Raw genomic sequence first — 42,674 nt, forward strand, 5'->3', positions numbered from 1 at the left:
GCTCGGCTATCGGAGCCGCTTGTTCGGCGTTGGTCGCGGACAAGGGTTTCGTGCCGTTGGAGTGGTCGGTCTATGGTGGCCCGGCCCTCGCAGCTGGTGATGGATCAGCAGAATGGGAAGCCGCGCCCTGCAGCATAAGTGAGCTTGCCGCTCTCCTTGCAAGTAATAAACCCGTAGTGTTCCTTGCTGGTCGCGCCGAACTCGGGCCGCGTGCCTTGGGTGGCAGAAGCATTCTTGCCGCCGCAACATCGCCCGGAATGAAGGACTATCTCAACGACATTAAATTTCGCGAACACTTCCGTCCGGTTGCGCCGATATGTTTGGAGGACCGAGCGGCGGATATTTTCGATCCTGGGTCGCCGGACCCTTACATGCTCTTCGATCATCAGACACGGCCAGAGTGGCGAGAGAGAATCCCAGCCGTTGTGCATCTTGACGGATCTGCACGATTGCAGACCATTGGTAGAACATCCCAGCATAAGGTTGCTGAACTTCTCATTGAATATGAGAAGCTCACTGGCCTACCGTTGCTCTGCAATACTAGCGCCAACCACCATGGACGAGGCTTCTTCCCCGACGTCACAGCTGCCTGCGAATGGGGCCGCATCGAACACATCTGGTGCGACGGTTTGCTCTGGACCAAAACGCTCGAAGCCAAGGTGCCGTCGCCCGAACTGCTTTTGACAAGCTGAGATGAACGCATGTCGAGCGTAGCGATCGACCTTGCCGCTGTAAGCAAATCATATCGTGGCAAACCCGTTGTCAACGGGCTGTCGTTTACTGTGGCGGCGGGAGAGTGCTTCGGACTACTTGGACCGAATGGCGCGGGCAAAAGCACCATCGTGCGCATGATACTTGGCATGGCGCCTCCGGACTCTGGCCAGATTAGGGTGCTCGGCAAGCAGGTGCCGACACACGCGCGTTTGGCACGCGCGGGCGTAGGCGTGGTCCCGCAGTTCGACAACCTTGAGAACGAGTTCACGGTACGCGAGAACTTGCTGGTTTTCGGGCGCTATTTCGGCATGAGCGCACGTGAAATAGAGGCGGTCATCCCGTCACTGCTCGAATTTGCGCGCCTCGAAAGCAAGGCGGATGCGCGGGTTGCTGAGCTATCCGGCGGCATGAAGCGCCGGCTGGTTCTGGCACGAGCTCTGATCAACGACCCGCATCTGCTCATTATGGACGAACCAACGACCGGTCTTGATCCACACGCGCGCCATCTGATCTGGGAACGGCTGCGTGCGCTACTTTCGCGCGGCAAGACGATCCTGCTGACGACCCATTTTATGGAAGAGGCCGAGCGGCTGTGCGACAGGCTCTGCGTGCTTGAGGAAGGACGCAAGATCGCCGAAGGCGAGCCGCAGTCGCTGATCATCGAGCAGATTGGCTGCAATGTCATGGAGATCTATGGCGGTAATCCGCACGAAACGATTGAGCTGATCAGGCCTTACGCACAGCGTATTGAACTAAGCGGCGAGACCATCTTTTGCTATGCACCGGATCTGGAGAAAGTGCGGAAGCAGTTACGGGGAGCTGCGGGTTTACGCCTTTTGGAGCGTCCGCCAAATCTCGAAGATGTGTTCTTGCGGCTGACCGGACGCGAGATAGAGATATGATGAGAATGACTTATGGCGCGGCCATGCCCTCCAACGCATTTAATTGGGTCGCGGTATGGCGTCGCAACTATTTGGCCTGGAGGAAGGTTGCGCTTGCCTCGCTACTCGGCAATCTCGCCGATCCGTTGACGAACCTACTTGGTCTTGGCTTTGGTCTCGGGCTAATCGTCGGTCGCGTCAACGGGACGTCCTATATCGACTTTCTGGTGGGGGGCATGGTTGCGACCAGCGCGATGACGTCCGCAAGCTTCGAAACGATTTACGCAACGTTCGCCCGTATGCACACTCAACGGACCTGGGAGGCAATGCTGTGCACACAGCTTACACTTGGCGATATTCTGCTCGGTGAAGTGGCATGGGCGGCCAGCAAAGCCGTGCTGGCGGGTACAGGAATTACGATCGTTGCTGCTGGCCTTGGTTATGCGGCATGGCCATCCATGCTTTATGCGCTGCCGGCAATTGCTCTTACTGGTTTCGTCTTCGCGAGCTTGGCGATGGTCGTCGTATCACTAGCGCCAAGTTACGACTATTTCGTATTTTACCAGACGCTCATCCTTACACCGATGGTGTTTCTCTGCGGGGCAGTGTTTCCGATCGACCAGTTGCCAGCCGCCTTCCAGTTCGCAGCCAGCCTGCTGCCCCTGAAGCATTCGATTGAGCTCATTCGCCCGGCGATGCTTGGGCGGCCAGTCGGCGGCGTCGGGGTTCATATTGGCGCACTCTGCATCTATGCGGTTGTGCCGTTCTTGTTGTCGGTTGCACTGCTTCTGAGGCGCCTCATGCGCTGAGAGGCCGCAGTGGTAAAGTTGACGAACGCGCGCGCCATGGTGTGGAGCACGTGAAAATCGCAAAGGTCACTCGGGCTGATGACGTCGTGCTTCTGCATACAGCGACGAACGATCGTGAGGCGGGTAATCCAAATCGAGTATTCTCACAATAAATGGAGAGTAAGATGCTGTGTCTCGGAGTGAGCGGCGGACTAGACAAGGTGTTTGAATGCCGACCCGAGCTTCCAAGCACATTTCTTCACGATGGCGCTGCCGTTCTCGTGCGCGACGGTCGTGTGATAGCGGCCGTCGAAGAGGAGCGTCTCAATCGGGTCAAGCACTCTAACAAGTTTCCAAGCCAATCGATCCAGTACTGTCTCGACGTTGCCGGTATTCAACTGAGCGATGTCGATCGCATTGCGTTCTATGCGACCGAAGATTACTGCAACGCCATGCTCGAGCGCCTGTTTATTTCGCAGCCGTCCAACGCTATTCCGATGGATGCCAGGCTCTTGCTCCGGACGATGCTGGCGCAGGAGTTCGGCACGGACATTGATCCGTCGCGCGTCTCTTTCGTCAGTCACCACCGGGCGCATGCAGTCAGTGCGTTTGCAATGTCCGGATTTGAGCAAAGTCTGGTCCTTGCGATCGATGGCGGCGGTGAGTTTCTCTCCGGTCTCGTGGCCATCGGGTCTGGAACCGAAGTTAGGCAACTCGAGAGCTTCCCGGAGAGCAACTCCTTGGGATTGTTTTATCTCGAGACGATCCGGTATCTCGGATATGGCCTGTTCGACGAATACAAGGTCATGGGTCTTGCTCCCTACGGAGATCCTGCTCCATATCGCAAGCTCTTCGAGCAGTTCTATGAACTCACCGACAACGGCGGCTACCGTGTCCACCTGGATCGCATAGGACCGACGTTGCTCCGCAATATCCAAGTGCGTCGAAAGGGAATGCCATTCACGCAGCAGCATCGAGATGTGAGTGCTTCCTTGCAGGAAGCGCTGGAGCGAATAGTGTTTCACATGCTTCGGCATTATCGAGAAGCGACCGGCATGAAGCGCCTGTGCTTGGCCGGAGGGGTGGCCCACAACTGCACCATGAACGGTAAGTTGCTGTATTCAGAGCTGTTCGAAGACATATTTGTGCAACCCGCGGCACACGACGCCGGTTGCGCATTAGGTGCTGCACTCATGATGTCTTGCGAGGTAGGCCAGCCCGCGCCGCGAGAGCGGCTCCAGGAGGTCTATTGGGGACCCGATCTCGGAGCGGACCGCGCCATGGAGCAGGAGCTGAATGCATGGGCCGGACATCTCGAGATTGAACATAGCAATGATGTTGCGGGCAGGGCCGCCGACTGGATGGCAAACGGCGCAGTTATTGGCTGGGTGCAGGGGCGGTCGGAATTCGGGCCGCGTGCCCTCGGTAACCGAAGCATTCTTGCCGACCCTCGACCTGCAACGAATAAGGATCGCATAAACGCGATGGTCAAGAAGCGCGAAGGCTATCGACCGTTCGCGCCCTCTGTGTTGGAGGAAGATGCACACGAATATTTCGACCTCCCGGCCGGGAAGCGCGAGTTTCCCTTCATGAATTTCGTGGTTGGCGTGCAGGAGTCCAAGCGAGGTTTGCTCGGCGCTATTACGCATGTTGATGGTACGGCGCGGTTGCAAACAGTGTCGCGCAAGTCGAATCCAGCCTACTGGGACCTTATCGACGAGTTCAAAAGGCGAACGGGTATCCCAGTTCTGCTCAATACGTCGTTTAACAACAATGCCGAGCCGATTGTGGAGTCGGTTGCAGACGCCGTCACAACATTCCTGACGACCGAGCTCGATGCTCTTGTCATTGGCCCGTTCCTTGTCAAAAAGCGCTCCGTTACCCTGGACGATTGGACTTCACTCGCTGTCTCATTGCCGCCTTATGCGTCCCTCCATCGGGTCCGGGCACACACAGCACGAGATCGGCAGGAGACGGTATGCGAGATCCGCGCGGCGTTTTCGGGCGATGATGGTGTCCGGATTTCAGATAATGTGTACAATCTGCTGATGCGGGTCAAAGGCGAAGCCGTCCTCCTCGACGTCTTCAACGCGATGGCATTGGATCAAGCCGGGCGCGAAGCTCTCGTCAAGGAACTGCGGAGCCTGTGGGAGCAGCGCCGTGTTCGCCTGCATCCTCCCTTACGCGCTACTCGTGTAGAGGGTGACTGCGATCAGATGGCGGAGCCAGCATAAAGGCCCGATCGATGATTATGGCTATTCAGATCTCTCGCAATATGAGTTCGAGTGGATCCAGAAGGAGGGTGTTCACCGAAGAACGAGCGCCCTGCATCGCATGGCCAGCTCGCCGAGAAGGTTCTACGAGGCGATTTGTCGGCGCCATTTACCGGATGACAGCCTCAGGCGAGACATCTCGTACAGTTGTGCTTCTCCCTGAGCCTTCAGGTATGTCGTGGCAAGGAAAATAAAATGCCGGTTCACGGGTCTAAGAAGGAAAGGTTCGTTGTTTCTCGGCGACGTACCGGTTTTGGGGATTGCCTCTGGTCGTTGGCGGCCGCCTGGCAGTACGCGAAGCGGACAGGGCGTACACTGGTCATCGATTGGCGCGGCTCGTGTTATCTCGATGAACCCTTCACCAACGCCTTTGGGGTGTTCTTCCAACCGATTCAAGACATCGCCGGCGTGCGCGTGATTTGCGATGACCAAGTCAATCAACTCTCACTCCCGGGGCCGTTTTTTCCGACTTGGTGGAATCGGCCGTCCATCGATTGCATTTACCGGCCTGATGAACAAATTTTTCGAGAGCGGGATGAGCTGAGGCAGCTCTTCGACGCCCAAGATGATACTCAGGCGAATACTGTGGTGTGTGATGCCTGTTTGATGTGGGGGTGTGATCAAGACGCAGAGCGAGAAATATTTCGGGCCATCAAACTGCGGCCTGAAATTCAAGCACGGATTGACGCGACCCATCAGGAGCACTTTGAAGGTCAAAGCGTAGTAGGTGTCCATGTTCGACACGGCAATGGCGAAAATATCATGGGGCATACGCCGTACTGGGCCGATCCGGAGCTTGCCTTGCGGCAGGTATGCGCTGCCATTCAAAGAGCGAAGGCGTTTCTCCACACAAATCCAGTCAAGGTGTTTTTATGTACGGATAGCCCGAAGGTGCTGGAGAAGGTGTCGGCCGCGTTTCCAGACCTCTTTACCATTTCAAAGCGCTTCCAGGCGGATCAAGCAGGACCATTACACAGTGCAGAACTGGGAGCGGAGGGCGGGTTTTCTGCTCTCACGGAGATGTACCTCCTCGCTCGATGCGATACCGTAATTCGCTTTCCGCCGACCAGTGCCTTTACGCGCTATGCGCGCCTTGTGGTGCCACGCATCATTGAGTTCGAGTTGAATGATCCCGGTCGCTTGATCATAACCGATGAGTCGCGCGAACATCAGGTCGTCGCGTAACCTGCATAATCCGCACTCGCGGATCATAAAGCCGGTTTGCATGTACCGTGTTGTTTCGTCGCTAAATGTATTGGCAGAGCTCTTTCAAAATGCACCTCGCCTAGTGATGCCGACAATCTTCCGGGTAAGATGAGCCTTAACCGATTGAGGCCGCTGGCGGGCTCGTCCGGGCCTGCCGAGGCCCGTGCTGACAAAGCGATTCCCGCAGAGCATGAGCTAGACCAAGCGTCCTTTAAGCATGGGACAACATCGTATTCGGGTCGACTAACAGGCGTGTCGGTGATTGGGCAGGGTCTTGGAAGTTGATAGGTTTACTCGAGACCACAGCATTGCGCCGAAACAAACGCCACCGTCGGACCAAACCTGTCAAGTAGGACCACTGAGCCGATGAACCTGACATGTGAGGCTCACGACGTCCGATTGGCTGCCGTGGTGAGGATCGCGCCGCCGCAGTAGCCAAAAGCCTACCCGAGAGGGATGGTCGATGGGAGGGCCGGCAGTCGCAGCCCGGAGCTCTCACGACGCGACGACGAGACCGGACGGTTTGTCTCCTACGCATCGAAGGCCATCGAGCCAAAATAGGCGCGCCAGCGGCTGTCGTCTTTGTCGGTTCGGCGGGCAAATGAGAAACTCCCGGCGTTGAAGCGTTTCCGACAAAGAGGACACTATTGTCCTGGTTGAACTTGAGGGAAAACAAGGTCAGTCGAGCGCGTGTCCATCAGGATGGCTACTGGAGATCAATAAGTGACAAAGCGACGTCGCGCGCAGCTGTCAGAAGCGAACGCGCTATTGCTTTAACCCACTAAGTTAAGCGCGACACTGCGTCGCAATCGTGTCGCCCCCCTTCGCGTTGCGCTGGCCCAAATCCTGCACCGACGTGCGCGTGAGTGACCGCGGCAAGGACAACGGAATGAGCGGCGGGTTTAGTTCTCGACACGGCAGTCGACGATGCGATCCGGTGTTGCATATCGTAAATGGACGTCGAGGTCCGTTTTACGCCGCAGTAACCTACTGCAGGAGGGAAGATGGAACATGGTGGTGCTGACGGGGAGCCGCGGCATCGGCCACAGGGCTAGAAGGCGCTTTTCGGGGTGGCACACCACCTTGCGCATGGCAAGCCGTCGATGGCGATCTATATCCGTAGGAAGCGGCGCCGGACAATGATGGCGAGTCGAGTTGGCTGTCGCAGACGGCCACCGCGCCGCATGACCGAACTTGATGAGTGTTGCCACATGCGCTTGCTGCATTGCCCAAAGGTATGACCGTCTCGCCCAAGGCGCCGGATGGCACGCTGCTGCATCATCGACAACGTCAGTCGGAGAAGGCCCGATTAATGTTTGTCAGCGGCGGTGCCTGTTGGCCTGGTGGCCGTTCAATCCTCTGACTCACAAATGTCGCTTCTAAGCAGTGCGGTGTATCTGCCAGCACGCGATTGCCCGCAGGCGGCACTGTGGCTCGCTTGATCGCAATGGGTGGAGACACCTACTGCCAATAGCCGAAACGCAATGGGAGAACGAAAAGCGCATTTTGGGCTCGAATGTCACGCTCGACCTCGTGCGATTACGTAGAACATATGTGACGGAATCTGCACACATACGAAAGATCGCTGCTGATTGTCGGTAGATCTACGCCGGTCTTTTTCCAATGGAGTTCTTGCGCGATTTTGTGAAGGAGTGTGAATCAATGAAGGTGTATCATTTATACTCGTGCCATGAAAAAGTGTTATCTCCTGGCGCAATCAGAGTGCGCGCGAGATCGAGAGTGAGATGCAAGACAATGCTTCGAAGTGCGAACTAAGTGAAAACACGGCGCGGAAGGGCGACGTCGGTGTTGTCGCGGTTCATATTGCTAGCGAATCCGAATGGCATGACCCCGGCGACGGTGCGAACCATTCGGTGGTCCTGCCATTGAACGAAATCGCGCTCAGAGGACTGTTCGAAATATCGAACATGCTCGCCAGTCCTTCGCGGCTCGAAGTCGCGCTGGCAAGTGTGATCGATTTGCTACAATCATCTCTGCAGATGCGGCATGGCGTCGTCTCTCTCCTGGCAGACGATGACGTGCCGGAGATTGCGGTCGGCGCTGGCTGGAGCGAAGGAAGCGATGAGCGCTACCGGATGCGCCTGCCGCAAAAGGCGATCGAGGAGATTGTGGCAACGGGTATCCCGTTTGTCGCTGACGACGTTGCCACGCATCCAGCGTTCAGCGTAGCTGATATGGACGTGCTCGGCGCGTCCGACCACGTACGGTTATCGTTCATCGGAGTTCCCATCAGCGTCGACGGAAAAGTAGTCGGGACCCTATCCATCGAGCGTGTGCCGGACATCGATTCGATGTTCCCGCCGGATTGCGATGTCCGGTTACTCACCATGATCGCCAACCTCATTGGACAGGCGGTGAAGCTCCATCGTTTGGTGGCGCGCGACCGCAAGCGCCTCATGGCGGAGAGCTCTCGCTGGCAGAAAGAGCTCCTCGAATTTAAGCAGCCGGCGCGAGAGCGTAAGAGAGTTCACATCGATGGTATTATAGGTACCAGTCCGGCGCTGCGCGGGCTACTTGACAAGATCGCGGTGGTAGCCAAATCGAATGCCACGGTTCTGTTGCGAGGTGAATCGGGCACTGGCAAGGAGCTAGTGGCCAAAGCTATTCACGAGCTATCCCCGCGTGCCAAGCGGCCGTTCATCAAGATGAACTGCGCAGCGCTGCCGGAGACAGTGCTGGAATCCGAATTGTTCGGTCATGAGAAGGGAGCCTTCACCGGCGCTCTTAATTCACGCAAAGGGCGCTTTGAGCTCGCCGACAAGGGCACACTGTTTCTGGACGAGATTGGCGAAATCTCAGGCTCCTTCCAGGCAAAGCTGTTGCGGGTTCTTCAGGAGCAAGAGTTCGAGCGGGTCGGCAGCGGCCACACCATGAAAGTTGATGTTCGCGTGATTGCCGCAACCAACAAGGACCTGGAAGGGGCGGTGGCAAAAAACGAGTTTCGGGCCGATCTTTATTATCGCATTAGCGTGGTTCCATTGCTGCTGCCGGCGTTGCGCGAAAGGCGCAGCGACATTCCGTTGCTTGCCACTGAGTTTCTCAAAAGCTTTAACAGCGAGAACAGTCGAACGTTAACTTTCGATCCGAGTGCCATGGACGTGCTGATGAATTGCGGGTTTCCGGGCAATGTGCGTGAACTCGAAAACTGCGTGCAGCGGACTGCAACTCTGGCACCAGGGCCGTTCATTGTCAGGAGCGATTTTGCTTGCTGTCACGGTCAGTGCCTTTCCGCGCTGCTGTGGAAGAGCGGATTGGATGAAACGAAGCGGCGGGCCGCAGCGACCGGCGAGCTATCGGCGAGACCAGCTATGCCAACCCCTGACATAACTGCGTCGGCTGCGGTCCTCACTCCACCTGTTGAGATGGCGCCGGCCGACGGGGCGCTCGTGGGTGGTGCGAAGCTGACGGATCGCGAGCGCCTCATTGCTGCAATGGAAAAATCCGGTTGGGTGCAGGCAAAGGCGGCACGCCTCCTCGGACTAACGCCGCGCCAAATCGGCTATGCGCTGAGAAAATATTGCATCGAAATTAAGCGCCTGTGAGCGGTTCGGACTTGGCCTATGCTGTCAGACCGCGAGCTTGCGGCCAATCGATGGAGGTGTGCGCGTCCAATAAGCAGTCAATGAGAATCGATGACATGATCAGGCGTCCATCATCGCTTCGCTATTGATCCGAGGGCACCGGGCGCACTGAGCATAATCGTTTTGGGAGCACGAAGGACGGGTTTCCTCCAGCTTGAAACGGATCGAATCCGGGCGCGCCGTTTGTCAGGCGAGATCCCGTTGTGAGAGTTTATCGACCTCTGCCATCAAGCGTCCTCGCCATGCCCGGAGCTCGGAGACCAGTTCTTCGAAATCTCTAGGAGGAAGGCCTGCGAGGGATCGGCAGATATCACCGTCTCGCGAGGCATCCAGTTCGCGTCGTGTCGATCCATGTCCGCGTCCATCCCGATATGACATGCGAATGGACTGTTGAAGTACCAGAACCAGTTCGACCCCAGGATGGGGCGGCCGGGACCCCAGAAAGCCTGGTATCCCTTCTCCGCAAAACGATAACCATTGGTGGTCACCTCGGTTGGGCCGCCGAAGTGGAAAGCGAAGTGTTTCAGCCCCTGCATGTGCGGGGCGCTGCGAGGAGGAAATGCGTGTGATGGTCGAGGCTGCCACCCGGCTGCAGAAACGGGCCGGTGCCGGTAAAGCGGTCGGTGCAGCGGAAAGCAAGCCGATTTTCATAAAATGCTTCCGCTTTCAGGACGTCGGGTACGAAGTATGCGACGTGGGACAGCGTTCGCGGGCGGATAACAGAGGCTGGTGGCAAAACGCCAAGGCTATTGATCGGCCGGAATATGTACGTCCCCGAAGCGTTCGAGAATTCGCCCTGAAGTACGAATTCCCGTCTGACCGAAACCTGAAAGCCGATCGCAAAATCTGCGTCGTCGATCGATTCGATGGATCCGTCATCGAGATAGTGAACATCGCGGTCGCGGCGCAATTCTGTGGCAATTGCGTCTAGCGTTGCCATATTGGCCACGCCCATACCGTCTTTCGCAGTCGGCAACCGATGCTCGGCGGCGAGGACAACCGCGAATCGCTCTCGTAGCAATCACCACGGACGTGCCGTCAATGGGCCACAAAGCGACCACCGCGTTCTGAGCCTTGCATCGGCGTCAGTCCGTAGTCTGTGAGAAACCGGGCAGCGCCTGCTACGTCGTCGACGCCGAAGATGAGACTGTCCAATCCGACGATTTTCATTGATCGTGTCTCCAGGCCGTGTCTGTTTCACGCAATGAGACTGCCAACGGTCTCGGCGACTCACTTTGCGATGCAATGCGTTGGTGCCGTCATCGTGGCTCGAGCGCCACTCTCGCGCCCGTTAAGATTTTTAGCACGCGTTTCCGGCCGCTGTGCGGGAATTGTTTGACCATTTGGAAGTCAACGCATTGTCCTCGACCACCGCCAAGCGTCTTGTCCACAATTTTAGAAATCCATTGTGGAAATTTCTTACGTTGATAGAGCTAACTGGCTGTGCAGGAAGGAATGGATGCGTTTCAACAACAAGCTTGACCTTAATCTTCTCGTCGCGCTCGATCACCTGCTTCACTTACGCAATGTGAGCGCGGCCGCGGCACGAATGAACATGACTCAATCCGCCATGAGCAGCGCGCTCCAGCGTCTGCGTGATTACTTTGAGGACGAACTTCTAGCCAAAGTTGGCCGCAAGATGGAGCTCACACCACGAGCCGAATCGCTCAAGGAATCAGTGAGAGATCTGCTTGTTCGGATCGAAGGAACGGTCGCGACAAGCTCGCGTTTTAACCCTTCGCAGTCGGAACGCTGCTTCACCATCCTGGCTTCCGAGTATACTCTCGCGACGATCGCACCAGCCTTACTTCGACGTTGCGAACGAATCGCACCAGACGTGAAGTTCAACCTTGTGAGCGAGGTCGCCGCGCCGGAGCCGCTGCTCGAACAGGGAGCGGTCGATCTACTCATCATTCCGAACGAGTTTTGCTCGAAGCGTCACCCGTCGGAAATAGTCCTGCAAGACGAGTTCTGCGCCGTCGCGTGGAACAAGGGACGCTACGCGATCGGCAAACTTTCCAGGAAAGAATTCTTCGCGGCGGCCCATGTTGTGATTCGAGGCGCCGAAGACGATCGGTCATTCGAAACGTCTCTTGGGACGGGGCGCGGCGTACAACGCCGGATAGACGTGACCACCTATAGCTTCAGTGCGATGCCCGGGCTGGTCGCTGGTACCAATCGCATTGCGACGACGCACCGGCGCCTCGCAAAAGAGGTAGTTGGCCGGCTACCGATCAGGATCGTCGAGCTTCCGTTCCAGCTTCCGCCCATGCAGCTATCCGTGCAGTGGCACAGGTACAGATCGAACGACACGGGCTTGATCTGGCTTCTTGAGATGATTAGGGCAACGGCAAAGGAGTTAGATTAGGCTGAGCCCCACATGTGAGTGCGCGACACGTGCAGAACGGCCACACAGGGTTTTGCTCGGGACGGGGGAATGTTTTGCTATTTGCTCAGCCGAGCGCGACATAAAGCTTCCGTGCCGTCATGGCCGGGGCTTGATGAAGAGCCTCCTCTCAGAGGACTAAATCGGCCAGCTGAAACCGTTGAAGTGTTATACCGGAAAGTTGCGCGTCGTTGATCGGGATGAGACAGTCCGAAGTGTAGGGATCGGTCGCTCATGGAACCGCGCGGGGGCCCTCCCTTGAAGGCGAGACTATAATCCCGGCCGCCGTCCCAGTTCGGTACGTAGATTCCCAATAGCGTTGTTGGCCAGATGAAGTACGTTCTTCTCACCTGTTCTCAATGAGCGTTCCAGGTGGACTCGCAGCCGAGCGCGCAGCAGCGCCTCCGCATTATGGGTCAGGAATGGATCTTTCTCTACGAAACGCCATGACTTCTCAAAGGCCACGCGTACCAGAGTTTCAAACGTTTGCTCCTGCTTAGGGGAAGCATGATCCATGGATAGAGACTCCAACAAAAATATCCTTTTCAGCAACGACTCGCCGCTGGTCAGAAATGGTAGGTCGAAAAGCTGGCGCTTAAGCGGGGCGGAGCCTGCCCAGTCGTCATTCAGCTTGTAGAACGCGTGTCGATTGCTGTCGGGTCTATACAGGCGTTTGTTGAAGCGATGATGACCGCCGCTGTGCAAAACTCCTTCAGACTTCCCTGGTTCGGTATCCTAGTAGATTTGAGGACAATTGTTGGTTCGATTATCCCGACGCGGACGGCCGATAGCATCGCCCATCGATAGGCGAATACGTTAGACCTGTGCATCTAGGAGGTCCACGAGCCAAGCAAAGGATGAAGCAGGTTTGATATGCGCCCTAAGGCAACCAAGCTCGACGTTCAGGACTACCGGCGGATCAGCAGGCCGCCTATCTGGAAGCAGCGCTTGAGAACGAAGAGCCTTCGTTCATTGCTGCAGCTATCTGAGATTAGCCAAGGCTCGGGGAGTTTCGAATTCGCCCGCAAGACAGACTAAGCCGCGAAGCGATCTACGAAACGTTTCGCGTGGCCCGCAATCCAACACTCGATGAACTGAGCAAGTCGACGGACGTTCTAAGCTACAAGCAAACTCTTGTGCCGAGAGAGCGGATCGCTGGCTCAGCTGGTCACCCGAGCGGCCAGCGCGCGCTAGCATAGGTGGATCGCCGATAAGCGAACGCCATCGGTTCACGGGGAGCTGGCCGGCGACGATAGCGGAGCCGCGCCCAGCGCAAGCCCCCGAGCTGCGACTTTGTTCGACCACTTCGAGATCTCGCTCACGATTGGCGCGCTCAGGCTGCGACAGCTTTGCCACTCTCGACGGCTTGAGGGGTGCCTGGGTAGGCGGTGAGTGTTGCGATGATGCCGAGCACGGCTGCTAACATTAGCCAGAAGCCGGGCGAAGCTCGATCACTTGTCTGGTCTATCAGCCAAGTCGAGGCGAACGGCGTAAAGGTACCAAACAGCGCGGCCGCCAGTGAAAAGGCCAACGAGAAACATGTGGTGCGCACGTGCGCCGGCACGATCTCCACTAAGCACCCGAGCATGGCGCCGCTATAGATGCCGAAGTAGAATGAGAACATCATTTCCACCGCAAGCATCTTGCCGAAGTTCGGCTCGTTCACCAGCCAATGTAGGGCTGGATAGGTGGTTAGTAATGCCAGGATGGCTATGGTCAGGAGAACAGGTTTGCGGCCGATCCGGTCGGATACAGCGCCGCCAACCGGATTCCAAATGAAGTTGGTCACAGCGACGAGGGTGGTAACCAACAGCACTTCCTGTGAAGAGAGTTTTAGCACGTTCTTGCCGAATGTTGGTGTGTAAACGGTAACGAAGTAAAACGTTGTGGTCGTGAGGATCGCAATCATCATGCCAAGGACGACGATACGCGCGTTTGCGACGGCCGAGGCAAAGACCTCGCGAGCAGTGGGGTGTCTCTTCATGGCCAAAAAGTCCGGCGTTTCTTCGAGCGTTCGGCGCAGGAAGAAGATCAGCGGAATGATGAAGCAGCCGACAAAGAAGGGAATGCGCCAACCCCAGACAAGAACGGTATCAGGTGGCATCATCTCGCTAAGGATGTAGCCGAGGATCGCTGCGACGAAAATCGCGACCTGCTGGCTTGAGGACTGGAGTGAGGTGTAAAAGCCGCGATTATTCGGAGTCGATATTTCCGATAGGTAGACCGAAACGCCACCGACTTCTACGCCAGCGGAAAAACCCTGTAGGAGGCGTCCAAGCAGCACGATTACGGGAGCGGCAATACCGATGGTCGCATAGGTCGGACAGAATGCGATGACCACCGTGCCGATCGCCATGATGGAGAGCGTGACGATGAGACCCTGGCGACGGCCGATCCGATCAATATAAGCGCCCAGCACGATAGCGCCGATCGGGCGCATTAAAGCGCCCAGCCAGAACACACCAAAGGTGTTAAGCAGCGAAGCGGTTTCATCATCCGATGGGAAGAATGCCTTCGCAATGGCGCTGGCATAGAAACCGAACAGGAAGAAGTCGAACTGCTCGAGAAAGTTTCCGCTTGTGGCACGCAGAATCGCACCAACCCGTGATTTCGGTCCGTGTGGGACAGTTGAGTACGACATCGGCGTTTCCCCGTTGAAATGGCCATTGTGGAATAACGCATTCCAGTCCGGCTGTGATTCGCTATCGGAAGGTGTTGCCGACAAATTCTGAAGCGCCTTGGATCATCGGCATATTTTCGGCGACAGTTCACAGAAGTAAAAGTGTCGGCATCCTCTTAATAAAAGAAGGGGGGCGCTGCATGACAGCGTTTAAGCGCCGTGTAGAAGTCGGCACTAGCCGGCAGCGCAAAAATGGAGAGACCGAATGTCAAGAGACGCTCACTCCGCAATGAGATCCGACGAAATGGCTCGCCGAGCACGCAAGCTCGAATGGAGTTTTGCCATGGAACGCCAGATGACGGCCAGTGGCGACGCATGATGTCAAATACCTGAGCAACGGTGGGAAAGCTGCGTTAATTCGGTGAAGTCTTCATACCTCGTACGACTACTCTGGCTGCATCGGACCGTGCTCTCAGCACTTGGTCTTCAGTCATAAACCCGGCTTCGACCAGGTTGTCCAGGACCACGTTGGCGCGAGCACGCGCTGTGGTCAGGTCGATGTGAGGGGCATAATCTGTCGGCGCCTTGATCAGGCCGACCAGCATAGCAGCTTCCGCGAGCGTCACATCGCTGGCCGGTTTATTGAAATAAAATCGCGCGGCGCCATCGACGCCGAGGGAGTCGCCGCCCATATTGACACTGTTCAGGTAAAGTCTCAGGATTTCATCTTTGGTCAGATGCCATTCGAGCCAGACGGCAAGAAATACTTCATTGATCTTGAGTCCGATGCCGCGCTCGGTGTTCGAAAGCAGAGTCCGGGCGAGTTGCTGGGTGATCGAGGAGTCATCCTGGTGATCGTTCTGTGTTCTTGCCAGGAGAGCGTGGAGATCACCGGGGAAATCGATGCCGAAATGTTCGTAGAAGTGGCGGTCCTCGGTTGCGAGCGTGACCTTGATCAGAGCATCGGGAAAATCCTCAAGCGGGGTCGAAACACCACGGTCAACCGGCCTGCCACCAATCGGATCGCCGAACTGATCAAACAGACACGCCGCGACGTTGCAAGCCTTCAGCCAATCCTCTTGCAGGGGAGCGCGAATGGTGGGAACCGCAAGCGCCAACAACAGGATCAGTCCGCCAAAAATCAGAGTCAGAGTTTCGGAAAAGGGCTCGAGAAGCAGCCAGCGCTGCCGTCGGCCGAGAGAGATGCGGTCTAAGAATCGCGAGTAACGGCCATACAATGTCCGCAACTCCCTTGCGCAGAATACTAGGGCGGAATCGGAAGACAGCTGAGGGGCCGACAAGGAGTGCCGGAGCGTGGTCCACCGTTTCGGCGGAATAATCTGACTCACGTGGATCTTTCAGTTCTTGCTGTGTGCGTGGGGCCGCGCGAGGAGGGCGCTGCGACCGAGTGCGTGTCTCAATTTCAGCTCACGGGTCCGCCTAGGATTGCGGAAGCCGAACGAAATGACTGGAGTTCGTCTTTGGAAAAGTCGGACAATCCAACTTGATCCATCCTGGTCACAAGAACGACGGATCGCCGGTACTCACCTGAAAGTCGCTCGAGCTGAAGTGTCTTCGAGCGCCGCATCTTACGAGCCGTATCGAAACAGATGACGTTCTGACCAGGCATCGATGCTCCCGCTGTCTGATGTGGAGTCTGCTCTCTAAATCGGCGAGCAGATTCGGCCGCTCACATAGAGGGCAAGTGTGGCGTCTTCGCGCGGTCGCTGAAGCGAAAAATCGGCAACAGCTGACATCTTTCGCAAGTGCGTCAACTTTCGTCCGGAAAAGTCGGCGAGAACGGTCGTTACCGCCGGCTGCAGTCGATCTGGTCCGTGAGCTTAATGATGTTTCGTTGGCAGATTCGAAATGGCCCCGAGCGGAAACCAGCTCCCTTAAGTCTGTGCTCGCTACGCCGCGCGTAGCCGCGATTGCCCACGCATTGAGGCAGAATTCTAGGACTTTGCGGGTTTGCCGCGCCCCCAAAAATGGGCAGTGCCGCCAGTCAAGGGCGGCTCGTCTGCTCGGCTTGGCCGCGCCAGACCGGTCAAGTGTTGAAAAAGTACGGCTTTGAGATCGAGCCCGCCAGAGGTTGATGACATTCTTCGCTCGAAAGAAAGGCCAGGCGGTTCGCTGGCGCTGAAGGGTCTCCCTGTCATGGAGACGTCATTCATGACGGTGTGTCTCGGTGAGATCGATCCGAAAGCCTCTCTCGCCGATCTTCTCCATCGCCGAAACCGGACGTGCGTTAAGGCGCGTCGCGAAAGTGATCGTCACGTCTGGATTTCTGTGCCAGGAATTTAGGACGTCGCGGTGCCGACCTGCGCGTGCTGAAGCTTAGCAAGATCGTCGTCGCGATCGAGCGTATCGCCCTTGGCGCAAACGTTGAAGGAGGCAGTATTGATCTTCCCCAGCGCTTCGCGAACATCGCGCGCATAGGCCTCGCCGGCAGCGGTCAGGCGGATCGTGTGGCCCACGCGCGCAAAAAGTGCGATCTCGAGCTGCTCCTCCAAGCTCTTGATGTGCCGGCTGACCGCGCTCTGGGTGAGGCTGAGCTCGCGAGCTGCTAGGGTCACGCTGCCTGTTCTGGCCGCGGCGTCAAAAGCTGCGAGCCTTGCGGTGGACGGAAGAAACCGGCGGGATGTTGGCATTTTTGCTCCAAACGAGGATAGTCGTTTAGCAACGATGATTGCGTTGAAAAGGCGGCGGTGTACACCTAAGGAGGTGTCCATCCTCCACCGATTGTTCGATTCAATTCGCTAGCCTCGAAACTGCCTCGACGGTTGGGAAACGAGCTACGCCGGATGAATACCACGCAAAACGATCTCCGAGGTCCTGTTGAGCACTAGACCGGTATTTCCGTTTAATCGACACCATCACGTGAGAGTTGGATGAGCTTCTTGCTGCACGCGCGAGCGAAGTGCATAGGTACGGTGGGACAGGAACCGTTGCAAGCGACCGAGATTCCGATCGTTAATTGCTGAGTCTTACCCGCCTGATTGAGAATCGATTTTTCTGAGCACACTATGCTGAATCTTGCCTAGTACCGTTCGCGGCAATTCTTTCGTGAAAATGATCTCGCGTGGCACTTTGAAGCGCGCCAGATGCAATTGCATATGCATTACGAGTGCCTCCGCGTTCATCCGGGAATCAGGTCGCCTGACCACATAGGCGATCGGTACCTCGTCCCATTTTGGGTCCGGCCGGCCGATGACCGCGCACTCGGCAACATCAGCGTGCTCTAAAAGTACACGTTCGATCTCCGCCGGATAGATGTTTTCCCCGCCGGAAATGATCAGGTTCTTCTTGCGGTCATGAACCCAAAAATAGCCGTCGGCATCGCGACGGGCGATGTCGCCAGTACGATACCAGCCGTCATGCATCGCCTCGCACGTGGCTGGTTGATTGCCCCAATACTCGCGAAAAACATTGGGGCCGCGCACCGCGATCTCACCCGGAGTCCCCGCGGGCAATTCGTTGCCGCCGTCATCCGTGACCATCGCTTCGCAGCATAGTCCGGGTAGGCCGGTCGACCCCTCCCGTGAAAGGTCACCGCCGAGCCTCGTATAAACCGCAATGGGGCTCGTTTCCGTGGAACCGTAAACTTGAAGAACAGGCAGCCGGCACGCAACCAAGCGATCGACCAGGTGCTGCGGCACTGTCGTTGAGCCTACCGAGACCGCTTTCAGCGACGACAAATCGATCGTCGACCACCTAGGGTCGTCGGTCAAGGCCTGAATGATCGCAGGCACCAGGACGGTCAAAGTTGGTCGATCATGCTTGAGTGCAGCAAAGGTGGCGTCAGTCGTAAACCGCGAATGGATGGTGACGGTTGCGCCAAGCTGTAATGCGGGCGTCGTCTGAATGTTCAGCCCGCCGACGTGGAATAGCGGTAATACGGTCAGTACATGATCGTCCGATGTGAGTGCGTGCATATGCTGGCTCATCACGCCGTTCCACAACAAAGCTTCCTGGCGCAGCACCGCTCCCTTCGGCCGGCCTGTGGTTCCCGAGGTGTAGACGATCAGAAGCGGGTCGGTCAGGTCCGCGCAAGGGTAATAGCTGTCCCGCCGTGTCTGATCCAACAGGTCCTCCCACGCGCGAGTGCCGGAAGGCGCAAAGTCGAGGCCCACTGTCGCGACCTCGGGCAGTGCCTCTGCTAGAATCGACAGAAGTACTTCAAAAGCCCGCTCAATGACCAGAACCTTAGCGCCAACGTCGGACAAAATGAAAAGCTGCTCAGTAGCCGCGAGCCGCCAATTCAAGGGTACTAAAATCGCCCCGAGCCGCGCGCAAGCGTAGAGGAGAACGAGGTAATCAGGGCGGTTTAGGCTAAGGACGGCAACGCGATCGCCTCTGTTGACGCCGAGCCCGTGTTTCAGGGCCCGCGCAGCCCGATCAATACGTCCATTAAGGTCGCCGTAAGTTAAGGTATCGCCCTCGAAATGGATTGCGGGTTTGTCAGGAGCGAACGCTGCGTTGCGCTCAATCAGTGTACAGAGATCCACCATCCTTCATCCTCGGTCGTTGGGCTCTCACAAGGCTCATGCTGCGTTTTCTGAACCTGACTTGTCAGCGTCCATTTGAAGGTTGCGATCGTGCGTCACGTTTCTAGGGCCGGTTTAGCTGAACGGGAAAGAGTGTCACGCGAGACCGGCTGCAAAGAAGAATCTGCCCGGATCTCGTACAGCCCAGGCTGTGGCAGGGCGGTGGGCTCGGAACCAGATCGTGTTCGGCATTCAGTGGCCGTTACATAGTTATGGAAGCCGATCGACTCGTATGTCCTGTGTTCGTCGTGGATCACGGCTCACAACGAGCGCCGGGGCAGCAGACTCGATTCGAGATCACGAAAGATGGTGTAGTTTCGTCGAATCCACTCATGCAGTTCAGTCGAGGAATCCTTTTCTTGGCGCAGATAGCCGGTGAAAGACAAACTTAATCGGCAGATAAAGGCATTCAGAAACACCGGCAGCGCCGCGAGCCGGAGCGTGCGGCCGCGCTTCATGGCCTCGAACAACTCGCCGCGAACAACGAATTCGTTATGCACGGTGATCAGAATATGCCGCGGAACTTGCCAGCGTAGCATCTCATAGGCTCGCGATGAGACACGGTCGATGTCAGGTACGAACAGGACGATTGGCACGACGTTGTGCAGTATCGCCTCGCGTAAGAAGTCGATTTCGCTGCACACCTTGAAGAATTCGTCGAAGGCGTGGAAGCCAAGGTCTATCACCTTGGCCACGCTATCGTTGATGATTAGTCGGTCAATTAGCTGCATCTTGCCGTAGGTGTCCATGACATCTGCTGTCTCAGTGATGGAAGGAAGGTAGTCAAGCAACGACGGCTCCTTCAAGTTGAGGTCGAAGGAGAGCACCGTACCGTTCTTCAGCAGCAAGAACTCGCTCAAGAGCCGCGCGATCAGCGTCTTGCCGACCTGCGGGCTCGCAGAGCAGATGATATAGACCGGCGTTACCAAAACTGCGCATCCAGCGCTGCATAAGTCCTCGAACGACTATCTTTCTCCCGCACGGGTCACCGATTTGGCGCCGGCGAGGTCTGTTAGGTTGATGCGGTCATACTCGCTCCACACATTGGCGAGCCAATGCCGGACGTATCCGCGCAGCACGAAGGAATAGTTAGCGACGTCATCGTGCGGCCCCTTGTTCGCGACAAAATTGACGAACGGGACGGAAGCGACCTCGACCTGTTCATAGGCCATCTCGTTGAGTTTCGGGATTGTCAGGTCGGTGGCGTCTTTGATGCGGTGGAAATAGGAATTGTAGGTCGACTGGTCCCACTGAAAGAATTGGGTGTCATTGATGAAGTTCTTGACCAGGAAGTATTTTGCGCCGGCCATGAAATTGCTCGTCTCGGCGATCTCGTCCAGCGAGGCGATAGACGATCCCAATACGTGGAAAACGGCAAAGGTGATTTGGCCCGATCGCGCGGCGTCCAAAAAGCCTATGTCGCGAAGCGATGCTAGTGCTGGGGACATCAGTCCCGCGCGCACGTCGATCACGCTGACGGAGAGGCCCGCGTTTAGCGTGTCGAATATCTTCATCTGGTCTGCGGTCCTTGTCATATCCACAATTTCAGTGATCGCGGGATGAAAGCGCTTTAGCGTTCCGCGGGGCGACTCGGTGTCAAATGCGCGGGTCTGCACATTGTTCGCGCTGAAATAGTCCAGAAGAGTCCGGGATACGGTCGTTTTGCCGACGCCGCCCTTGTCCGCGCCGACTACAATCACAACTGGCTTTGCCATGGAAGTCTTTTACCTCAAGATATTTGTTTAACCGGGAGAACCGCAAAGTGCGGCTGTATGTGTCTTGCGATGCTCTGGAGCCGAACATGGCAGAGACAAGAGATCGCGCGATGTCTTAAGACGTCAACGACACGAGTGTCGGGGAGTCTCCTAGCGCCAGGGCCGCACGAGGATGATGGCGGCGATGAGCCGATGAAACGGCAGTGGGCGATAAGCCGTCGGCGCACCGTCGTGGTTCGTACGCGCGGTTTGCAGTGAGCGATGATAGGCACCGCGTCCTCGACAGGCCGTCGATACTCGGCAAACCGATAGTCATCGAGGGCTGATTGGAACTGGGCATCATCACGCTGACCTCTCGAGGACAGCGGATTCAGAGCTTGCGAAGTTAGAATGACGATCCTCCATCGTGATGTGGAGCATGACAGGGACAACTTGCATGTTGGTTCCTAAGATATCTGAAGAGGCAGATTGATTATCTCGTTTCATGGGTCTCGAATAAGCTTGAGGCTGAGGTTATGGGCTATGGAGTGTCCATGCATAGCGCTTTCCGGTGCGCGCAGGGCGGAGCCCCGGCTCCAGGCGGAGGTGAATCCAAATCTGGAGCGTCTGACTGAACCGAGAGGGGGGACGAACTCCCGCCTTCCAAATTGCCGGTCATGTCCAGCCTATTAAGCCCGGAAAAGGCAGACGATGATGGCAAGGACGAGTAGCGCGCAGCCTATCCACCTCCGAATCCAAAGTGTTGGCATTCAGGCGTTCCTGAGCGCGATGGTGCCGACGACCGCGAAGAGGGAGCGGCTCGCTCCGCGGTCGAATGACCGCGGCTCGGGCGGACGATCTCCTGTGCGCGGGTAGAAAGTCGCATCGTTCATGGGGGGCTCCTATTATAGTTCAGGCGCGAGCGATCCTCAGGCCAGCATTCTCGAGCGCAGCCAGAATCTCGCTTGCAACGCCCTGCGCACCACCCTGGTGCTCACCGATCAAGTTTGACGCCACGATATCCGCGATAATCGCGTGCGCTCTCTGGCGATGGGTGAAATCGTCCTCAACATAGTCACCGCAGGCATTGCAGGCGAGCACCGGTCGGCCGCTCCAGGGGTCGTGAAATGCGGTTAGGTCATTGGCGTTACAATTCGGGCACTGCATTGGTGGCTCTTGGCATGTTTCATTCTTGCTCTGTGCTCATCTATTCAAGCGAGGATGCACTCAATCGTTCGCCGCAATCGCTCTTCGAGCCGACGCGACCGCTACGCTACATTCTGAAAACGCCGTAGTGCGGTGCTTCGATTGGAGCATTAAGCGAGGCGCTCAAGGCGATTGAGAGTGCGTTTCGGGTATCTACGGGATCAAGAATGCCATCATCCCAAAGCTCGGAAGTTGCGTAGTAGGCGCTCGATCGCTCCCGATAATCCGTCATGATTGGTTCTCGAATGGCCGCCAGTTCCTGATCGGACAAACGCCCACCTTCACGAGCCAATTGCCTTGCCTTGACGTGGGTGAGTACGCCCGCTGCCTGCTCGGCCCCCATGGCCGAAATCTGCGATTGTGGCCAGGTAAACATAAAGCGTGGATCGAATGCGCGACCAGCCATGGCGTATGTTCCCGCTCCGTGGGAGCCGTTGCAGATCACTGTAAGCTTGGGCACCGACGCTCCAGAAACGGCCATGATGAGGTTGGCGCCATCTTTGGTGATGCCGCCATGTTCGTACTCCCGTCCAACCATAAAGCCGGTGGTATTCTGCAGAAAGAGCAGGGGCGTCCGGTTCTTGTCGCAGAGTTGGATAAAGTGAGCGCCCTTCATCACGCTGTGATTCTGCAGCACACCATTGTTCGCGATAACGCCGATCTGATACCCGTGGAGGCGCGCGAAGCCGCATACCAGGGATTGGCCATAGTTCGGCTGGTACTCATGGAATCGGCTGCCATCCACCAAGCGTGCGATGATCTCCCGAATGTCGAACTGAACGCGAGGATCTTTTGGAAGAATGCCGTATAGCTCGGACGCATCGTAGACCGGAGGCTCCGGAGCGGATCGATCAATGGCTTCTTTCGTCGGACGCGTCAGGCGAGCAACAATGTCCCGGGCAAGAGCAATCGCATGCATCTCGGAAGTCGCGGCGTAGTCACCTGTTCCAGAGACGCTCGAATGCATGTGAGCGCCACCAAGCTCTTCGGCAGATACCACCTCTCCGGTGGCTGCCTTTACGACTGGAGGCCCGCCGAGGAAGATGGCTCCAGTCCCCTGCACGATGATGTTGTAATCGCTGAGCGCCGGAACATAGGCCCCTCCCGCGGTACAGTGCCCCATGACGATGGCAACTTGCGGCACTCCCATCTTAGAGAGAATTGCTTGGTTACGCAGGATTCGACCTGCGTGATAGCGGTCTGCGAAGAACTCCGCTTGCAGAGGCAAGAACCCGCCGGCGCAGTCGCAAAGATGGACCACCATGAGGCGGTTCTCAATTGCGATATCTAGTGCCCGTACGATCTTTTTCACGGATAGTGGATACCAAGCGCCGCCCTTTACACTGGAATCATCTGCATGAACAATGACCTCGCGACCCGCGACTATGCCGACGCCGACGACCTGCGCGGCGCACGGCACCTCGCCATCATAGGCCTTGTTGCCAGCGAGCGTCGAAAGCTCGAGAAACGGAGTTTCGGGATCGAGCAACGCCTCGATCCGATCTCGAACAAATAGCTTGTTTTGCTGCCGCAGACGCGAAAGGTCTCGTGCCGGTCGGTCGAAGCGAGCGGAACGTTGGCGTTCCTTCAATTCGGCCGCAAGCCGTCGGTTATGGAGCTCGTTGAGGCGGAATTCTTGTGATCGGGTGGCCGCGCGAGAAACGATCCGCTGCATATCAGCGTCCTTCCTCGGAAAACGTAACCAGCGCGGAGTCTCGCTCGAAGCTTTCGCCGACTTTAAAGTGTATGCGCTCGACCACACCGTTCCGCGGGGAGCGTACGACAAATTCTAACTTCATACTCTCGGCCAACATCAGCCTAGCGCCTGCGGAAACGACATCACCAGGTGAAACCTCGGTCGCAACCACGACGCCCGGCATCGGTGCGCGGGCTACAAGATCATCCGCCTGCGCGTGTGACGAAGCGAGCGCTCGCAATTGATCGCGATATTGTAGGATGTGCGTCCTACCGCGGATATGCAGGTAAAGCGTATCACCGCCGATTGCGAATTTGACCGGGATGGTGTCGCTCGGAATGACAAGAAGACCGCTGCCGTCGAGTTGATGCAAGAACGTCACCGGTGCAATGACCTCGTCATCCAGGTGAAGACGATAGCCGTGTTGGCCAGGTGAGAGCCACAATTCATAAGTCTCAACATCAAGCGCAAAAGAGTGCCTCACGTCAGTTTCTCCACTTGCCGAGCTCCGCGTGGAGCGTGGGTACGGCATCTGCCGAATCACGAACGGCCCTGGTCAGGAGCGCGGCGGCTGCTAGGACGGCGGGTAGATCGCTCGCACATTGGCCAACTGCGACTTGCGGATTGTCATCGAGATACCCGGTATGGATCTGTCCAGTCAAAAACGCCTCGTCCACGAGCAGACGCGAAAGGAAATCGACGTTTGTCTCGCAGCCAAGAAGGACCAACTCGCGCATTACGCGTTGGGACGTTGATGCGGCTTCGCGGCGCGTGTGCGAATGTACGACGACCTTTGCGAGCAAGGGATCGAATGCTGTCGTAATTGTCTGACCTTGAACGATTCCGCTGTCAATTCGTACGCCCGCAGTCGCTGGGTACTCCAGCTTGAGTATCTTGCCGGTCGTCGGAGCGTAGTCTCGTTCAGGAGATTCAGCATATATTCTGGCCTCAATCGCGTGACCCTTTGAGACGATATCGGACTGTGAAAAGCGGAGCTTATGACCCGCAGCGATATGAAGCTGTTCGGCAACAATGTCGATGCCGGTGACCATCTCGGTTACGGGATGCTCAACCTGAAGCCTGGTGTTCATCTCAAGGAAGTAGAATTCACTTCCATCAAAGATGAACTCGACAGTTCCCGCATTTCGATAGTTGGCGCTACGAGCGATGCCGACCGCCATTTCGCAGACCCGTTTCCGCAGCTCCGGCGACAAGGCAGGTGAGGGCGTCTCCTCAATGATCTTCTGGAAACGGCGTTGCACCGAGCACTCTCTTTCGAAGAGGTGGACCACGTTTCCGAAGGAATCGGCTAGCACCTGCACTTCGATGTGGCGCGGGCGTTCAGCATAGCGTTCGACGTAAAGCCGGCCGTCCCCGAAGTACCGCTGCCCCTCCCGGCGTGTTTGAGCAATCGCGTCGTCGAGAATTTCGAGATTGCGCACAATCCGCATACCCTTGCCGCCGCCGCCCGCTGACGGTTTGATCAGCAAAGGGAGGCCAAGGGCTCGCGCTCTAGAAAGGAAGGTCTCTGGATCGTCTTCTTCGACGGCTGAAGGCGCGACGGGAAATCCACTTTGCTGAACAAATCTGCGGCCGCGGATTTTATCACCCATTAGATCGATGCTTTCGGAAGCGGGCCCGACGAAGGCAATGCCTGCCCTGGCAACGGCTCTCGCGAAGTCAGCGCTCTCCGATAGAAAGCCATAGCCGGGATGCAAGGCGCCGGCACCTGATCTGACGGCGCAAGCGATGATTTGCTCGGCATCAAGATAGGCCGCGCTCGGTGAGCGACCCTCGATGACAATCGCTGCGTCCGCCATAGAAACGGCCGGCGTGCCCGCATCGACGTCGTGGTAGACGATAGCTGATCGTAGCCCTAACTTGCGCAACGTCTTGATGATGCGCACAGCTATCTCGCCCCTATTGGCGATGAGAACTGTATTGAAGGGCAGGATCTGCATCCGCGTATTCGTCCAAAGAGGGGGGGAATCACGACGTTCGAGAGTTGTTGGGTCTACGAGCAGCTGTCCGTACCAGTCACATGAAGGTGAAAATCCCGGCGACTGTCCTTTGGAGGCTGGAAACGCCGACCGGGACCATCAAAGGTATGAGCTGAAGTCATTTCGAGCCTGATTTTGCTTTTGCACTTTCATGCACTGAGATCACGTAGCGACACTGGTCACTCAAGCTGGTGAACTTGGTTCGAAGACAAGAAGTGATAGCCTCGACATCCGGGATGGCACTGCTGCACAGCCGAAACACGTCCGGGGTGCAAGCCTTCTGCTCATCCGCCGTCGCTTGTCGATCTCCGGCGATTGCGCATTCAAAGGTTAGAGAATTCAAAGCCGCAAAAACAATGAAAGCCATGCGATGGCAACCTGCTCGATAGGCCCGATCAGGTAGGGGACGCTGCATTGGGTTCACGATATCCTCTTTGATGGTGAGTTGTGCCGTGTTGAGTGTCGTGCACGACACTCAACAAAGGAAGCCAAAGGCTCAGATTAGCGACGTTCCCGGCAAGAGACCCATTTGAAGGTGGAAGTCGGATCGATGGTGTTGGCCATCGGTGCGGTCGCCGTCACTGCAAGGTGAGTTCGAACGCATCCGAAAATGGCAGATGACAGACACGTGCTAAACTCGGCTCGGGACGCCAGTTAGCTGCACGTCGTTCATGGCCATCACAATGTTCTGTGTCGGGCACGCGCGTAGCGCGTAGGATTGGTGCATACCGGACACCTATCCGGTTTGTGACGATGAGTACGATACGACATTGTATGTGTGTCTGGACCCTGATGATGTCGTGCGGCGAGACCTGCACAGGCTGGACATTGACGATCCCTAAACGACTTCGAGCGTCGGCCTCGCCGGAGACCACCGCCACTTGTTCGAGACCTTACAATTTGACGCTACGTACGATTCAAGCCTTCCGAGCGGCTTACTTGATGAAATTGTGTGAATTCGTATGGCAGCGGCAGGCGTATCATTTGCGACAATGTCTAGAGGCAGGGCGAAAGGAAAAAAATGAGAGACGACTTCGCGGCTCACCCCGCGAAATCACAGTGCATCGTGGCCGATCCTGGTAAGCGTCGTTCTGATCGCACCTTCTTGTGGCGCGAGGGTAGGTGAGGTTAACGATCTCTTTGAAGGGATCGGCTCGTGGCAGCGGCTGTTGCCATCGCGTTGTTCCGATGCTGGGACAATCGGCTAGTCCTCAAAGATTAAGGGTTGGTACCTGCGCGACGCGCCTTCGTTGCACGCATGGGGCAACTATTGAAGTTCCGTCGATGTTGACTGAGAGCAAGTGTCGTGCTCGGCGCGCCCCTTTATCTCAATGTGCCCGAGCCGCAATCCAGCAGTTCGCGCAGCAGAGATCGATGCCCTGCAGCGACGTCTGGAGTTAACCCCGCATGTTTTTCCTTGTCGCCACATGGGGCGTGACCGATCAGACAAGTCGCGGGTTCAGAACAGTCCTTCATCGAAGTCCATCGTGCCGAATCAGCTCGGCGCGAGGGAATCAGAACCCGCTAATTAGACGGACTCTACGACTCTATCTGCACTCCGGGTCGACCAAGCAAAAAAAGGTTCGGCAGAGCCATTCCATCTCCGGGCTGGCGCTGCAAAGATCGAACGTATCGGCGACCTGCGCATTGGTGTCGACCGGTCCTGCGGCCTCAGCGACAAAAGTCGGCTCCGTCGCTGCAATCGTTATGGCGGTCGCAGTCACAAACAAGAATTTGTTCATCGATCGTCACTTCTTTAGCTAAATCCACCCGTCCTTCTGCTTAACAGAGCCAACGCAAAACACAAATCTAACGCTACGTCAGGTTACATCTGGAGATTATTACTCATCAACGCAGGTTTCCGATGGCGTATTGGGCTCGGCTTCCGATCGCGCTCGCGTAGTTGGGTTTTGGCGATTGGAAGCGGGATTACGGCCGCGGCAGGTCGAGGCCGCGCAACATTCTTGTATGCTGCGCTCTACCAACTAGAAGACGCAGCGCGAGGGATCGCCGATCGTTCGACTGATCCCGGGGAAGCCAGGTCGACTGTCCTTTTCGTCAAGGAAGAGGTGATCATCGTCGCTTTCCGGGCTGCACACGCTGCTGCCGCTCGACGATTGCCTCTATGCGGGGCCAACCGACCATCCCGCATCTGGCGCCATGTCATCAGCCGATTGCCGGAGGTCAAAGCGATCCGGAGACGTTGCGAGACATGAAAGAGTTGGCCGCTCAGTCGCAAGACGGCACCACGCGTGGGTCAGAAAACGGTCCGTTCTACGTTCGCCCGCGCGCCGTGAACGAGAACGACGAACTAAGCAGAGACGGTCGCATGAGAGGCGGCAGCGCTTGCGAGGCGAGCCGAACAGTTGCTGTCAGCGCACCTCCGCGTCCGCAAGATTGGGAGGTCATGTGCGCAGGCTTAGCAATGGGTCACGGTTGGAGCCAATTTGATTTGGTGGTGACCTGAGGAAAAGCTTGAAATGCACATAACGTCACATTGTAGGTTCGGAGCGCGAAACATTAAAGGTAGCCACCATGCTTCAATCGCAATTGCATTCGCTCTCCACCTACGCGCTCGGCATAGAGCACGGTATCATACCAGGCGACTATCCCGTAGGTGCCAAATGCGGCGTGTCTAAGAACGAACAGGAGGAGGCTGAAAATATATGGGCCTACTGCTTCTCACCTCAGGATCGGATCAAGTACATTCGCAAGAATCGTTCGCAGTTTGAATTTCACGACTACAGCCAGATGGTCGGGGTCGTGCGGGGCCGCTGCTTCACCGGTTCCGCCTCGGAGCTGGTCAACTGGCGCCGTCGATTCAGGGTATGGGCATGGCGCGCTGTCTTATTGTTCTGTGTGGCGACGTGGGTAACCATTGTCCTCGCCGTAATTCGAGCGGCCGGTTGAACGTTGGCAATTGAGCCACTACGAGCAAAGCAACACATTAGTTCGGATCGATAGAGTGCCTAGAAGCCGCGGAAGCATCTGCTAGTCTGCATTTGCGGGCGGCGTTCGGTTGCGCCAAAAGGTCGCCAAGCGATGTGTCGTTCATTACCCACCGGGGCGGATAGCCGGCATGGATGATGCTGCGGCTTATATGAGTGTATCAGCGACGCCGGGAAGGAAGTCCGCTCTGCCGTGAACTTGGAGATTGGGCGGCGAGATCAGGTGCCGCCGCTATACTAAAACGTCGTCTTGTCGAGCCACCCCACGCTGAGGCGAAAGCAGCTCGACGTCTCTTTTGCAAAATCATGTGCTCTATCTCATAGCGATGGCAAGGCCATCAGCTATATCATGCGGCAGCTACGAGAGCGATAATCAACTCAACAAGAAGTCCAAGTTCGACTCGAGTAAAAGATGTGCGTCCTAAAATGAGTCTTGCGATCTCTGTTCGGTTGGAAGGAGTTCGCATGCTTGGGGGTAATGCCAAGACTGCTTCATCGAAAAGCCGTCCCAGTGTCAGAAGCTGTTGTGGCTCGTATAGCTTGCCGTACTCCTGCTCCAGACGGCTCGCGCCCTCTTTGATGGCCGCACTGTCGGCTTGTTCGTCGATTTCCGGGCATAGGCCGAGCTTCGCTGCTACGAGCTCGTTTGTAAGTGCATCGAGGAGCCGGGTCGCTTCGAGTGCGCTCTCGTCCTCGCAGATCAGCCCTGCAACCTCTTCAATTTGTAGCTCGATCCTCTGCTTAAGATATTGAATACGCGAATTGCAGGGATGAAGGTGCTCAGCACGTTCTCGAGGCGGCGGTGCTGTGGGGATATTTGGATCGGTATCGGCTTTCAGTTGAATGGGCGATGAGTGGGCGAAAGCGCGTAGAGGAAGGACAAAATATCGAAGGAGCTGCGAAAAGAAACAAACCACTATCTCCCGATAAGCTTGGTTCAGGCCCTCAACCGGCCTGGATTTTCTAGGCACGTACGTTGTCATAGTCATGGCTGCCTCATGTATCGTTCTGGCACACGGATCTTTTGTTGCGCAGCGCTGGCCTGCAGCCCGCGTGAGGATGCCGCTTGACGAGACCTGCCGATAACCGTTCGAACGGCCCTTCTGAAGCCTTGCTGTTGAGCAGGTGGCGAACGAGGCCACCTGGAGGAACTGCCCTCAACAGCCGACGATTAATCCTCACGACCTGCTCCATCCCCGAGCTCAACCGCCGCGTTGACTAGCAGTGTTCCTCAGGTTCGGTAAAATAGATTGTTATGATGGAGCGCATTCACCTCATGGATAGAACGGTGCGACAATGACTCCATCGCGGATTACGTCCACGGCAGTCAACCGGCCGGGCTCGTTGCGGCACACAATTCGACCGCGTCTGGTCGAGCTTTGCGCTGGGAGCTGCCGAACGGACGGCTCAGGCGCGAGCGTTCTCGTGCGAGGACATGATCGTTGTTAAGAAGCCAGACTTCAGATCGAGAGGAGTTGAGCAGCGGACTGAGACCGCCGCAATCGCTGGATGAGAAGATAATCTCTAACCAGCACCAACGATCATAACTTAGCCGGGGGAACATGAGACTCTGCACCGTGCGATGCTTGGATTTCTGATGCCCCTCGTTGAGGCGGCGGTGCTACGCCCTCGAAGTGCTTTTGTATCGGCGGCGTAGGTTGGGCACTATGGCTTTTGACACGTGTTTCTGTCGCACGTCTCGATCAGCGCCTCTGGTTTTTGCAGGGCTAAGTAGAAACAGATTGAGTTTTCAGCAGACCTGAGCGTGGCGGTGCTCCGAGAACAATTCGCGACATTAATCCAAAGTCTTGCACAATCCAGCGAATGCCCGTCGCGATAACAATAATGGTCACACCAAGCGAAATCGCGACCGCGATCCTGGTCGATGGATCCCAGAGCTCTCCAAACTGGACCAGGTCCATGAGACGAAAGACGCTTCCTTGAAGGAGATAAAGTAGCAGGGTGCTCTGACCCAGGTCTACCGCGATAAAGCGAGCTATCCGACTTGAACCACAAAAGTTCCAGCATCGCAGCATCACTTCCGCGGCGACAGCTGAGGCTGCTGCAGAGCCAACGAACATCAGCGATACTTGTTTGGCCGACTGTGCATCGTGAAGCAGAACAAGATTGCTATAGGCATAAGTCTCCTTGTCCCAAGCCAGGAAGCACACGCAAGCGAGACCAAAGAGCAAGAGAAGCAAAAGGGACTTGTGACGTAAGAGGGCGCTGGTCCGCCAGTCAGAAGACTTGGCGAGCACGAACCCGAGGCAAAAGAACGGATAAGTGTACCTGATCGAGGGGAATATCGAAAATGTGACCGGCGCGAGTGCGATCAGGACCGCAGATACGGATACCATCCATGTCGACCGCAGATTAGCAGCGATGAGAAGTCCAACGAGAAGAAAAGAAGCAAACGTTGCCCATATAAACCAGTATGTGCCAGCGAACTCCCTTGGGAATTCCAGCGCACCGTTTACTACGCTTGGCGCGGGCGAAAATGCGGCCAACTTAACCGTTTCCATGAGCGTGCACCAGAACAGCATAGGCAGCAGTAACTGCACCGCGCGGTCCTTGACGCTGCGAGTGAACGATTTTCGCAAAAGTGCGCCCGAGGACAGATATCCGCTAATCGCCATGAAGAGGGGCATGTGAAACATGTAGATCGACTTGAAGTATGGTGAATACCAATACTGATTATCTCTGTAGACGACATATTGTAATAGGTGTCCCACGATCACCAGAATGATGAGGATGCCTTTAGCGAAATCAAAACCCAGATTTCTGTCGGCTGAGCGCGAGTTGCGTTCTGTCGACGCTGTTGGTGTCTTGTCAGTATCAAGCTCTCTAACCATTGTTCCGTGCGCACGCCGTTGGCAGGTTGTCCGCTTTTGGTTCTGCCCTATTTCCATTCTCAATGGAAGATGACCTCAACGCTTGAGAGCGGCGAGGATGTAGGAAGCGGGATGCTTTTTGGGTAAATTCAAGGCTCTCTGGATGCGGCCGGATCGGCCGTGATAGCACTCAGACCTTTGTCAATCCGGGACGTGCAACGCATCTAGCACATTGGCTAATCGGCTTCGTCGCGCACTTTGTATCTCCTCCAGACATCTTGCGGGGAAACGTTCGTGGTGTCGCCGCATCAAGACCGAATTCACGTGTTGTTCGTGCTCAGCTCTCGCGATCGCACTCGCGGCGCCTTGAAAGCGGCATTGGGCACTCGTCGAGCGGATCACGTTTGGATCGTGCATCAAGTCATGTCCCTTGCGAGAGCGGTGCAAGCGATGATGAATTCTTGCGGGCCGCAATCGCCTCATGGTTGTATCTCAAACCAATGCGAGAAGTGGGCGAATGGCGCACCGTCCTTGCGTTTCTGAGGGCGGCTTCCTCCCGTGCAGGATTAGCGTCCCACCTCGGATCGCTACAGATAAAGGGAGATCCGAGAGGCTCCTCAGCGAGCAGAAATTGTCATGTTGCGTAATATATGGCAGGTTCTAACTGAGCGTAATATCATCGACCGGACGGTCGAATGTCGCAGGAAAAGCCGCCTCAGTTCGACATGGAAAGACATGACGATTCGGCGGTCCTCTGGGAAGACGGTGATTGCGTCTTCTGCCGCGCATGGCGTCGGACCGCAGATGGTGACCGACAACCAGTTCTAATTGTGCGACCGGCTACATTGCATCCTCCGCGTGCTGCGCTTGACCGCCTGGCTCATGAATATGAACTAGGGGAACGGCTCGGGGGGAAATGGGCGGTGCGGCCCCTGGAGCTAGTCCGCGACGGTGGCCGAACCACTCTGGTTCTGGAGGATCCGGCCGGTGAACCCCTGGTTCACTTGCTGGGCGCACCTCTGGAGTTGGACTGCTTTCTGGGACTGGCGGTTAGCATTACGGCAACTCTCGGTAGTATTCACCGGAGCGGCTTGGTCCATAGAGACGTGAAGCCGGCGCATATTCTGGTGAATTGTCCAGACGGAGAGGCCCGGTTCACCGGCTTTGGTCTTGCTTCGCGTCACCCGCGCGAGCGGCAGGCGAGCGAACCGCCCGAGTTCATCGCGGGCACACTGCCCTACATGGCGCCCGAACAGACGGGACGAATGAACCGTTCGATCGATTCCCGCAGTGACCTCTACTCACTCGGCGTCACGTTCTACGAGATGCTCACAGGTGCCTTGCCGTTCGCCGCGTTAGACCCAATGGAGTGGTTCCATTGTCATATCGCGAGAAAACCAATAGCACCGAGCGACAAATCCGAAAGCATCCCGGAGCAGCTCTCCCAGATAGTGATGAGGTTGCTGGCCAAGGCCGCGGAGGATCGTTATCAGACGGCCGCCGGCCTCGAGCACGATCTTCGGCGCTGTCTCGTCGAATGGTCAAGCTACCGATGTATCGAACCATTTGAGCTAGGCGAACAGGATACACCAGATCGCCTGCTGATCCCCGAGAAGCTCTACGGGAGAGGCTCCGAGATCGAAGCGCTGCTCGCCGCTTTCGATCGAGTCGTCAAGAGTGGCGCGCCAGGGTTGGTACTTGTCGCCGGCTACTCCGGCATCGGCAAGTCGTCCGTCGTCCATGAGCTGCATAAAGCTTTAGTGCCCTCGCGCGGGGTCTTCGCGTCCGGCAAATTTGATCAATTCAAGCGCGACATTCCCTACGCGACGCTAGTTCAGGCGTTTCAGGGTGTTGTCCGGCCTCTTCTCGGCAAAAGTGACGCTGAGCTCGCGATCTGGCGCACCGCACTCCTGGATGCGCTTGGTCCGAACGGACGGCTGATGACAGACCTAATTCCCGACCTACGGCTGATCATCGGCGAACAGCCTGCCGTTCCGGAGCTTCCGCCCCAGCAAGCGCAAACTCGATTCCAGCTGGTATTTCGCCGGTTTGTCGGCGTCTTCGCCCGCCAGCACCATCCGTTGGTGATCTTCTTGGACGATTTGCAGTGGTTCGATGCGGCAACACTTGACATGCTCGAGCATCTCCTGACAGAGGCCGATTTGCAACTGCTGCTCATCGGTGCGTATCGGAGTAACGAGGTTGATTCCAGCCATCCTCTGAAACGCAAACTCGATAGCATTAGCAGCGCGGGCAGGAACGTGGAAGAGATCACGCTTCTGCCACTCACCCCCCGGCATGTCGAGCAGCTGGTCGCGGATGCATTTCGCTGCGAGCCGAAGCGCGCAGCACCACTCGCGCAGCTGGTTCACCAGAAGACTGTGGGCAATCCGTTCTTTGTCATTCAGTTCATTTCTGCACTTGCCGAAGAAGAGCTGTTGACCTTCGATCACAACGCGGCGCGCTGGTCTTGGGATCTCGAACGCATCCACGAAAAGGGGTACACCGATAACGTAGTGGACCTGATGGTCGGGAAACTCACCCGCCTACCAGCCGCAACGCAGAACGCGATACAGCAACTCGCCTGTTTCGGTAACATCGCCGAAACATCGGAACTTTCAATTGTTTTCGGGACTTCCAAGGCGCGGGTGCACGCGCTTCTATGGCCGGCGATCCATCAGGATCTAGTCGAGCGGCACGCAGACACGTACAGCTTCATTCACGATCGAATTCAGGAGGCGGCCTACTCGTTGGTCCCGGAGGAATCGCGCGCTCCAGCTCATCTGCGGATTGGCCGGATGCTCGCGGCACATACATCTCCGGAGAGCCGTCGCGCGGCTATCTTTAATATTGTTAATCAGCTCAATCGAGGTCTGTCCCTAATAACCTCCAGTAAGGAGCGGGAGCAGCTCGCAGAATTCAACCTGATCGCCGGCCAGCGTGCCAAAGCGTCCGCAGCTTACGCATCTGCGCTCACATACCTGATCGCCGGTATTGCGCTGCTCGCGAAAGACTCGTGGCTAAATCAACGCGACTTAACCTTCGCACTGGAGCTGAACCGGTCCGAATGCGAATTCCTGACCGGCGAGCTGGATGCCGCGGAGGAGCGCCTATCCGCGCTTTCCAGGCGTGGTATGGATGCGGTCGAACAAGCCAGTGTAGCCTGCTTGCGAATCGATCTGTATCTAACGCGCGGCGACCTCGAGCGCGCGGTGGCGGTGGGTCTCGATTATCTGCGCGGCGTCGGGCTTGAATGGTCGCCACGTCCAACGGAGGAGGAGGCTCTATCCGAATATCAGCTGATGTGGTCCAAGATCACTGATGGCCAGATTGAAAGGATAGCAGATCTGCCTTTAATGAAAGACGAGACGTGCCTTGCTATTTTAACGGTCTTGACGCGGATCCTTCCTCCCGCGGTATTTACTGATGCCAACCTGTCCACGTTAGTCATATGCCGAGCGGTGAATCTTAGCCTCGACTACGGCAACTCTGATGCTTCGTGCGCACACTACGCTTGGCTTAACAGGGTCTTAGGTGGCCGCTTCGGCGATTATCAGGCGGCTTATCGATTTGGTCTGCTCGCCTGCGATCTCGTCGATCGTCACGGGTTGAGCCGCTTTCAGGCTCCGGTCTATCTAGCCGTCGGATCGACTGTGATCCCTTGGACCAAACACCGGGGCAGTCGCGATTTGATATCGCGATCGTTGAAGGCGGCCACTGAAGTCGGCGATCTCATTTATGAGGCCTACAGTCTGGCCCATTTGACTTCAAACATGATAGCCGAGGGCGATCCTCTGGAAGGCATACAGCGCGAAATAGAGAGAAACCTCGCCGCCGCTCGTAAGATGAAGTTCCGCTTCGCAGCCGACATTATACATCTGCAGCTTGGACTCGTTCGCACCATGCGTGGCCTCACGCGCACATTCGGCTGCTTTGATGACGAAGAAATTGACGAATTGGCTATCGAGCGCTCGCTCGAGCAAGGACCGCAGGCACCCGCCCTTGGTGCCATTTATTGGATCCGTAAGCTCCAGGCGCGTTTCCTAGCCGGTGACTATGTCGCTGCAATCAATGCGAGGTCAAAGGCAGAGCCTCAAATGTGGACCATACCGACAGAAGGCTCAACAGCGGAATTCCACTTCTACGGTGCGCTGTCTCACTCTTGCCATTGCGACGGTTCAGCCGCGAGTGAAGTACAACTGCATCGAGATATCATAAGCGCCCATCACAAACACCTTCAGGCGTGGGCGATGAATTGCCCTGAAAATTTTGAACACCGAGCTGCTTTGGTTTCAGCCGAAATCGCACGGATTGACAATCGTGATGCAGAAGCAATGCGCCTCTACGAACTCTCCATACAATCCGCAGCGGTTAATGGTTTTGTTCACCATGAAGCGATCGCCTGCGAACTTGCGGGGCGGTTTTATGCTGCGCGTGGGTATGAGAGGATCGCAAAGACATATCTGAGAGATGCACGCTTCAACTATTTGCGTTGGGGAGCGGATGGCAAAGTGCGTCAACTTGGCGAGTTGTATCCCTATCTGAATGAGGAGGATGCAACTCGAGCCTTGTCCGGCACAAGCATAGGGGCGCCGATTGAGCATCTCGACCTTGCTACGGTGATCAAAGTCTCGCAGGCGGTTTCTGGTGAGATTGTCCTGCAAAGGCTCATTGATAAGCTCATGCGCACCGCAATTGAGCAGGCCGGTGCCGAGCGAGGTGTTTTGATTTTGCTCCGTGGCAATGAACCGCGGATCGAAGCAGAGGCGACAACGGCCAGTCAATTGCTTCTTGTGCATATGCATGAGCAAGCAGTGACCGCGGCAGCTCTCCCAGAGTCGGTGCTCCATTACGTCATGCGCACCGGTGAAAATGTCATTCTCGATAATGCCGCCGTCCAATCTTCATTTGCTAACGACCCCTATATCCGCGCACGCGGGTCGCGCTCCGTTCTGTGCCTTCCGCTAATCACTCAAGCCAAGCTCATCGGCATGCTCTACCTCGAAAATAACTTGGCGGCTGGCATCTTCGCGCGGGCCCGGAGTTCGGTGCTAAAGCTGCTTGCCTCGCAAGCTGCGATAGCGCTCGAAAACAGCCGTTTGTACCGTGATGTTCAGGAACGTGAAACGAAAATCCGGCGCCTGGTCGACGCCAACATTATCGGAATCTTTTTCTTCAGCCATGAGGGGGACATCCTCGAGGCTAATCATGCCTTTCTCGAGATAGTAGGTTACGACCGAGAGGATCTCGTCGCGGGCCGGATACGCTGGAGCGATCTAACTCCGCCAGACTGGAAAGAGCGCACTGCGCGCGCTCAGACAGAGATCCATTTTACAGGAGCTGTCCAAGCTTACGAAAAGGAATACGTCCGCAAGGACGGTACTCGCGTCCCGGTGCTGATCGGGGCGGCCGCGTTCAACGAGCAACAAGGTGTCGCTTTTGTCGTCGACTTGACCGAACGCAAGCGGGCGGAAGCCGAAGCCCGCGAAAGCGAACGGCGGTATCGCGAGACCCTAATCGATCTCGCACACGCCAATCGCCTCACCACAATGGGACAACTGACCGCCTCGATTGCGCATGAAGTCAACCAGCCGATCGCGGGCGTCATCAGCAACGCCGGGGCCGGGCTAAACTGGCTCAATGCTCAGCCGCCTAACTTAGAGCGGGTGCGGCAGACATTCGGTTTGATTATCAGAGATGGTACGCGAGCTGGAGAAATCATCGATAGGATTCGCGGGCTCATCAGGAAGTCGCCTCCACAGAAGGCCTCTTTGGCGATCAATGATGTGGTGCTTGAAGTTATAGCCATGACTCGCGCAGAGGTGATGAAGAATAGTGTCTCAGTGCAAACGCAACTCGGGGAAACCTTGCCGCTCATTCTGGCGGATCGAGTTCAACTCCAACAAGTGATCATCAATTTGATCATCAACGCAGCCGAGGCGATGAGCGGAGCAAAGGAGGGGGCGCGGGAGCTGTTGATTAGCACAGCTAGATCTGACTCAACTGGCGTACTGGTCAGCGTGCGAGATTCTGGTCCAGGATTGGGTTCGAATAGTGTGGAGCACCTCTTTGAGGCCTTCTACACCACCAAAGCGCAGGGTATGGGCATGGGCCTAGCCATCTGCCGTTCAATCATCGAGGCCCACGGAGGCCGGATGTGGGCGAGCGCGAAAGAGGCTCGTGGCGCCGTCTTTCAGTTCACGCTGCCTATAGAGCCGGGCGATACCGATCCCGCTCTACATGCCGATGGAATACCAGTTGCATGAGATGCGATGGGGGCGAAAAAAGAGTCTCGGCAAAGTCCGATCGCAAGCGTCCGTGCGGCTTCCAAAACAATCCTGCCCTTGCTCGGTCGACCTTGCCGCCGGGATAAATTGCAGGGGGCCAGTTGGAGCGAATCGAGCTAGGTTCCGGCAACGAGGTTTGGCGGGCGTTCCACAGGTCGAGGCGTTCAAGGATTTGAAGGCCGACCTGAAGGGACGTCGCCGTCTCGTCTCCACATTGACGGGAGAGGCCTATCTGCTGCACGCCTTAACAATGACTGGTCAAGTGGTGGAGGCGCTGGCGAAAGGCTGGCTTCTTCCGCATGAGGGGAGTGTTTGTCGGCACAGTTGCCTACCAATGCTACCGTGCTCGGCAGGCGGCTCGTTGCGGCCGCGATGCAGACCGGCGACGCCGACTTTGCACAGTTTCACGAAACCTCGGTCGCCATCAAGGACTCCATGCCTCCCATTCTAGAGGTGCTTCGACAGGTTGACACGACCTTCCGGGAGGTTCCGAGCCAGGCCGACGGAAGGGTCTCCACCCAGTTCGTATCGAGGGATACTCCAAGGTGGAGTTCTTGACGCCGAACCAATGGTCCGATGATCAGGCGGGCAAGCCTGTCCCGATGCCAGCGTTGGGCGGGGCGGCGGCACTTCCGCTCCGTTTCCTTGACTACCTGATCCACCAGCCCATCCGCGCGGTCCTGCTGCTTGGTGTGGGCGTGCCGGTTCTCATTTCGTCGCCGGAAAAATACGCCATCCATAAGCTCATCATCGGATCTCGCCGCAAGGAGGATCGCGATGCGACCGCAAAGAGTTCGAAAGATCGGCTTCAATCCAGATCGATCATCGAGGCAATGATTGCGAACCGGCAGCACGCCGATGTCGCCGCCGCGTTTGCGGAAGCATGGGATCGTGGCGATCAATGGAAAGCCGCAATCCGCACCAGCATCGCGACTTACGACGATGACTTCCGAACTTCGCTCCGATCCGAACTAGAGAAGGGCTTGGGTTGGACCTGGCCCAATACGCAACTAAGCTCTCCGAAGGGGAAACTTTTACAACAAATGAGTTGCTGATGGCAGCCGAGTAGAGCCTCGATCCGCAGGCGTCACATCGCTTTCGGCCGCAATTGCGGCGGCAGCTTTAGTTTGGCCCCAACGTGATCGGTTCGGCCATGGCTGCACCGCCGACCATGATGTAGCTGTTGGCTTGCCGATCACGCCAACGATCATCGATCGTGACCTGGGTACCGCGGGTCATCTCCATGACTATCAGTGGTTCGATGTGCTGCGCGTAGCTTGCAGCTCGTGGGCACAGGTAAGGACTTCCCCATCAGTTTCCCAAAAACGTGCGGTGCAAACGCAACTTGCGGAAACCTTGCCGCTCAGTCTGGCGGATCGAGCTCGTCTCCAACAAGTGGCTATCAATTTGATCATCAACGCGGCCGGGGCAATGAGCGGAGCAAAGGAGAGAGCGCGGGAGCTCTTGATTAGCACGGCTAGATCGCGCTCGACTGGCATACTGGTCAGAGTGCGACATTCTGGTCCAGGATTGGATTCGAATACCTGCTTCAGGCCTTCACCAAAGCCCAAGATCATTAAGGCCCAGGGCGTTGGACGGGCTCTCTGGTGAACGGAAGTTGTGGTGACGTCGAGGTGCCCCTTGCATCCCGCATTGGGCGGCGATGTACGCGGCGTGTAGGCGGCGCGCCCGATCCAGGATACAGCAACCGAAGGTAGATAATCTTTTCTGCTGTGTTCTTTACACCGGATCGTGCGCACTCTTGACGAGCAGACCGGCCTCGATCATCCCCTGATGAATGCGCGTGATCTCCGATCGCTCAATCTTCACCAGCGGCGGGCGCACTACTGCGCGCGGCAATTTACCGCACAGCACCAGCGCTTCTTTCATGCGGTTGTGCATGTCGACGAATGGATCAGCGTAGAACACTCGCATCAGCGGTTCGATGCGGTTGTTGAGCTGCCTTGCCTCGACGAAGTCGTTGCCCTTCACCGCGCGGAATAAGCGCGCTTGCAATTCTGGGATCACGCTGCCGGAGCCTGACAGCAATCCATTGCAGCCGAGCACCAGGGAAGATAACAGCCAGGCACTATGCGTGGTGAGCACATTCACGGGCCGCGGCAGATTCTGCAGCGTGCGCACGTGCCACTCGTGATGCGGCACGTTGCCGATCCAGTCCTTGATGGCGCGGATGGTCGGTACCTCCGCGCACAGCTTCAGCAGGTGTCCTTCGGATAGCCTTGACCGGTCGCGAGCGGATACTGGAACGCGATCAGCGGCAGGTCGGTCGCGTCGGCGATGCGCTTGAAATGTGCGAGCACCATTTGCGGCGACTGGCCGAGGGTGAACAGCGCCGGCGGGAATACCAAGAGTGCGGAAGCGCCGCCTTGTGTTGCCATGCGCGCAACGCGCGCCGCCTCAAGGCTGCCGTCGGCCCAGATGCCGTTGATCAGCGGCAGCTTGGTTCCGATCTCGTCCTGCGCGATGTCGAGCACCCGGCGCTGTTCGTCGAAACTGCAAGAGCCAACCTCGGTCGAGTGCGCATTGACGGTGATGGCCGAGAGGTCTTGCACAGATGCGACGTCTCGAAGGTGCTTACGGAAACTCACCTCGTCGATGGTGAGATCGCCATCAAATGGCAGCAGCACCGCCGGAATCGCGCCGTGCGGGACATAGTTCACATGTCGGGGCATGGCCCGCCTCCTATGCCTCATTATTTTCCGGCGTGAGCAAAGCAAACCGACTCGGAACCGCGGCAATGGGCGCCGAATTTCTATCCAGATTCCATGCCGTCTCGCGTGACCGCCAAATTGTACTGCCCGCCTTCAAGGCAGGCGAATTCCGACTAGAAGCAGCTGACGGCGGCGCGCATAAGGCGCGCCCTCTTATAGCATGTCGGTAACGATGGCCGCCAGACAGACGAAGACGACACCGTTTGCAAACCGATCGCCAGCTTCTTGACCAAAATCGGTCAGTTGTTTTCCATCAGGCCGTAGCCGTTCCTTTGGCAGATAGAACCGATAGGCCCCCCAATCTGGCTCGCCCAGCAGCATCGAAGTGCTGTCGCCACCCGAGTTGATGCCCATCCTAAAAATTCCCAACAAAAACGTCGTATCCAGCCAGTTGAGCGGCGATCTAAGTAAAAAAAGTTTGGCCGCTCACCTGCAGAAAGCACGGCTCCGTTCGGCGCCACGATATCGAGCCAAGCCCAAGACAAATTGCATGCCAGTTCGATTGCTGACCTGCCCAAACTCTTACGGATGATGCGCCCATGGTCTTGAGCTCGAATGAGCGCCTCCACAATATCCATGATGTAGATGCGGTACATCAATACAATGAATTTTACCAACCTTGTTGGATGTCGCATAAGAAGACGTCGGTTTGGAGAAAAGCCTCGGTCCCATCAGAATGATTATCGATCTTTGCCTAGGCGAGGAGAAACATTTTGGGTGTACGTCAGGCATCAAGCCACGCGCTGCAGTCTGGCCACTCACCTAGTGCCGCGCGGGTTCGGCGCGGCCGGCACCCCCCAAAGGGTTGGCCGTTGTTCTCCAAATCTTTGTATCGGGCCGAGCATTAGGTCGAATTCCTTGGACTCTGGTTCAATTGAACAGAAGAAAGAAACGCCAAATTTTGCTCGGAACGGACATTGGCCTTTTGTGGCTTAAGGTTAGCGGCGAATGCCCTCGCCGCAAATGGACCATCGGTGGTAGCCCTCCTGCTGCCGATGGAAGCTGGCGCGATGTTAGCAGCGTCGCTCCTCCCTAGACTGACTTTGCCCGGCCACTGAATGTGGCCGGGCCTCTTTTGTGTGCCGAGCGTGAGGGACAGCGTTGAGGCGGAGGTTTCGTAAATAAGCTATGCGCTTCGTTCTAACAGCATTGGCACCTCTGTTGTCGAGTTGGTCCTCCATGAATGAATCTCAGCGCAGCCAACGATCATGAAGTTCATTTTGGTAAATCACAGGACGCCAAGCAGTTCGTCTATCTGCACCGAGTGTCATCGATGCTTGGAGACAGGTTACTTGCGAGATATGTCCACGCGACAGCCCTATTGTGACTACGGTTGTTATCTTCGCTACCGGGAGAAGATGCTATGCGTCCCATGGTTTGCGATAAAATGCGGCATCCATCGGCTCGCGCATGACTATTCGAATTGCATCGAAGCGGTCGTTTGCTTTGCTGTTTTCACGTGCTGGTATTCGATCGCTCTTACCGAAGGCGCGCTGCGGCTTGGGGAAATGGGACTGCTGAAGCGACCTCGCGCGTAAGCGTGCATGAAGATAACGGCACATCGCTGAGCCGAAATCATCAATCTTCTCGAATAGTTGTTTTAGTATCTTGGGCGATCGCGTGTGCAGAACAATGAAGCTGCGTTGAAAGTTATCTTTGAGGTTGGGGGATATTGATCCGCATGTGCGGGATTGTCGGCATTCTCGGGCTCGAACCGGTTGCAGAGCAATTGGTGGATTCGCTCAAGCGGCTTGAATATCGCGGCTACGACTCCGCGGGTGTTGCCACGCTCGAAGGCGATCACCTGGAGCGCCGCCGCGCCGAAGGTAAGCTGAAGAACCTCGAGGCACGGCTGCGTGACAATCCGCTGAAAGGGACGACCGGCATCGGTCACACCCGCTGGGCCACCCACGGCAAGCCGACCGAGCACAATGCCCATCCGCACGCCACCGAACGCGTCGCGGTGGTCCATAACGGCATCATCGAGAATTTCCGCGAGCTACGCGAGGAGCTCGAGGCGAAGGGCACGGTATTCCGCACTGAGACCGACACCGAGATCGTGCTGCATCTGGTCGACGATCTGCTCACCCGTGGCAACAAGCCGGTCGAGGCGGTGAAGCTCGCGTTGCGCCGGCTGCGCGGCGCGTTCGCGCTCGGCTTCATCTTCCCGGGCGAGGGCGACCTGATGATCGGCGCTCGCAACGGTCCGCCGCTCGCGGTCGGCTACGGCGACGGCGAGATGTTCCTGGGCTCGGACGCGATC

The 42,674-nt window shown here is 56.7% G+C and carries 32 protein-coding genes and 3 pseudogenes; 13 read left to right on the forward strand and 22 right to left on the reverse strand.

The window, feature by feature from the left end:
* From SO180_RS32680 to nifA, 6 genes are all read left to right on the forward strand, one after another.
* A partial coding sequence (locus SO180_RS32680) for a carbamoyltransferase C-terminal domain-containing protein (protein WP_449382940.1) occupies positions 1-692 on the forward strand: 692 nt, incomplete at its 5' end.
* A 9-nt stretch (positions 693-701) separates the two neighbouring features.
* Positions 702-1,616, forward strand: a complete 915-nt coding sequence (nodI, locus tag SO180_RS32685) for a nodulation factor ABC transporter ATP-binding protein NodI (RefSeq protein ID WP_449382941.1) — start codon at positions 702-704, stop codon at positions 1,614-1,616.
* Entirely contained in the window at positions 1,616-2,404 is a 789-nt protein-coding gene (locus tag SO180_RS32690) for an ABC transporter permease (protein ID WP_449382970.1), read from the forward strand. The genes nodI and SO180_RS32690 overlap by 1 nt, the downstream gene beginning before the upstream one ends.
* 164 nt (positions 2,405-2,568) lie before the next feature.
* Positions 2,569-4,617, forward strand: a complete 2,049-nt coding sequence (locus SO180_RS32695) for a carbamoyltransferase family protein (RefSeq protein WP_449382942.1) — start codon at positions 2,569-2,571, stop codon at positions 4,615-4,617.
* 234 nt (positions 4,618-4,851) lie between these two features.
* A complete protein-coding gene (locus tag SO180_RS32700) occupies positions 4,852-5,841 on the forward strand; it encodes a nodulation protein NodZ (protein WP_449382943.1) in 990 nt (329 codons plus the stop codon).
* A 1,766-nt stretch (positions 5,842-7,607) separates the two neighbouring features.
* A complete protein-coding gene (gene nifA, locus SO180_RS32705; RefSeq protein ID WP_449382944.1) occupies positions 7,608-9,425 on the forward strand; it encodes a nif-specific transcriptional activator NifA in 1,818 nt (605 codons plus the stop codon).
* Positions 9,426-9,691: 266 nt separating this feature from the next.
* Here the strand turns inward: nifA and SO180_RS32710 are convergent, their stop codons facing one another.
* The 3 genes from SO180_RS32710 to SO180_RS32720 form a co-directional block, all read right to left on the reverse strand.
* Complete coding sequence (locus tag SO180_RS32710) at positions 9,692-10,000, reverse strand: VOC family protein (protein WP_449382945.1); 309 nt, start codon at positions 9,998-10,000, stop codon at positions 9,692-9,694.
* On the reverse strand, positions 9,988-10,419 hold the full coding sequence (locus SO180_RS32715) for a VOC family protein (RefSeq protein ID WP_449382946.1): 432 nt from the start codon (positions 10,417-10,419) through the stop codon (positions 9,988-9,990). The genes SO180_RS32710 and SO180_RS32715 overlap by 13 nt, the downstream gene beginning before the upstream one ends.
* Positions 10,420-10,502: 83 nt before the next feature.
* Entirely contained in the window at positions 10,503-10,634 is a 132-nt protein-coding gene (locus tag SO180_RS32720) for a hypothetical protein (RefSeq protein WP_449382947.1), read from the reverse strand.
* A 289-nt stretch (positions 10,635-10,923) separates the two neighbouring features.
* On the opposite strand from SO180_RS32720, the gene SO180_RS32725 reads away from it, so the two are divergent.
* Entirely contained in the window at positions 10,924-11,832 is a 909-nt protein-coding gene (locus SO180_RS32725) for a LysR family transcriptional regulator (RefSeq protein ID WP_449382948.1), read from the forward strand.
* Positions 11,833-12,120: 288 nt separating this feature from the next.
* Here SO180_RS32725 and SO180_RS32730 read toward each other — a convergent pair whose 3' ends face one another.
* The 14 genes from SO180_RS32730 to SO180_RS32795 all read right to left on the reverse strand — a co-directional run bounded on the left by SO180_RS32730 (position 12,121) and on the right by SO180_RS32795 (position 27,355).
* Complete coding sequence (locus tag SO180_RS32730; RefSeq protein ID WP_449382949.1) at positions 12,121-12,555, reverse strand: hypothetical protein; 435 nt, start codon at positions 12,553-12,555, stop codon at positions 12,121-12,123.
* A gap of 628 nt (positions 12,556-13,183) precedes the next feature.
* Complete coding sequence (gene tcuC, locus SO180_RS32735) at positions 13,184-14,491, reverse strand: MFS transporter (protein ID WP_449382950.1); 1,308 nt, start codon at positions 14,489-14,491, stop codon at positions 13,184-13,186.
* A gap of 392 nt (positions 14,492-14,883) precedes the next feature.
* Positions 14,884-15,708, reverse strand: coding sequence for a transglycosylase domain-containing protein (locus SO180_RS32740; RefSeq protein ID WP_449382951.1), 825 nt, complete (start codon positions 15,706-15,708; stop codon positions 14,884-14,886).
* Positions 15,709-16,770: 1,062 nt separating this feature from the next.
* Positions 16,771-17,046: a LysR family transcriptional regulator gene (locus tag SO180_RS32745; protein WP_449382952.1), complete on the reverse strand. Its 276-nt coding sequence runs from the start codon at positions 17,044-17,046 to the stop codon at positions 16,771-16,773.
* Positions 17,047-17,457: 411 nt separating this feature from the next.
* A complete protein-coding gene (locus SO180_RS32750) occupies positions 17,458-18,978 on the reverse strand; it encodes a class I adenylate-forming enzyme family protein (protein ID WP_449382971.1) in 1,521 nt (506 codons plus the stop codon).
* A gap of 299 nt (positions 18,979-19,277) precedes the next feature.
* Positions 19,278-19,946 (reverse strand): hypothetical protein, encoded by a 669-nt coding sequence (locus tag SO180_RS32755; RefSeq protein ID WP_449382953.1) that lies wholly within the window; start codon positions 19,944-19,946, stop codon positions 19,278-19,280.
* A 36-nt stretch (positions 19,947-19,982) separates the two neighbouring features.
* Entirely contained in the window at positions 19,983-20,732 is a 750-nt protein-coding gene (locus SO180_RS32760) for a P-loop NTPase family protein (RefSeq protein ID WP_449382954.1), read from the reverse strand.
* A gap of 749 nt (positions 20,733-21,481) precedes the next feature.
* Positions 21,482-21,604, reverse strand: a complete 123-nt coding sequence (locus SO180_RS32765) for a hypothetical protein (protein ID WP_449382955.1) — start codon at positions 21,602-21,604, stop codon at positions 21,482-21,484.
* 19 nt (positions 21,605-21,623) lie between these two features.
* Positions 21,624-21,878: a hypothetical protein gene (locus SO180_RS32770; RefSeq protein ID WP_449382956.1), complete on the reverse strand. Its 255-nt coding sequence runs from the start codon at positions 21,876-21,878 to the stop codon at positions 21,624-21,626.
* A gap of 106 nt (positions 21,879-21,984) precedes the next feature.
* Positions 21,985-23,592, reverse strand: a complete 1,608-nt coding sequence (locus SO180_RS32775) for an acyl-CoA carboxylase subunit beta (protein WP_449382957.1) — start codon at positions 23,590-23,592, stop codon at positions 21,985-21,987.
* A 1-nt stretch (position 23,593) separates the two neighbouring features.
* Entirely contained in the window at positions 23,594-24,097 is a 504-nt protein-coding gene (locus tag SO180_RS32780; RefSeq protein ID WP_449382958.1) for an acyl-CoA carboxylase biotin carboxyl carrier protein subunit, read from the reverse strand.
* Between the two features lies 1 nt (position 24,098).
* Positions 24,099-25,574, reverse strand: a complete 1,476-nt coding sequence (locus SO180_RS32785; RefSeq protein ID WP_449382959.1) for an acetyl-CoA carboxylase biotin carboxylase subunit — start codon at positions 25,572-25,574, stop codon at positions 24,099-24,101.
* A gap of 157 nt (positions 25,575-25,731) precedes the next feature.
* Positions 25,732-25,980: a hypothetical protein gene (locus SO180_RS32790; RefSeq protein ID WP_449382960.1), complete on the reverse strand. Its 249-nt coding sequence runs from the start codon at positions 25,978-25,980 to the stop codon at positions 25,732-25,734.
* A gap of 1,180 nt (positions 25,981-27,160) precedes the next feature.
* A complete protein-coding gene (locus SO180_RS32795) occupies positions 27,161-27,355 on the reverse strand; it encodes a hypothetical protein (protein ID WP_449382961.1) in 195 nt (64 codons plus the stop codon).
* 264 nt (positions 27,356-27,619) lie between these two features.
* Between SO180_RS32795 and SO180_RS32800 the strand changes: the two are divergent.
* Both SO180_RS32800 and SO180_RS32805 read left to right on the forward strand, forming a co-directional pair.
* A pseudogene (locus tag SO180_RS32800) lies at positions 27,620-27,768 on the forward strand (IS481 family transposase); the annotation flags it as partial.
* A 380-nt stretch (positions 27,769-28,148) separates the two neighbouring features.
* Positions 28,149-28,523 carry a hypothetical protein gene (locus SO180_RS32805; RefSeq protein ID WP_449382962.1) on the forward strand — a complete coding sequence of 125 codons (375 nt, stop codon included), beginning with the start codon at positions 28,149-28,151 and terminating at the stop codon, positions 28,521-28,523.
* 385 nt (positions 28,524-28,908) lie between these two features.
* Here the strand turns inward: SO180_RS32805 and SO180_RS32810 are convergent, their stop codons facing one another.
* Both SO180_RS32810 and nolL read right to left on the reverse strand, forming a co-directional pair.
* Positions 28,909-29,550 carry a hypothetical protein gene (locus SO180_RS32810; RefSeq protein ID WP_449382963.1) on the reverse strand — a complete coding sequence of 214 codons (642 nt, stop codon included), beginning with the start codon at positions 29,548-29,550 and terminating at the stop codon, positions 28,909-28,911.
* Between the two features lie 738 nt (positions 29,551-30,288).
* Positions 30,289-31,413, reverse strand: a complete 1,125-nt coding sequence (nolL, locus tag SO180_RS32815) for a nodulation factor fucose acetyltransferase NolL (protein WP_449382964.1) — start codon at positions 31,411-31,413, stop codon at positions 30,289-30,291.
* 674 nt (positions 31,414-32,087) lie between these two features.
* Between nolL and SO180_RS32820 the strand changes: the two genes are divergently transcribed.
* The 3 genes and pseudogenes from SO180_RS32820 to SO180_RS32830 all read left to right on the forward strand — a co-directional run bounded on the left by SO180_RS32820 (position 32,088) and on the right by SO180_RS32830 (position 38,734).
* Positions 32,088-37,658, forward strand: coding sequence for a trifunctional serine/threonine-protein kinase/ATP-binding protein/sensor histidine kinase (locus SO180_RS32820; RefSeq protein WP_449382965.1), 5,571 nt, complete (start codon positions 32,088-32,090; stop codon positions 37,656-37,658).
* A gap of 356 nt (positions 37,659-38,014) precedes the next feature.
* Positions 38,015-38,237: pseudogene (locus SO180_RS32825) on the forward strand (GSU2403 family nucleotidyltransferase fold protein); the annotation flags it as partial.
* Positions 38,225-38,734, forward strand: coding sequence for a GSU2403 family nucleotidyltransferase fold protein (locus tag SO180_RS32830; RefSeq protein WP_449382966.1), 510 nt, complete (start codon positions 38,225-38,227; stop codon positions 38,732-38,734). The pseudogene SO180_RS32825 and the gene SO180_RS32830, both read left to right, overlap by 13 nt.
* 685 nt (positions 38,735-39,419) lie before the next feature.
* On the opposite strand, the gene SO180_RS32835 is transcribed toward SO180_RS32830, so the two are convergent.
* From SO180_RS32835 to SO180_RS32845, 3 genes are all read right to left on the reverse strand, one after another.
* Positions 39,420-39,842, reverse strand: a complete 423-nt coding sequence (locus SO180_RS32835) for a dihydrodipicolinate synthase family protein (protein WP_449382967.1) — start codon at positions 39,840-39,842, stop codon at positions 39,420-39,422.
* Between the two features lie 53 nt (positions 39,843-39,895).
* Positions 39,896-40,372 (reverse strand): dihydrodipicolinate synthase family protein, encoded by a 477-nt coding sequence (locus tag SO180_RS32840; protein ID WP_449382968.1) that lies wholly within the window; start codon positions 40,370-40,372, stop codon positions 39,896-39,898.
* 192 nt (positions 40,373-40,564) lie between these two features.
* On the reverse strand, positions 40,565-40,765 hold the full coding sequence (locus SO180_RS32845; protein WP_449382969.1) for a hypothetical protein: 201 nt from the start codon (positions 40,763-40,765) through the stop codon (positions 40,565-40,567).
* Between the two features lie 1,327 nt (positions 40,766-42,092).
* On the opposite strand from SO180_RS32845, the pseudogene SO180_RS32850 reads away from it, so the two are divergent.
* Positions 42,093-42,674 (forward strand): annotated as a pseudogene (locus SO180_RS32850) (glutamine--fructose-6-phosphate transaminase (isomerizing)); the annotation flags it as partial.

The organism is Bradyrhizobium sp. UFLA05-112, from assembly GCF_053572325.1.

Bases quoted from the DNA above. Each gene is read 5' to 3' on its own strand.
- nodI (WP_449382941.1), top strand. From the start codon at position 702: ATGTCGAGCGTAGCGATCGACCTTGCCGCTGTAAGCAAATCATATCGT.
- SO180_RS32690 (WP_449382970.1), top strand. From the start codon at position 1,616: ATGAGAATGACTTATGGCGCGGCCATGCCCTCCAACGCATTTAATTGG.
- SO180_RS32695 (WP_449382942.1), top strand. From the start codon at position 2,569: ATGCTGTGTCTCGGAGTGAGCGGCGGACTAGACAAGGTGTTTGAATGC.
- SO180_RS32700 (WP_449382943.1), top strand. From the start codon at position 4,852: ATGCCGGTTCACGGGTCTAAGAAGGAAAGGTTCGTTGTTTCTCGGCGA.
- nifA (WP_449382944.1), top strand. From the start codon at position 7,608: ATGCAAGACAATGCTTCGAAGTGCGAACTAAGTGAAAACACGGCGCGG.
- SO180_RS32710 (WP_449382945.1), bottom strand. From the start codon at position 10,000: ATGCAGGGGCTGAAACACTTCGCTTTCCACTTCGGCGGCCCAACCGAG.
- SO180_RS32715 (WP_449382946.1), bottom strand. From the start codon at position 10,419: ATGGGCGTGGCCAATATGGCAACGCTAGACGCAATTGCCACAGAATTG.
- SO180_RS32720 (WP_449382947.1), bottom strand. From the start codon at position 10,634: ATGAAAATCGTCGGATTGGACAGTCTCATCTTCGGCGTCGACGACGTA.
- SO180_RS32725 (WP_449382948.1), top strand. From the start codon at position 10,924: ATGCGTTTCAACAACAAGCTTGACCTTAATCTTCTCGTCGCGCTCGAT.
- tcuC (WP_449382950.1), bottom strand. From the start codon at position 14,491: ATGTCGTACTCAACTGTCCCACACGGACCGAAATCACGGGTTGGTGCG.
- SO180_RS32760 (WP_449382954.1), bottom strand. From the start codon at position 20,732: ATGGCAAAGCCAGTTGTGATTGTAGTCGGCGCGGACAAGGGCGGCGTC.
- SO180_RS32765 (WP_449382955.1), bottom strand. From the start codon at position 21,604: ATGAACGATGCGACTTTCTACCCGCGCACAGGAGATCGTCCGCCCGAG.
- SO180_RS32770 (WP_449382956.1), bottom strand. From the start codon at position 21,878: ATGCAGTGCCCGAATTGTAACGCCAATGACCTAACCGCATTTCACGAC.
- SO180_RS32775 (WP_449382957.1), bottom strand. From the start codon at position 23,592: ATGCAGCGGATCGTTTCTCGCGCGGCCACCCGATCACAAGAATTCCGC.
- SO180_RS32785 (WP_449382959.1), bottom strand. From the start codon at position 25,574: ATGCAGATCCTGCCCTTCAATACAGTTCTCATCGCCAATAGGGGCGAG.
- SO180_RS32790 (WP_449382960.1), bottom strand. From the start codon at position 25,980: ATGGCTTTCATTGTTTTTGCGGCTTTGAATTCTCTAACCTTTGAATGC.
- SO180_RS32795 (WP_449382961.1), bottom strand. From the start codon at position 27,355: ATGAACAAATTCTTGTTTGTGACTGCGACCGCCATAACGATTGCAGCG.
- SO180_RS32805 (WP_449382962.1), top strand. From the start codon at position 28,149: ATGCTTCAATCGCAATTGCATTCGCTCTCCACCTACGCGCTCGGCATA.
- SO180_RS32810 (WP_449382963.1), bottom strand. From the start codon at position 29,550: ATGACTATGACAACGTACGTGCCTAGAAAATCCAGGCCGGTTGAGGGC.
- nolL (WP_449382964.1), bottom strand. From the start codon at position 31,413: ATGGTTAGAGAGCTTGATACTGACAAGACACCAACAGCGTCGACAGAA.
- SO180_RS32820 (WP_449382965.1), top strand. From the start codon at position 32,088: ATGTCGCAGGAAAAGCCGCCTCAGTTCGACATGGAAAGACATGACGAT.
- SO180_RS32840 (WP_449382968.1), bottom strand. From the start codon at position 40,372: ATGCCCCGACATGTGAACTATGTCCCGCACGGCGCGATTCCGGCGGTG.
- SO180_RS32845 (WP_449382969.1), bottom strand. From the start codon at position 40,765: ATGGGCATCAACTCGGGTGGCGACAGCACTTCGATGCTGCTGGGCGAG.